Annotated in this window: 52 protein-coding genes and 2 riboswitches (1 of these 54 running past the window's edge); of the genes, 21 read left to right on the top strand and 31 right to left on the bottom strand. The window is 43.3% G+C overall.

The features are described 5' to 3' along the window. From JMX83_RS01160 to queC, 5 genes are all read right to left on the bottom strand, one after another. Positions 1-1,070: the 5' portion of a mechanosensitive ion channel family protein gene (locus JMX83_RS01160; protein ID WP_227675660.1), read on the bottom strand. Its footprint begins 145 nt before the window's first position; only the first 1,070 of its 1,215 coding nucleotides appear in the window; the start codon lies at positions 1,068-1,070; the stop codon falls past the left edge of the window. Between the two features lie 117 nt (positions 1,071-1,187). Then, positions 1,188-2,678: a dihydrolipoyl dehydrogenase gene (locus JMX83_RS01155; protein WP_201598339.1), complete on the bottom strand. Its 1,491-nt coding sequence runs from the start codon at positions 2,676-2,678 to the stop codon at positions 1,188-1,190. 114 nt (positions 2,679-2,792) lie between these two features. Further along, a complete protein-coding gene (locus tag JMX83_RS01150; protein WP_201598336.1) occupies positions 2,793-3,290 on the bottom strand; it encodes a peroxiredoxin in 498 nt (165 codons plus the stop codon). Positions 3,291-3,476: 186 nt separating this feature from the next. Further along, on the bottom strand, positions 3,477-3,806 hold the full coding sequence (locus tag JMX83_RS01145) for a hypothetical protein (protein WP_201598334.1): 330 nt from the start codon (positions 3,804-3,806) through the stop codon (positions 3,477-3,479). Between the two features lie 245 nt (positions 3,807-4,051). After that, positions 4,052-4,834, bottom strand: coding sequence for a 7-cyano-7-deazaguanine synthase QueC (queC, locus tag JMX83_RS01140; RefSeq protein ID WP_201598331.1), 783 nt, complete (start codon positions 4,832-4,834; stop codon positions 4,052-4,054). Positions 4,835-5,113: 279 nt separating this feature from the next. Here queC and ttcA point away from each other — a divergent pair, with 279 nt between their 5' ends. Next, complete coding sequence (gene ttcA / locus JMX83_RS01135; protein ID WP_201598326.1) at positions 5,114-6,256, top strand: tRNA 2-thiocytidine(32) synthetase TtcA; 1,143 nt, start codon at positions 5,114-5,116, stop codon at positions 6,254-6,256. A gap of 105 nt (positions 6,257-6,361) precedes the next feature. Here ttcA and JMX83_RS01130 read toward each other — a convergent pair whose 3' ends face one another. The 6 genes from JMX83_RS01130 to ccoN all read right to left on the bottom strand — a co-directional run bounded on the left by JMX83_RS01130 (position 6,362) and on the right by ccoN (position 12,426). Continuing rightward, positions 6,362-6,943: a FixH family protein gene (locus JMX83_RS01130; protein WP_201598323.1), complete on the bottom strand. Its 582-nt coding sequence runs from the start codon at positions 6,941-6,943 to the stop codon at positions 6,362-6,364. A 193-nt stretch (positions 6,944-7,136) separates the two neighbouring features. Then, entirely contained in the window at positions 7,137-8,549 is a 1,413-nt protein-coding gene (gene ccoG, locus JMX83_RS01125; protein ID WP_201598320.1) for a cytochrome c oxidase accessory protein CcoG, read from the bottom strand. Positions 8,550-8,972: 423 nt separating this feature from the next. Continuing rightward, positions 8,973-10,118: a cytochrome-c oxidase, cbb3-type subunit III gene (gene ccoP / locus JMX83_RS01120; RefSeq protein WP_201598317.1), complete on the bottom strand. Its 1,146-nt coding sequence runs from the start codon at positions 10,116-10,118 to the stop codon at positions 8,973-8,975. Continuing rightward, on the bottom strand, positions 10,115-10,297 hold the full coding sequence (locus tag JMX83_RS01115; protein WP_201598314.1) for a cbb3-type cytochrome oxidase subunit 3: 183 nt from the start codon (positions 10,295-10,297) through the stop codon (positions 10,115-10,117). The genes ccoP and JMX83_RS01115 overlap by 4 nt, the downstream gene beginning before the upstream one ends. After that, the gene (gene ccoO, locus JMX83_RS01110) at positions 10,297-10,935 is read right to left on the bottom strand and encodes a cytochrome-c oxidase, cbb3-type subunit II (RefSeq protein WP_071001898.1); all 639 of its coding nucleotides are present in this window, start codon (positions 10,933-10,935) and stop codon (positions 10,297-10,299) included. The genes JMX83_RS01115 and ccoO overlap by 1 nt, the downstream gene beginning before the upstream one ends. Positions 10,936-10,944: 9 nt before the next feature. Beyond that, positions 10,945-12,426, bottom strand: coding sequence for a cytochrome-c oxidase, cbb3-type subunit I (gene ccoN / locus JMX83_RS01105; RefSeq protein WP_201598312.1), 1,482 nt, complete (start codon positions 12,424-12,426; stop codon positions 10,945-10,947). An 856-nt stretch (positions 12,427-13,282) separates the two neighbouring features. Here ccoN and JMX83_RS01100 point away from each other — a divergent pair. Beyond that, positions 13,283-13,672: an SCP-2 sterol transfer family protein gene (locus tag JMX83_RS01100; protein WP_201598308.1), complete on the top strand. Its 390-nt coding sequence runs from the start codon at positions 13,283-13,285 to the stop codon at positions 13,670-13,672. 98 nt (positions 13,673-13,770) lie between these two features. Here the strand turns inward: JMX83_RS01100 and JMX83_RS01095 are convergent, their stop codons facing one another. The 3 genes from JMX83_RS01095 to JMX83_RS01085 all read right to left on the bottom strand — a co-directional run bounded on the left by JMX83_RS01095 (position 13,771) and on the right by JMX83_RS01085 (position 16,205). Then, positions 13,771-14,610: an IS3 family transposase gene (locus JMX83_RS01095; protein WP_265089469.1), complete on the bottom strand. Its 840-nt coding sequence runs from the start codon at positions 14,608-14,610 to the stop codon at positions 13,771-13,773. Then, positions 14,598-15,116, bottom strand: a complete 519-nt coding sequence (locus tag JMX83_RS01090; protein WP_201598305.1) for a helix-turn-helix domain-containing protein — start codon at positions 15,114-15,116, stop codon at positions 14,598-14,600. Before JMX83_RS01090 ends, JMX83_RS01095 begins: the two co-directional genes overlap by 13 nt. Positions 15,117-15,230: 114 nt before the next feature. After that, a complete protein-coding gene (locus JMX83_RS01085) occupies positions 15,231-16,205 on the bottom strand; it encodes a hypothetical protein (RefSeq protein ID WP_201598303.1) in 975 nt (324 codons plus the stop codon). 455 nt (positions 16,206-16,660) lie between these two features. Between JMX83_RS01085 and JMX83_RS01080 the strand changes: the two genes are divergently transcribed. The 3 genes from JMX83_RS01080 (at position 16,661) to JMX83_RS01070 (ending at position 19,095) form a co-directional block, all read left to right on the top strand. Continuing rightward, positions 16,661-17,896, top strand: coding sequence for a lipoprotein-releasing ABC transporter permease subunit (locus JMX83_RS01080; protein WP_201598301.1), 1,236 nt, complete (start codon positions 16,661-16,663; stop codon positions 17,894-17,896). A gap of 44 nt (positions 17,897-17,940) precedes the next feature. After that, a complete protein-coding gene (lolD, locus tag JMX83_RS01075) occupies positions 17,941-18,621 on the top strand; it encodes a lipoprotein-releasing ABC transporter ATP-binding protein LolD (RefSeq protein WP_201598289.1) in 681 nt (226 codons plus the stop codon). Positions 18,622-18,789: 168 nt separating this feature from the next. Next, a complete protein-coding gene (locus JMX83_RS01070; RefSeq protein WP_201598286.1) occupies positions 18,790-19,095 on the top strand; it encodes a hypothetical protein in 306 nt (101 codons plus the stop codon). Positions 19,096-19,164: 69 nt separating this feature from the next. On the opposite strand, the gene JMX83_RS01065 is transcribed toward JMX83_RS01070, so the two are convergent. Further along, positions 19,165-19,740 carry a DUF2062 domain-containing protein gene (locus tag JMX83_RS01065; protein ID WP_227675659.1) on the bottom strand — a complete coding sequence of 192 codons (576 nt, stop codon included), beginning with the start codon at positions 19,738-19,740 and terminating at the stop codon, positions 19,165-19,167. Positions 19,741-20,039: 299 nt separating this feature from the next. Here JMX83_RS01065 and JMX83_RS01060 point away from each other — a divergent pair, with 299 nt between their 5' ends. The 5 genes from JMX83_RS01060 to JMX83_RS01045 all read left to right on the top strand — a co-directional run bounded on the left by JMX83_RS01060 (position 20,040) and on the right by JMX83_RS01045 (position 26,167). After that, a complete protein-coding gene (locus JMX83_RS01060; protein WP_227675658.1) occupies positions 20,040-22,154 on the top strand; it encodes a ComEC/Rec2 family competence protein in 2,115 nt (704 codons plus the stop codon). Positions 22,155-22,160: 6 nt separating this feature from the next. Beyond that, positions 22,161-23,012 (top strand): hypothetical protein, encoded by an 852-nt coding sequence (locus tag JMX83_RS15140; RefSeq protein ID WP_227675657.1) that lies wholly within the window; start codon positions 22,161-22,163, stop codon positions 23,010-23,012. Between the two features lie 196 nt (positions 23,013-23,208). Next, positions 23,209-24,264, top strand: a complete 1,056-nt coding sequence (gene sppA, locus JMX83_RS01055) for a signal peptide peptidase SppA (RefSeq protein ID WP_201598284.1) — start codon at positions 23,209-23,211, stop codon at positions 24,262-24,264. Between the two features lie 154 nt (positions 24,265-24,418). Continuing rightward, positions 24,419-25,309 carry an alpha/beta fold hydrolase gene (locus JMX83_RS01050; protein ID WP_201598282.1) on the top strand — a complete coding sequence of 297 codons (891 nt, stop codon included), beginning with the start codon at positions 24,419-24,421 and terminating at the stop codon, positions 25,307-25,309. A 69-nt stretch (positions 25,310-25,378) separates the two neighbouring features. Further along, the gene (locus tag JMX83_RS01045; RefSeq protein ID WP_227675656.1) at positions 25,379-26,167 is read left to right on the top strand and encodes a CPBP family intramembrane glutamic endopeptidase; all 789 of its coding nucleotides are present in this window, start codon (positions 25,379-25,381) and stop codon (positions 26,165-26,167) included. 66 nt (positions 26,168-26,233) lie between these two features. On the opposite strand, the gene dusA is transcribed toward JMX83_RS01045, so the two are convergent. The 3 genes from dusA to JMX83_RS01030 form a co-directional block, all read right to left on the bottom strand. Beyond that, positions 26,234-27,217, bottom strand: coding sequence for a tRNA dihydrouridine(20/20a) synthase DusA (dusA, locus tag JMX83_RS01040; RefSeq protein WP_201598280.1), 984 nt, complete (start codon positions 27,215-27,217; stop codon positions 26,234-26,236). 130 nt (positions 27,218-27,347) lie between these two features. Then, positions 27,348-28,652, bottom strand: a complete 1,305-nt coding sequence (locus JMX83_RS01035; RefSeq protein WP_201598278.1) for an MFS transporter — start codon at positions 28,650-28,652, stop codon at positions 27,348-27,350. A 223-nt stretch (positions 28,653-28,875) separates the two neighbouring features. Further along, positions 28,876-30,519: a phospholipase D family protein gene (locus JMX83_RS01030; protein ID WP_201598276.1), complete on the bottom strand. Its 1,644-nt coding sequence runs from the start codon at positions 30,517-30,519 to the stop codon at positions 28,876-28,878. 429 nt (positions 30,520-30,948) lie between these two features. Here JMX83_RS01030 and JMX83_RS01025 point away from each other — a divergent pair, with 429 nt between their 5' ends. The 4 genes from JMX83_RS01025 to JMX83_RS01010 all read left to right on the top strand — a co-directional run bounded on the left by JMX83_RS01025 (position 30,949) and on the right by JMX83_RS01010 (position 34,823). Continuing rightward, positions 30,949-32,241 (top strand): O-succinylhomoserine sulfhydrylase, encoded by a 1,293-nt coding sequence (locus JMX83_RS01025; protein ID WP_201598274.1) that lies wholly within the window; start codon positions 30,949-30,951, stop codon positions 32,239-32,241. Between the two features lie 80 nt (positions 32,242-32,321). Continuing rightward, positions 32,322-32,651 (top strand): YbaB/EbfC family nucleoid-associated protein, encoded by a 330-nt coding sequence (locus tag JMX83_RS01020; RefSeq protein WP_025651278.1) that lies wholly within the window; start codon positions 32,322-32,324, stop codon positions 32,649-32,651. A 107-nt stretch (positions 32,652-32,758) separates the two neighbouring features. Beyond that, positions 32,759-33,352: a recombination mediator RecR gene (gene recR, locus JMX83_RS01015; protein WP_201598271.1), complete on the top strand. Its 594-nt coding sequence runs from the start codon at positions 32,759-32,761 to the stop codon at positions 33,350-33,352. Between the two features lie 136 nt (positions 33,353-33,488). Beyond that, positions 33,489-34,823, top strand: a complete 1,335-nt coding sequence (locus tag JMX83_RS01010) for a ribonuclease D (protein ID WP_227675655.1) — start codon at positions 33,489-33,491, stop codon at positions 34,821-34,823. A 205-nt stretch (positions 34,824-35,028) separates the two neighbouring features. On the opposite strand, the gene JMX83_RS01005 is transcribed toward JMX83_RS01010, so the two are convergent. Continuing rightward, positions 35,029-35,733 carry an esterase/lipase family protein gene (locus JMX83_RS01005; RefSeq protein ID WP_227675654.1) on the bottom strand — a complete coding sequence of 235 codons (705 nt, stop codon included), beginning with the start codon at positions 35,731-35,733 and terminating at the stop codon, positions 35,029-35,031. Between the two features lie 103 nt (positions 35,734-35,836). Here JMX83_RS01005 and JMX83_RS01000 point away from each other — a divergent pair, with 103 nt between their 5' ends. Continuing rightward, entirely contained in the window at positions 35,837-36,325 is a 489-nt protein-coding gene (locus JMX83_RS01000) for a hypothetical protein (RefSeq protein ID WP_201598268.1), read from the top strand. 113 nt (positions 36,326-36,438) lie between these two features. On the opposite strand, the gene gcvP is transcribed toward JMX83_RS01000, so the two are convergent. The 4 genes from gcvP to gcvT form a co-directional block, all read right to left on the bottom strand. Continuing rightward, a complete protein-coding gene (gcvP, locus tag JMX83_RS00995; RefSeq protein WP_201598265.1) occupies positions 36,439-39,336 on the bottom strand; it encodes an aminomethyl-transferring glycine dehydrogenase in 2,898 nt (965 codons plus the stop codon). Between the two features lie 64 nt (positions 39,337-39,400). Further along, entirely contained in the window at positions 39,401-40,159 is a 759-nt protein-coding gene (locus JMX83_RS00990) for a nitroreductase family protein (RefSeq protein ID WP_201598262.1), read from the bottom strand. Positions 40,160-40,511: 352 nt separating this feature from the next. Next, positions 40,512-40,892 (bottom strand): glycine cleavage system protein GcvH, encoded by a 381-nt coding sequence (gene gcvH, locus JMX83_RS00985; protein WP_201598259.1) that lies wholly within the window; start codon positions 40,890-40,892, stop codon positions 40,512-40,514. Positions 40,893-41,009: 117 nt separating this feature from the next. Next, the gene (gcvT, locus tag JMX83_RS00980) at positions 41,010-42,191 is read right to left on the bottom strand and encodes a glycine cleavage system aminomethyltransferase GcvT (RefSeq protein ID WP_201598256.1); all 1,182 of its coding nucleotides are present in this window, start codon (positions 42,189-42,191) and stop codon (positions 41,010-41,012) included. A 168-nt stretch (positions 42,192-42,359) separates the two neighbouring features. Next, a riboswitch (glycine riboswitch) is annotated at positions 42,360-42,508 on the bottom strand. 67 nt (positions 42,509-42,575) lie between these two features. After that, positions 42,576-42,714: riboswitch (glycine riboswitch) on the bottom strand. A gap of 260 nt (positions 42,715-42,974) precedes the next feature. Here gcvT and JMX83_RS00970 point away from each other — a divergent pair. From JMX83_RS00970 to JMX83_RS00950, 5 genes are all read left to right on the top strand, one after another. Then, entirely contained in the window at positions 42,975-43,295 is a 321-nt protein-coding gene (locus JMX83_RS00970) for a YcgL domain-containing protein (protein WP_201598249.1), read from the top strand. Between the two features lie 312 nt (positions 43,296-43,607). Further along, positions 43,608-44,204, top strand: a complete 597-nt coding sequence (locus tag JMX83_RS00965) for a hypothetical protein (protein WP_201598247.1) — start codon at positions 43,608-43,610, stop codon at positions 44,202-44,204. Positions 44,205-44,479: 275 nt separating this feature from the next. Next, a complete protein-coding gene (locus JMX83_RS00960) occupies positions 44,480-45,328 on the top strand; it encodes an AAA family ATPase (RefSeq protein WP_201598245.1) in 849 nt (282 codons plus the stop codon). A 39-nt stretch (positions 45,329-45,367) separates the two neighbouring features. Beyond that, on the top strand, positions 45,368-47,491 hold the full coding sequence (locus JMX83_RS00955; RefSeq protein WP_201598243.1) for a hypothetical protein: 2,124 nt from the start codon (positions 45,368-45,370) through the stop codon (positions 47,489-47,491). A 2-nt stretch (positions 47,492-47,493) separates the two neighbouring features. After that, complete coding sequence (locus tag JMX83_RS00950; RefSeq protein ID WP_201598241.1) at positions 47,494-48,717, top strand: vWA domain-containing protein; 1,224 nt, start codon at positions 47,494-47,496, stop codon at positions 48,715-48,717. Positions 48,718-48,848: 131 nt separating this feature from the next. Here the strand turns inward: JMX83_RS00950 and JMX83_RS00945 are convergent, their stop codons facing one another. The 4 genes from JMX83_RS00945 to JMX83_RS00930 all read right to left on the bottom strand — a co-directional run bounded on the left by JMX83_RS00945 (position 48,849) and on the right by JMX83_RS00930 (position 53,195). Then, a complete protein-coding gene (locus JMX83_RS00945) occupies positions 48,849-49,658 on the bottom strand; it encodes a phosphodiester glycosidase family protein (RefSeq protein ID WP_201598238.1) in 810 nt (269 codons plus the stop codon). 74 nt (positions 49,659-49,732) lie between these two features. Next, on the bottom strand, positions 49,733-51,544 hold the full coding sequence (locus JMX83_RS00940) for an FMN-binding glutamate synthase family protein (RefSeq protein ID WP_201598233.1): 1,812 nt from the start codon (positions 51,542-51,544) through the stop codon (positions 49,733-49,735). 121 nt (positions 51,545-51,665) lie between these two features. Next, positions 51,666-52,778 (bottom strand): RNA 3'-terminal phosphate cyclase, encoded by a 1,113-nt coding sequence (rtcA, locus tag JMX83_RS00935; RefSeq protein WP_406947610.1) that lies wholly within the window; start codon positions 52,776-52,778, stop codon positions 51,666-51,668. Positions 52,779-52,877: 99 nt separating this feature from the next. Continuing rightward, positions 52,878-53,195: a hypothetical protein gene (locus tag JMX83_RS00930; RefSeq protein ID WP_201598229.1), complete on the bottom strand. Its 318-nt coding sequence runs from the start codon at positions 53,193-53,195 to the stop codon at positions 52,878-52,880. A 208-nt stretch (positions 53,196-53,403) separates the two neighbouring features. Here JMX83_RS00930 and JMX83_RS00925 point away from each other — a divergent pair, with 208 nt between their 5' ends. Further along, on the top strand, positions 53,404-54,174 hold the full coding sequence (locus JMX83_RS00925; protein ID WP_201598227.1) for a hypothetical protein: 771 nt from the start codon (positions 53,404-53,406) through the stop codon (positions 54,172-54,174). 361 nt (positions 54,175-54,535) lie between these two features. On the opposite strand, the gene JMX83_RS00920 is transcribed toward JMX83_RS00925, so the two are convergent. From JMX83_RS00920 to JMX83_RS00905, 4 genes are all read right to left on the bottom strand, one after another. After that, the gene (locus JMX83_RS00920; protein WP_201598225.1) at positions 54,536-54,994 is read right to left on the bottom strand and encodes a DIP1984 family protein; all 459 of its coding nucleotides are present in this window, start codon (positions 54,992-54,994) and stop codon (positions 54,536-54,538) included. Positions 54,995-55,014: 20 nt separating this feature from the next. Beyond that, entirely contained in the window at positions 55,015-55,590 is a 576-nt protein-coding gene (locus tag JMX83_RS00915) for an SMI1/KNR4 family protein (RefSeq protein ID WP_201598222.1), read from the bottom strand. A 190-nt stretch (positions 55,591-55,780) separates the two neighbouring features. Continuing rightward, a complete protein-coding gene (locus tag JMX83_RS00910; protein ID WP_201598219.1) occupies positions 55,781-56,245 on the bottom strand; it encodes a hypothetical protein in 465 nt (154 codons plus the stop codon). A 20-nt stretch (positions 56,246-56,265) separates the two neighbouring features. Then, the gene (locus JMX83_RS00905; RefSeq protein ID WP_201598217.1) at positions 56,266-57,498 is read right to left on the bottom strand and encodes an RtcB family protein; all 1,233 of its coding nucleotides are present in this window, start codon (positions 57,496-57,498) and stop codon (positions 56,266-56,268) included. Between the last annotated feature and the right edge of the window lie 173 nt (positions 57,499-57,671).

The following is a 57,671-nucleotide window of genomic DNA, read 5'->3' as shown; positions in this document are numbered from 1 at the left end:
GCAATTTTTATCTCTTCTTGTAGCACTTCTTTGATTTTGGGTATACGTGCCACGGCTGCTGGCTTGACCCAAAAACGCACGATAAAAAATACGCCATACTCCCCAATTTCTGCTACGGTCGCTGAAGTCTCAGGACGATTGAGTACTGCATCGGTATTGCTGAGTACTTGCAAAATCTCTTTGCGTGCCAGCTCGATATCATCTTCAAAGGCAATACGGACACGAATATCAAAACGTATAAAGTTTTTGGAGGTCAAATTAATCACTTCTGAGGAGGCGACATTAGAGTTTGGAATAATAACAGTAATATTGTCTCGAGTTAGGATATGAGTAGTGCGCAAGGCAATAAGCACCACGCGCCCCTCATTATCATTGATATGAATCCAGTCCCCAACTTGAAAGGACTGTTCTAGCAAAATAGTGATACCGGCGATAAAGTTGGCAAGCGTCGATTGAGCAGCGAAACCGACGGCTAAGCCGACAATACCCAAACCTGCAACTAGCGATACGATATCAAAACCAAATTGCGCCATCACGCTGGCGAGCCCAAGTACCAATAGGAGTACCGACAAGATATTTTTGAGCAGCTGCTCTATCGAGGCATTGAGTCCATAATGCTGTAGGACTTTATGAATAATTTGACCAGACGACGCCCACAGTACGTAGTAGATACCAGCCCACGTACTTGCTTTTGCTGTCGCCTTGATGGTTTCTGGTTCAAAATTTATCTGACTCATGATCGCTATCAGACTGGCGACAATCCAAACGTAACGTAGCGTTGAGCGGGCAATCTTGGTACGGCGATCATTTAAACGAATTTTAGCTCTGCTTTGCTTGAGAATATAATTGGCCAACCAATAAAAAAATCCCAATACCGCAAGCAGTATTAGGATTTTTATGCCAGTGCTGGCAAGCTCTACTGCTTGAGAAGACCAATTGAGCGACTCTTCGTCTATAGATCCGCCAAGCGCAAGGTAGAGGCTAGTATGCAGGTCACGAATGATTTCTTTAAAAAAGTCGGTAACACTAGCGATTGGATTTTTTCGTCCATGCAGGGTGTGTGTATACAAGGTTTAATAAATGAGGTATCTGGTCACACGTTACCTCAAGTTGTCTAGTCAATCAAATATAGCATGAGTGATGACTAAGCCTAACTCTATTTTTTTAGAGCAAGGCTTGGCTGTAAATTAAAAATTGTCTTCTTGCGCGTCTTGAGATTGGTAGGGTATTTCCATTTTGTCTTGCACATCACGTAATGCCGTACGCAGTCCTTCTAATATCGTAGGGTGATAAAAAGGCGTATCGAGCATGTCTTTAATACTCAAGTCATTGGTAATCGCTGTGGCCAATATATGACCGATGTATTCAGCATCAGGGCCCACCATGCTAGCGCCTAATATTCTGTCGGTTTTTTTGCAGCCATAGATATGTAGCAGACCACAATTAACACCCATCACACGGCTACGCCCTTGGTTATCAAAACTTACACTACCAATCACAAACTCTAACTCAGGATCTTCTTGAATCTCGGGTAGAGACATGCCGACATTGACGATTTGCGGCGAGCAAAATACGATAGAAAAAGGGGTAGCTGGCGGACGGATATAGGCATCTTCTGTATTTTCACAGACCATGTTACCAGCACTATAGCCCTCATCGCTCGCTACGTGCAGCAGAGGAATGTGAGCATTGGCGTCTCCAACGATATAGATGTTTGAATCGCCAATTTGCCCCGTCTTTTTACTTAAGTTTTTCGGACGGTTCTTGTCATCGAGCTCAACGCCTAGATTTTCGATACCTAGCTGTTTGATATTGTTGCGGCGGCCAGTAGCGACTAACACACACTCACCTTGCCACTGCTGCGATGCACCAGCACTGTCTTCATATTCAATAAACGCACTATCGCTACCTGCATCAGCCTTTGTGCCGACATCAGTGATTTTACTGCCCAAATGCATGGTTAGCTCACTACTTAAGCAGTCGATTGCTTTGTCATTGATGTCATCATCTTTTAGGCCAGCCACTCGTTTGACTCGGTTAAACAGAGTAACCTCTACGCCTAAACGCGTAAATGCTTGCGCAAGTTCTAGTCCAATGGCTCCTGCGCCTACCACTGCCATAGAGTTGGGTAAATCTGTAAGCTCAAACACACTATCAGAAGTGAGCATGGTATCACCAAGCTTATCCGCCCAACCATCCGGTATAGACGGTGAGCTACCTGTCGCTACAATAATTTGTTCCGCCGCAATGCGCTCATCATTGACTTCGATTAGCCCTTGCTCGTTAATATGAGCACGTCCATCGATTTTTTTGTGATCGGGCCAGCTATCTACTTGTTTTTTGATGTAGCTAGCAAAATGACTGCGCTCATCACGTACACGCTGCATCACCTGTTTGCCATCTATTTGCGCAGTTGCATGGATACCAAACTCAGCCGAATGATTGGCATCACGTGCACGATCTGCCGCTGCAATCAGTAGTTTGCTAGGCATACAGCCGACAGCGATACAGGTTGTTGTCCAAAACCCTTCGTTGATAATGACGACATCGTCTTTGATTTTACTTGCTTGGCGAAAGGCATTTTGACCTGCAGTACCTGCGCCAATAATGGCAACAGATACTTTGCGTGTGACTTCATGTGGCGTATTATCAGCAGTAGTACCAGACTGTTTATTCATATTATTCTCTAGTAAGGAAGGGTGTTAGTGGTATTTCCAGTTATCAGCTCAGACTTGTGTATGCGCTCTTTTAGCATTTTTATGGCGAATACTCGACCTAGTCTATTGTGTAGATTATGGTGCCAATATGGTTAGTAAGCGACTGGTGTAATCTTTGGCGCGTAGGTTACGCTGTGCGTGAGTCAGCTCGCCCTCTTTATCAAACACAAATGCCGAGCGTACTAGCCCCAAAGTAATGTTGCCGTACATGTTCTTTTCTTTAATGACCTCAAAATACTGGCATAGCTTTTCGTCGGCATCACTCACAAGTGGAATCTGCAAGTCATATTTATCGATGAATTTTTCGTGGGATTCAACGCTATCACGAGAGACGCCAACGATATCATATCCTAAATCGTCAAAGTCGTGGATATGCGCCGTGAACTCTGTCGCTTGTGTGGTGCAGCCTGGTGTGTTGTCTTTGGGATAAAAATAGAGAATAAGACCTTTATCGGTATTGGCAACCATCTCTTTGAGACTGATCTCATCATGGATAAAGTTTCCGGCAATTTTGCGTACGATGGTCACTGGAAAGTCGGGTAGGTTGATCGTTTCTGTTGTTGGCTTTGCCATGGTAAAATCCTTATTAATTTTGGTTATGTATATTGGTTTTTTGATGGTTTAGATAGGGTTCTATTTATCGTCTTCTTATTATAGGCAGATTGGTAGCAATAAATAATCAGTTTTACACTTTGCTCATTCATTGGCAACAAAAAAGACTGGCAATAGCCAGTCTTTTGTATATCAAACGAATAGTAATTAAGCAGGCTTTTGCGGCTGCTTCAAGTCTAAGCCGACTGTGCACTGCTGCAAGTCTTTTTGCATGGTCTTGACGTATGGCAAGCTTGAAGGGTCTTTTTTGTCTTTTGCGTAGCTTTCGATTTCCCACATCTGACCAATCGTCATATTGCTACGGACACCAATGGTACAATTACATAATTTGGTGGCGTCGCCCTTGTCAGCAACTTTATATTTGACTGCGCCATTGACACATGAGTTGATATTACTTTGCTTAATATCAGTAGCATTCGCTTGTGGCATTGCAAATACGGCCGCTAAGGCTAGGGGTAATAATGGCAATAACTTCATAAGTTTCCTCTTACAGGTAGTGTCAATTTTGTAGATCTTGTAACCAATGCACAGTCATCTCATTAATATATAGGTGACTGTTACGATTATTGATATCTAATGAAAAATATATCTGGTGGCAGAGATAATTGTCCATACCATAGCAAGTATATTGATTAAAATACAATGTCGACGTGCTGTGTTAATGCAAGCGAATGTTTCGCTAATGTTGATTGATGCCGCTGTTTGATAAAAAGTCAGTATCTCTATCCAGCTTGATAATGAGTAGGGTCGGTGACGCCAGCTTGAGCAAAGCCCTGACGACGTAATGCACAGCTATCACAAACACCGCAAGCGAGACCGTTTGCATCGGCACGATAACAAGAAATCGTCTGTCCATAGTCCACGCCTAATGACAGGCCAAGCTCAATAGTCTGTGCTTTAGACAGCTGTTGCAATGGCGTTTGGATTGATAGGCGGTGGCCGGTAACGCCCGCTTTTGTGGCAAGGTTGGCCATGTGCTCAAATGCTGCTATGTACTCTGGACGACAATCAGGATAGCCAGAGTAGTCAACTGAGCTGACTCCGATGATAATGTGGTTGGCATCGGCCACTTCTGCAACGGCTAGTGCATAAGACAAAAAGATCGTATTGCGCGCAGGCACATAAGTATTCGGAATGGCATCGTTATCGATCTCATCACGCTTCTTGCTAGGGAATTTGTCCGAATCGCCGTCTGGTACAATCATGCTGTGGTCTGTCAATGAAGAGCCACCAAGTTGAGCGATATCAATATCAATGATTCTATGATTGACGCCTGCTGTCTCAGCGATGGTCTTTGCTGCGACAAGCTCACTATTGTGACGCTGACCATAGTTGAAGCTGACCGCTGTCACAGAGGCATAGCGCGCTTTTGCCCAATACAAACAAGTCACCGAATCGAGGCCACCTGATAAAAGTACAACGGCGTTTTGATTTTTATTGAGAGTATCTAATTCAGTATCGGACGCTTGGTTGGCCGAGTCATTCTGTAAAGTAACGTTAGTCATAGTGGTATCTATTATTGGTTTACGAAAACGGCTATTTTAGCAAAAATACGGCTATTACAGAACCACGAAGCGACCAATCGCGCGTCACTAAGGTGACAAAGCCATGCTAAGCAGCATTGCAATAAAAATAAAGTGCGTATTACTGTCATCTTTTCAATCTGTTAGCAATATTTGTTATAATTGCCGCTTTTAAAGCATCGATAACCCTACCTTATTGATCGTGCTTTATCGCAAACCGCTTTATAGTAAAATCATCCTTATAAAGATATTGAGTAACTTATGACCGCAGCAACCTTATTTACGCCAAACATCCCTTCTCACTCTGACGATATATCTAATGAAGCGGACTTTAATCGTTATGTTTTAGAGGCTGATGCTGAAGAGGGCAGCAATGAGGATATCGTTGCTGATCAATCTACTGACTCACAATCACCTACTGAATCTGCGGCTTTTCGTAAGCTACAAAAAAAGCTTCGTCGCCAAGTCTCTTGGGCCATTCGTGATTTTAATATGATCGAAGACGGCGATGTGGTGATGGTCTGTGTCTCGGGCGGTAAAGACAGCTATACCTTGCTGGATATTTTGCTCCTACTAAAACGTATCGCTCCCATTCATTTCGATATCGTCGCGGTCAATCTTGACCAAAAGCAGCCCGGTTACCCTGAAGATATTTTGCCTGCTTATCTTAATGAGCAAGGTATTGCCCATTATATCTTGGAAAAAGACACGTACAGTATTGTCAAAAGTGTGGTGCCAGAAGGCAAGACCTATTGCTCAGCGTGCTCACGTCTGCGCCGCGGCTCGCTATATGGTTTTGCTAAGCAGATTGGTGCGACCAAAATCGCCTTGGGTCATCATCGCGATGACATGCTGGCGACTTTCTTTTTGAATTTATTTCATGGCGGCGCGCTCAAATCAATGCCGCCTAAACTTTTAAGTGATGACAAGCAAAACCTGCTGATTCGTCCATTGGCTTATGTCGAAGAAAAAGACATTATCGAATACGCCAAGTTAAAAGAATTTCCGATTATTCCTTGCAACTTATGTGGCAGTCAGACCAATCTACAGCGTGCCATCATCAATGACATGTTACGTGAATGGGATGACGCTCATCCGCAGCGTTTGGCGTCTATCTTTAAGGCAATGCAAAACGTAGCCCCATCCCAGTTAGCGGATCGTGAGTTGTTTGATTTTGAGACACTCAGTCTTGATCGTGATAACGACGAGCGTTTATTTGAAGGGGACAATATTCAATCAGGGCAGACCGATAGTCTGGCTGAGATTGGTTTGCCGGTATCGCCAAAGACGCAAACGTTCAATCCTAAGTTTGCCAGCGATAAGCCGTATGCAACAGAATCAGACAATGATGTAACAAGTAGAACTACACCGCAGAAAATCCCAACAATTAACCCAGTTATTTAGCGTCTCATGAGTGAATACTGATCGAGTAACCCATAAAAAACCAGCCATTCGTAAAGAAGAGGCTGGTTTTTTTGAATGTAGATATTAGGGCATAGCTTAATAACATTAACTTTTATCAAAGACAGGTAAGGGTTTGAAGCTAACCTCTGAGCGCGGAAGCTTGGCGACATCTTGCATACGCCAATCGTCTTTACCGTCGTTATTCACTTGCAGGTAATATTTGGCTTTTACCGAATCAAGATCCACTTGGGCGCTGTATTTATTGCCCTCAACATGCTTTAGCACGACGTCACGGTCTTTTTTGATATCGGTGGCATGCGAGATTGAAAGATCAAGCGTATCAGGATAAGTAAGTGGCTGACCGTTCAATAGCTTGCCTGACTGCACACTTTGCTCAGGATAATTGAGATAAAATACAACATCGCCATTATCCGCAAATTGCATTTTGCCATGCAAGTCCAAATCATAAGCAAGCTTGTCACGTGATACGTCGTGATAGAGCGTTTTGCCATCCATATACCAGTCGTCACGTACCACGCTGTCGCGGATCTGATAAGAGTAGTAGACAAACCAGATACAAGCGATCACGACCGCAGCTGGCATACCAATCACAAAGATCATAACCATGTAATTCTTGTACCATGGCTGAGTATCTTGATGTTTAAAGTTCGGTGCTGGATTAGACATAAAATACCTATTCATCAGATACTTATTTATCAAAGATCTGCTTATCAGATATCGACAAATGGTATCAACGGACAATTTGACGGCTAAGTGCTGCCAGTTTAATCATAAATCATTCACCCGATAGCCTTTGACTCTCAAAGTCGCTGGCTACCGAATGACATAAAGGAAACTAAATAATCAGTTCAGTGATGAATTACTGTCCTTGAGTCGTAAAGACGTTTTGCTTACTGACCTTATATTTACCGTCTTCACTGGTCACATTTAACGTCACTGGCGTTTGACCAAATTCAATCATATCAGGATCACCATAAATACTGACAGGCATATCGAAGCTTTCGCCTGCTTCTAAGGGTACATCGTTGAAGCGTAACTCTAAACTCAAACCCTCTTGCGGTGCGAGCGTTATTTTATAATTGTGAGGCTCTTGGGTTTTGTTGGTCAGCTTGACGATATAGCTGTTCTCAATCATGCCTTGGGTATTGATAGATGATAATTGGTTACGGTCACGACGTATATCAATCTCTAGCGGCACGCGGTCTGTCAACGCATAGATAACCCCGCCACATAGCACAGCTAACAAAGCCAAATAAGCAAATAGTCGCGGTCGCAGCACACGGCTTGGTTCTTTTTCGACCAGCTGACGTTCGGTTGTATAACGAATCAGCCCGCGTGGATAACCAACTTTATCCATGATTTCGTTGCAAGCATCAATACAGGCCGCACACTGAATACAGGCTACTTGCAAGCCATCACGAATATCGATACCAGTAGGGCAGACCTGCACGCACATCGTACATTCAATACAATCACCCAGATCTTCAGGATGTGTGCCTTTTTTACGCGCGCCGCGTGGCTCACCACGCTCGTAATCATAAGAGACAATCAAGGTGTCTTTGTCAAACATTACGCTCTGAAAACGGCCATAAGGACAAATTTGTACACACATTTGCTCACGCATGTAACCTGCATTGGCATAAGTGGCAAAAGTAAAGATAAACATCGATACCCATACCCACGTTGGCCAATCAGGGATAGGAATCAATCCTATGGTCTGCCAGCTATGATATAGGGAATCTGTGCCTGCGACATAACTGACAAAGGTTGCCGCTGTAATCACTGAAAGCAAAAACCAAATCGCATAGACAACGGTACGTTTGAAGACTTTACTCGCACTCATCGGCGATTTATCAAACTTCATACGCTTATTGCGATCACCGATGACCCACTTTTCAACATATTGGTATAAATGCGTCCAAATAGTCTGTGGGCAGGCATACCCGCACCAAACACGACCAGCATACACGGTCACCATAAATAAGGTAAACGCTGCAATAATGGCAAATGCTGCAATAAAATAAAAATCCTGGGTTAAAAAAGTCATGCCAAAAATATAGTAATGCTGTGAAGGCACATCAAACCATATTGCTTGTCTATCATTATAGCGCAGCCATGGCAAAATTAAAAAAGCGGCCAAAAGGGCATACATCGTGATAACACGAATATTTTGATAAAAACCCGTAACAAACCTTGGATGGACGCGTTGCTTGGTCGCATCAAGATCGACCTGCTGTACGGGGATTTTATTAGATTGTTGTTGTGCTGACATAAACGTGCCTCTTTAAAAAAAGAATCAGTCTGCTGGCATGATGAACAAACACCTCTCGTGTTGAGGTATATGAGTGTACGATGTTATCAATGTCAGTAAATAGTGGATAGAGAACTGAACAAAAGAACTCTAGTCCACCTACTAAATAATCGATTGTAAGTAGCTTATTAGATCGAGCTAGGACGTTATAACGTCGTGACTCGTCAGCTATTTTGAAAATAGCTATTCTAACATTCTCCCTACTAATAATGGGGTAATAATCATGAAAAGCAATTAATATGTCTCAATGATTTCTAGCGCTTATATGCGTTTTTGATAGCAACCGTTGAGTACAAATCTGTAAAAAAATATGAAAAAGGGAGAACTGCAATGACAGTTCTCCCTTTATTAAATCTCGTCCATATAAAATACAGTAACAGCGTTTTAGTTGGCAGTTGCTTCTTCAGTCGCAGCAGGCTGATTAGCTGTAGCAGCCATTGCTACTTCAGGCGATTTACCTGTCTTATCTGACAATGAGTAGATATAAGCAGCAAGCAGCATAATACGCTCATTACCTAGCTTCGTTTCCCACTGAGGCATTACGCCTGCACGGCCATAACGTAGCGTGTTACGTACAGTTTCACGCTCACCACCATACAACCAGATATTATCAGTCAAGTTTGGTGCACCCGCTGAAATCATACCTTTGGCATCTGGTCCATGACACAACACACATTGCTGCTTGAAGATAGCTTCACCTTGGTTAACCAACGTCTGATCAAGCTTACCATTGCTCTTGCTGCCATGATCGCTAGATAGTGACAGCACGTATTCTGATGCTGCACGTACGCCATCTTCACCGATCTGATCACGCCATGCTGGCATACCACCAACACGACCGTTGTGCAACGTAGTCAAGATATTGCTGGCTTCACCACCATATAACCAATCATTATCAGTTAGGTTAGGGTAGCCTGTCGCACCTTTAGCGTTAGAGCCATGGCATACCGCACAGTTCTGTAAGAACAAACGGCTACCAACTTTCAAAGCATTTGGATTTTCAGACAGTTTTTCGACGTAAGGGGCAAGTTCTGCAACTTTTTCGTCGATTTGAGTCTGCAAATCTGCTGGTGGGTTTTCACTACGACGCATGGTTGCTTGTAATTCGTTTAGCGTACCAAGAGTCGAGGTCGCGCCCGCTGCATTCGCTTTGACCAAGATACTTTTTTCAAAGTTATCTGTAAATACTTTATTATTGCTTTCAAGCTCACTGAACAGCTCGTTTTTAGAGGTCCATGGCACATCTTCACCATCGACTTTTACGGTTGCAAGACCATTCCAGTTTCCCGGAAGCATCGCTGGGAAAAATACCCAGTAAACCACACCCCAGACGATTGAGCCAAAAAATATCACCAACCACCATTTAGGGAGTGGTTTGTCGTATTCTCGGATGCCATCGTATTCATGACCAGTGGTACCGTCTTCTTCAACCTCTGGCTTGTATTTTAATACAAACAGCAGAACGCCAAGAATGAACGCCCAACAACCAAAACTGATTAGCGTAATCCAAGAACTCCAAAAAAATGTCATCGTTTATCCTTATTGCGCTGCTCTTCAGACAGAGATCTAATATCCTCGTCATCAAGCGCAAGTTGTGCATCTTCTTCGAAGCGTTTTTTGTTTTTTGGCGAATACGCCCACCATGCAACGCCTACAAAGGCAATAAAGGCAGAAACGGTCGCAATTGTTTGTAATTCACCAATACCCATTAGCGCTGTCCTTCCATTGCGGTACCTAACTGCTGTAGATAGGCAACCAGAGCATCAAGCTCAGTGGCACCAAGTACAGCATCTGGAGCACCTTCGATATCTTCTTCAGTATAAGGCACACCGAAGCGATCACGGAATAGACGCATTTTAGCTTGAATGTTCTCACCATCGACTTCGTTCTCGGCCAACCAAGGGAAGCCAGGCATAACTGATTCAGGCACTAGCGAACGTGGGTTGATTAGATGCTGCTTTTGCCAATCTTCAGAATAACGGCCACCAACACGTGCTAAATCTGGTCCAGTACGTTTCGATCCCCATAAGAACGGGTGATCCCACGTCGACTCAGCGGCACGTGAGTATGGTCCATAACGTTCAACTTCTGCACGTAGTGGGCGAACCATTTGTGTATGACAAACGTGACATCCTTCACGGATATAAATATCACGACCTTCAAACTCAAGCGCAGTCCAAGGCTCCATAGCGGGAAGGGGTTTGTTCAAACCGCCTTCTTCAGGACTATCGTTGTTATAAATCAAAGGCACGATTTCAACTAGCGTTGCAAAACTAATGGCAATAACGATACCAATGACTAACAAGCCTGTATTTTTTTCAATAATTTCATGCGGTGTACCAGCCATGATCGCTCCTTATACGTTAGCTGTCGAAGGTTTTTCGACACTAGGTTCATGATCCGTTGGATCAGCGACATCTACAGGCTTACCTTCTGGCATCTTGAGTGTTTTATAGCAGTTATAAGCCATAACAAACATACCCGATACATATAAGAAGCCACCAAACGCACGACCGATATATGGGAAATGCGAGAATTCAACAGTATCAACGAAGCTATACACCAAAGTACCGTCTGGGTTAGTAGCAAGCCACATCATGCCTTGGCCAATACCTGAGATCCACATAGACACGATATAGAAGATCGTTCCTGCAGTTGCAAGCCAGAAATGCGTGGTGATTAAGCTGATAGAGTACATCTTCGGTTTGTTATAAATACGTGGTAACAGCACATATAGCGAACCAATCGTAATCATACCAACCCAGCCAAGTGCGCCTGAGTGTACGTGACCAACTGTCCAGTCAGTGTTATGCGATAGCGCATTCACTGTTTTGATCGACATCATTGGACCTTCGAACGTCGACATCGCGTAGAACGACAACGCCACAATCATAAAGCGAATGATCGGATCGGTACGTAGCTTATCCCAGCTGCCTGATAGCGTGAGTACACCATTAATCATACCACCCCAAGATGGAGCAAATAGGATGATTGAGAATACCATTGCCAATGACTGCGTCCAATCAGGAAGCGCTGAATAATGTAAATGGTGACCACCAGCCCACATATATGAAGCAATCAATGCCCAAAAGTGAACGATAGACAAGCGATAAGAGTAGATAGGGCGACCAATCTGTACCGGAACGAAGTAATACATCATTCCAAGGAATGCTGCCGTTAAGTAAAAACCTACCGCGTTGTGCCCATACCACCACTGCACCATCGCATCAGTTGCACCGCCAAATAGCGAATAAGATTTGAACGCGCTAACCGGAATGGCCATACTGTTTACGATATGCAGTAGGGCAATCGTAATAATGAAGGCGGCAAAGAACCAGTTAGCCACATAAATGTGTGAGGTTTTGCGTTTGATGAGTGTACCAAAAAATACGATGGCATAAGAGATCCATACCAAAGCAATTAAGATATCAATAGGCCACTCAAGCTCAGCGTACTCTTTAGTTGACGTCAAACCTAGAGGAAGAGTAATAACAGCAGAAACAATTACTGCCTGCCAACCCCAAAAGGTGAACCAAGCCAAATATGGCGCAAATAAGCGCGTTTTACAGGTACGCTGAACGATATAATAAGACGTTGCGAACAAGGCACAACCACCGAACGCAAAAATCACCGCATTGGTATGCAGTGGTCTTAAATGACTAAAGGTCAGCCATGGAATGTCAAAGTTGAGTGCTGGCCATGCTAACTGTGAAGCAATGAACACACCAAGACTCATGCCGACGATGCCCCAAACGACAGCCATGATCGTAAAAAATCTTACGATAGTAATTTCGTACTCACGGTCAACTGGGGCGACTGCTGTGTTTTGTAAACTCATTGGATGATTCCTTTACAGCCCGAATTATCAACAGAATTAACCAACAGTCCGTACTATAGGTATTATAAAAATTTATAGACCTACAATAGCTACGGTACACACTGTTTTTTGACCCTTTTATCACCATAATCTTATTAACTATCAATTTAGGCTTTGACTTTATATCAGTTGATACTGATGGATAAAATGAGGCGCTTCGTGCACCTTGCTTACAGCCAATCGATAGTAGGATTGTTAATAGATCGTCAAGATAAATAAAAAGACGCGCCGTTTTTGAACACCAAACATCTTATGAGGCTAAATATGTATCTTAATTATTACGAAAAAATCTGTACTAATGAAGATAGATACCCATATCTATAGGGCTATAAAAACGCACTGACCATAGATGTATGCTAGCGGCGGCTGACAAAAAACATGTTTATGTAATGTTTGGTTAAAACTCCCGACTCTGTTTAAGGGTATTGTAACGCAATCCTAATTAAATATCATCAGAACTATGCGGCAAAATACAAACTCTTTGGTATAAATGTTAGCGAGCAACTTATTATTGCTGTGCTACTCCTCTATTTTATACACAATTTTGTCACTATTCTAGATGCGTGTTTGCATCAAACTAAGACAAACGTTGCTAAATACAAGCGTGAGCTTCGAAAGGAATTTTGTAACAATTGCATCACTAGCGGCACAAATAGGTTTTACTTCTTATCAACTCGCCCCTTATAATGAGCCTGAACATATTTAATAGCCGCATATTTTTGGTCTATTAATAACAAGCATTTTAATAATTTGCTAGTCAGGTTAATGCGTCAAATAGCAGCGTTAACCCAACAAAACACCCATTAAGGATAATAATATGGCAGTTTTTTTGACAGATGAATGGTTTGAGCAAGTGGAGAAGATGGGTAGTGAAGCAGGTGAGTTAAACCTACCACCAGCGCTTGCTAACATGATTGTTAATCTAAAAGTATCTGATACTGAGAAAGACATCGAAGCCAACTTTGCCAATGGTTTATTACATCGTGGTCTAAATAGTAATGGCACGACGACATTGTTATTAGATCGTAGCATTTTACAGTCTATCATCACTGATTTTGACACCAACCAAATCATGGGTGCTTTCATGAGCGGTAAAATTCGCGTTGAAGGGGATATGTCACAATTGATGGCAGTACAGACTGCTCGTCCAAGCGCCGAGCAAAAAGAGTTGTATAAGCGTATCAAATCAATGACGACTATGGGTTAATCGTTTTTATCGAAGGTTTGTAGAATATAAGCAATAGTAAGTTGTAAAAAAGCCCCTAATTCATATTGAACTGCCCCCCAAAACTTGGACGGTTTAGTTTACCCCAAGGACTGAGTTCTGTATTGCACAGGACTCAGTCCTTTTAGTTTCAATTGAATGCGCTCATTGTTGTAATAGTGAATGTACTCATGGATTTGTTGCTCTAACTGCTCAATGGTTTGAGGTTTTTCAACATAAATGGTCTCGCACTTTAATGTACCGAAGAACCCCTCCATGAGCGCATTATCCAAGCAATTGCCTTTTCTGCTCATGCTTTGCTTAATGCCATTCTGTTTAAGCGTCGTGCTAAACGGTGTCATTTGATAATGCCATCCTTGATCCGAGTGCAGCATTAACCTCTTACCACGGCACGCCTTTGTCTTATTTAAAGCACAATCTAGCATTTGACTCACCAAATCATAAGTTGGCCTTCTTGAGTGCGTATAACTGACAATCTCATTGTTATAACAATCAAGTATGGGCGATAAATATAACTTATTGTCACCTACCTTAAACTCGGTAATATCAGTGAGCCATCGATGATTGGGTTTATCTGCATGAAACCGACGCTTTAAATGATTCTTCGCGATCTTGCCTTGTACCCCTTTATAGGAGTGGTACTTCTTGCGCCTTATTTTGGCAGTTAAGTTTAACTGACACATAAGCCTAGCAATGAGCTTATGATTGTGATGAAAACCTAACTGTTTTAATGCGGCCGTTATTCTACGATAGCCATACCTACCTTTGTGCTGATGATACAGCTTAGCAATACGTGGCCTCAACTCAGCGTATTTGTCGTCACTCTCAAGCTTTGCTCTATGATAATAAAAGACGCTTTTAGGCATACCTGAGACTTTAAGCAAGTCAGATAAACAGCAGTCATCTCTTAGCGCTTCGATGAGCCTTGCTTTCTGTCTGCTTGTTCCTCCGCTTTGAGCAAGGCATCGAGCTTTTTTAGGTAGGCATTCTCTGCACGTAGGTATGCATTCTCGCGCTTTAATTCAGCAAGACTCTTTTCATCATCTGGTTTGTTTGTGATCACGGGCTTGGTCATGGCGCCTCTACCTTTATGTTTGGAAGTGAGTCCAGACATGCCGTGTAGTCGATACGCTTTGTGCCAGTGGCTGATGAGCGCAGGTGAGCTGATGTTAAATGTTAAAGCGACCTCAGACTGGCTTAACCCTTGTTCTAACATGACTGTGAGTACGTTACGTTTAAACTCGCTACTGTATTTAGTTTTACTCGCCTTTGGCTTGATAGCCTCTACACCGTCGCTTTGATATTGCTTAACCCATCTAGAGATTATCTTTTTATCAAGTCCAAACTTCTTTGCTGTAGCGATTCCGGTATGCCCTTGCCGATAGTATGCGATGACTTGCATCTTAAAGTCCAGATCGTAACGCATAAAAATACCCCATAAGTTGTGTCCAACTTATGGGGGGCAGTTCATATTAAAGGTTTTTTATTGTGTAAAAAACTAGGCATAACACGTAATACAGCAGGCTGTTATATTCAATAACTAGCTGGCTTTTGACTGCTGTGCTGCACTTGTCTGATTTTCTTTATATATCGCTGCCTGTAACCAGACATTGGCTTGTACATAGTCATGCACTTTAATACTGGCGGTCTCTGGCGTATTAAGCGCACCAATACGTATGACAAAGGGATCTGCGTCCTGCTCACGCAATGTCACTACATCAAACAGAATGATAGACTTGCCGTTAAATATCGTTTCTTGTTTGCCAAGCACTTGACCTTGACACCAAGCCTCATCCTCTTGCCCCAAAGTATCCCCAAATAAATAAGCACACATGTGACCTAAGTTGATTTCGACCGGCGCCATTTGTTCTTTGGTTTCAGGCTTCCATTCACTGATTTGCTCTTGCAGGTCGTCTGGAATCTTTCCGTCATTGGCCGCGACGATATCGTTAAACGCACGATGATAGCGGATAGATTCTTGGTCTTCTACCATGATGACTTCGTTTTGCTCACTGAGCTTAATCTCGTGCGCCCATGCACTAAAGTTAACGAAATAAGATGTATCGCGCTGATACAAATGACGATTGGTCGTATAGAGTTGATCAAAAGCATAAATAATACTGCCATCAGCAGTACGCAAGCGTAGCACTGCATCATGAGAGTTGTCATTGGCGATGACGCGCTCGATTTTACAGTCAAGCCCATAAGGACTATCAACACAAGGATAAGCATTGATGAATCGCTCAGGTTTACCGTCTTTCATTGCGAGTACTTGATTGATATGGCATGGCTTGTCTTCTGATAACAACAAACAGCTGTCTTTTGCACTGACGTTGTTGTTCAGGCCTTTAGGCATTGCCGCCACTTCGATCATTTTTTGTAGCCACTCTGGCACATCATTGCTCATATCATCGGTCAAAATACGCCAATGATCGCCATGACCTGCAGACTGCTCGTCGGTCAGTGTGATCTTGGTAGGAGTTTGAATGTTTTTATATTGATAATTTATGGTCATGAAAATACTCAAAATTAAGTCAGCGTGGGGTTTGTGTCTAATACTGTGGTACGACGGTTACTTACGTACCATTCAGTATTCCAAATAGCTGGTTTATGATGTCAGCGACATTGCCAGCAAAGAGTGAACAAACCACAATGAGGGTTAATGACAATTGTCTTTAGCATATAATATATAGGTATTGACACATCTAATAGCAAGGCCTCTATAAAAAATAATAACAAAACCCAGTTTTTTGGTAAAAAATACTCTCAGTATCGGCTAATGACTGGCACATATTGGCTAAATTGTGTCAAACTAGCTCCCTTTTGACGGCTGTCCTCGGCTCGTCTGAAACCCTGTTTTTGTGTTCGATTTATATGTGAGTATGGCGAGTGTCAGTTTATGATGCATTTGCCACTGCTCGTTTTGTAGCCTATATAAAGTCGCACGTAGATAAGATAAAGAGTTTGAATATGTTTCGTCCTTTAGCGTTATTTATCGGCTTACGATACACCCGAGCAGAGCGCAGTAATGGCTTTATCTCCTTTATATCCCTTATTTCAATGATTGGTCTGACGCTTGGGGTTGCCGTATTGATTACGGTGCTATCGGTCATGAATGGTTTTGATCGAGAATTAAAAACCCGTATTTTGGGCATGGTGCCGCAAGCCACCGTAGTCTCAACGGAGATTATTGGTGATTGGGAGCAGCTCGCTGATAAGATTAAAGAAGATCCAGAAGTATCAGCTGTCGCACCCTTTATTCAATTGCAAGGGATGCTGACATCAAACGGTCAGGTCGCCGGGATTATGGTGACTGGCGTCGAGCCTGAATACGAAAAAAACGTCTCTATCATCAATGATCATATGGTCGAGGGCAGTATTGATACCTTGCAAAGTGGTGACTTTAGTATTGTATTGGGCGAGGAGATGGTACAGTCTTTGGGCTTGCAGATAGGGGACAAAGTGACTCTAGTGCTACCAGAAGCATCGCCATCGCCAGCCGGTGTGATACCACGATTTAAGCGCTTTACTTTGACAGGTATTTTTACCATCAGCCCAGAGGTAGACAGTCTGATGGCGTTCATCCCGATGGGTGATGCAGCAAAACTGCTGCGCCTGCCAGAAGGGGCGCAAGGCGTGCGTATGAAGCTCAATGATATCTTTACTGCGCCGATCGCGTCACAAAAAGCGGCAGCCATCGCACCTGAACAATTATATCCTAATGATTGGACTCAAACTCATGGCAATCTGTTTGGTGCGATTCAAATGGAAAAAGCCATGGTTGGTTTGCTACTATTTTTGATTATCTTAGTTGCCGCTTTCAACATTGTCTCAAGTCTCGTGATGCTCGTCACTGACAAAAAAGCAGATATTGCCATTCTAAAAACCTTTGGTGCGTCTCCTCGTTTGATTACCCAAGTCTTTATGGTGCAAGGCGTGGTCATTGGTGTGATCGGTACCGTTGCTGGTACGATATTGGGTGTAATATTCGCACTCACCGTCAGTGATATTTTAGGCTTTATTAATCAAGTCTTTAATCTGAATCTGTTTGATGCTTATTTTGTGAATTATTTGCCGTCAGAGCTGCGTTTGCTCGACGTGGTACTTATAACAGGTGCCTCATTTATATTGAGCTTTTTGGCAACCATTTATCCAGCACGCCGAGCAGCTAAGATTCAGCCTGCCCAGACGCTACGTTATGAGTAATTCAATCGCATAAATATCGACATAAATAAAATAAAGGAAGCGCTATGTCTGCCATTTTAAAGGCGACCAATATCAATAAGATATATGATGAAGGAGCCGTTAGTACGCAAGTATTGACTGGCCTCGATCTGACGGTTCATGCTGGTGAGCGCATTGCTATTGTCGGCACCAGTGGTTCAGGAAAAAGTACCTTGCTACATTTGCTTGGTGGTCTAGACACGCCCACGAGTGGTGAAGTCTGGTTACATGGTCAGTTATTAAATAGCATGAATGAGACCGAACGCGGCGCGATGCGCAATAAGCATTTGGGTTTTATCTATCAGTTTCACCATTTGCTAGCAGAGTTTACCGCAGTCGAAAACGTTGCGATGCCTTTATTGATGCGTCCAGAAGTGTCAACGACTGACGCTCGTAAGCAAGCGATTAAGATTCTCGAAAACGTCGGTCTGGATCATCGGTTGATGCATAGGCCGGGTGAGCTGTCAGGTGGTGAACGTCAGCGTGTAGCAATTGCGCGCGCGCTAGTTACCAAGCCTTCGCTTATCTTGGCGGATGAGCCGACTGGTAACTTGGATTATGACAATGCGCAAAGTGTCTTTGGATTGCTATCAGAGCTACAAAGCACTATGCAAACAGCACTTCTGATGGTGACACATGATCGCAACTTGGCGGCGCTTGCTGATCGTCAATTACTGCTACGTAATGGTCATTGGGAGCAGTATTAACGTCTATATGTGTTGAGATTTTCAGATGAATATAAGTGTCATGAATTGGCATTTATAAGGGTTGTTCTGACGAAATATATTGTTGTATTATCAAGTAAATATTTCATAGCAAAAGATATAGAAAACTGATTAACTAGCCGCTATATCTATTTTATAGGACTCCAAACAATGAACGAAGATGACAATCCAATCGCCGCTTTTGGCAGTGCTGAAGAAGGTGATGAGCCGTTAAAGCCTTATATCGATCCAACCTTGTTTGACACCATCGATAGACAAGAACAAAAGGATCTCATCACACCCGTGTTTGATGCGATTACTTTGGCTGGGGTTGACTATGATTTAAAGGTTCAAGACAGCGCGACAGGTAAGCGTTATACGCTCTGTAAAAACGACGAGGTTATTGAAATCATCTCTATGGATAAAGATTTTACGGATAAGCTTATAGAGGCCATAGAAAGAACCAAAGAAGAGTAGTAGCTACTGCTTAAGACGCTGACGTTGATACTGTTTAATATTAATACCGTTTAATGATGTTAAACGGTATTAATATTTAGGCGATTTGTCATCAGGTTTTTGCTGACGCTTTTGCCAACTCACCACCGTCTTGTAACGCCAAATCGCTTTAAAAGCAAGTCCACAAACGATACTGGTTATAACCGCTAAAATCGTTAACCCTATACAAAATGCTGCAAGTGATACAGTGCCTTTATAAGTAATAAAAGGGTTGGCGCCATCTGATAATGCCCATAAGCTAAAATCAGCAATCATTCTGCCGATGAAGCGCAAACTGATCACTGGTGCATCAATGATTTTTGCACCGATATAATACCCAGCATAAAAGATAGGTAAGCTGGTGACTGGATTGGTAATCCACGTCAGACCGAGAGCCATAGGTACATTGGCTCGGAAAATAAGCGAGCCAATCAAAGCCAGCAACATCTGTCCTGGCAGTGGAAAAAATGCGCTAAGCACGCCAATATAGACCGCTTTATTTAAGCTATGGCGGTTGAAGTGCCATAACCGAGGATCTGCCAAATGCGGGGCGAACAGTTTTAGGGTGCGACTTTCTAGGATTTTTTCCGGTGTAGGAAGCAGGTCTTTTAGACGTTTGTGGGGCACAGTATCGCCTTTAATCGTTAACGACAGTCCGCTCAATTGTATTGATGGGCTGGTATAAAGTAATATTATGGATAAAAAAATACCGATGAGAATACATAGAGTGGTGATGGTAGAAAGCCATCATTTTAATATGCCTCATCAGTATAGGGTAATATAAATATAAATGCTATTGCCTCACAGATATGATGCTTCAGTCGCTTCTAAAATGTTGATAAAAATGGCTGCTCTGATGCTTGATTGTCATCAATAACTGGCGTTAGCTGCATTATAATATTTCGCTCATCAAGCAAGGAGTGCTGGTGTATTGGTTAGTTGGTAGCCTAGTAATTATTGCTATGATGGGCGTTTTGGCAGTTGCAGATAATGTGGCGATGCCGATCGACATGCCTTTATTGGATATGGTCAGCACCTCCGGTTTGCTTTGGTTGCTTGTCGTATTTGCTATTATCCTGCTTAGTGCTACTCAACTTAACACCCCTTCAGTAAATACTCAAAGCACCAATAAAACGCGCTCTGTCAGCTCACCTAATGATGTTAAGTTGTCACTTTTTAGCAGATACTTCCTATTTGGTCTATTAGCCATTGCGTTGGTCATGGGTAGTGCGCTACAAGCGCTAGTTGCACATCAGCAAGCCGAAACGACCAAAATCACTGACTCTATACGTGTACAAGCGCTCGTTCGTATCGAAGGGATAAGTGACAGCGTATATGATGCCAGTACAGATAGCGGCTATCGACAAGTAGCAGTGGTCACACATTTAATGCCATTAGTCGCTGAGTTGACTTCCCAAGATTTGGCAAATAGTACAAGTGATTATTCGAGGGAAGAAAATAATAGCCTAAGTAAAAGCTATAATGATAATTTTGAAAAAAATCTCAATAATCATATCGAATACCGAGTATTGCTCAATGCCTATCCAAAAAACACATCAAATGATGATTCGTTCTCAAATTTAAATGATTTGCAGCCAGGTGATGAGCTATTTATGAGCTTGGCACTGGCACCATTGTCTACCTCCAAGCAAGCAGTAAGCAACCCGTCTGGTTTCGATAGTTATCGCTGGTTGCGCGGTCGACATATTGATGGTGTGGCAAATATACTGGCGGTGAGTCCGTTGACTGTCAGCAAGAGCAGTAACGATGAAGCTTTACAACAAGCATCGATGTTTGACTCTTATTTCCAGCGACTCCGTACTCGTATTGATATAGGACGTTGGCAGTTAAGGGATCATTTTTATAGAGATTGGCCAGCTCAAACCACAGCAGAGCAGCAGGCAAGAGCTGTCACTTTGAGCTTGCTCACAGGTGACCGTGGCTTGATCAATCGCGACACCAAGGATTTGTATCAACTGGCGGGTATCTCGCATTTGCTTGCAATATCAGGGACACATGTACTGTTTTTAGCCATTGTATTGGGCGGCGCCGTTGTGTTGCTATTCAATCGACTGTGCCCAGTGGTTTATCGTTATATGCCACGCTGGCAAGTGCGTTGGTGGGTAATGATTGGTGCTGCTTTTATCTATGCACTATTTACAGGTTTTGATGTGCCCGCTGCACGTACGGCTTGGATGCTACTGGCTATCGGCTTGGTGAGATTGACATTGCTACCGATTGGTACCATGCGCGTGTTATTAGCATTAGCTGTCTTGATGGCATGGCAAAATCCGTATGTGTTGTGGCAGGCAGGGTATTGGCTATCTTTTATTGCAGTAGCGCTACTACTCAAGTATGAAGACACATCATATCAGCGCAATACAGCCGCTGCGCCGCTACCATACAGTGATAATGATAATAATGGGCGTGCTTATATAAGTCATGTATTATTCCAGCGTGCATTGCAAATTGCTTGGCGTATATTCAAGCTACAATTCTGGCTATTTTTGACTTTACTACCTATTACGTTGCTCTTATTCGGTAAGGCGTCGCTATGGGGGCTTGTTGTCAATTTGTTTGCCATTGGGCTGTTTGGGTGGGTGATTGTACCGCTCAATCTATTAGCAGGGCTTTTTTACCTGTTATCACCCACGATAGCCGATAGCATTTGGTCTTTGGTCAGTGCCATCGTCGGCAATCTACATGAGTTGATTGGTTGGCTGACATCATTGCCAGCACTAACAGATGCATGGCTTTATACACCAGTGAATATGGCGATATTGCTCATGGTGTTGTTAAGTATAGTACCTTGGCTTTTACCAAGAGGGCTGCTTAGTCGCTGGTTGGCACTGCCTCCTCTGACGCTGTTAATGATGATGGTGTATGCCAATCAGCAATCAATCATAACAATGCCAACGTTATATATATTGCCAACGGGTGATCCATATATCAGTGCAGCCTTGCTACAATTCCCTTTAAATGATCAAAGCGTTAGTAAAAATAAGGATGGGTCGCCATTTTCGAAAGACAGTACCAGCTGACTGTTTTTGTCTGATCACAGACCAACCGCAACACGGACCATGCCAAGTAGTCTCACAGCGGATAAACTATCTGCGTCTTTAGAGCAGCAACTGGGTAGTTTGTCAGTCGATAAGCTAGAAGGCATCATAGTGCAGAGCAGTAGCACCGTACTGACTGACACATTGAATGTTAGTGAGCAAAATACAGCCGTTAGCACCAAAAATTCTGAATTATTACCGCTGACAGTTGTGCAGGTAAATCAGCAGCTGCCTGTCAGTCAATATTGGCAAGCTGGGCGCTCCGAGCGTTGGTCTGTATTTCAGCAAGCATCTAAAATAGCATCTCAGTCTAAAGGTAAGACGAATATCAGTGCCCAAGGTTGCGAGCAAGGCAAAAAATGGCAGGTAGCTAGTGGTGATTTATCGATCCAAGCAATGACAGGCTGGAGCGAGATAGGTGATACCAGCGTGTGGGACTGTACAATTGCGATTGATAGCAGCGTACCTATACAAGTTCTAAGATACAACGCAGCCGATCCGCTAAAGTCATTATCTGTAAACTCTCAAACGAAAATAGCAGATAACCAGTTAGATACGGATCACAAAAACTTGTCTCAATCACGGCTTGTTTTGGACACTGATACGCATCCAAGCGTTTGGCAGATGTGGTCATTATTATGTTCAGCTGATTCGAATAACGACAGTATGAGGTTTAAAAATATCACATGGCTTGGCCATAGTGCATCACAGCTGACAACTGACGTCATAAGTCGTCAAAGCATCAATGATATTATCACCTACGATGACAAACCTTTAGAAGCGTCTTTATCGCTGGATATAATCGACAACGGTGTTGACGCAGAAGTGACGAGTCCTTAAAAATATAGCTTATATTCTCAGTGTTACAATATGGTGATATTTCACAGTTATACTATTGAACCATTATCGAAATACCACCATACTTAGCAGCCTATTAATACCGATGATTGACACGGCGAGGAGATATTTATTTTTAGCCGTATCTACCAATATCATCTTTTTATTGTTTTAGATTGTTTCTGACTTAGGAAGTTATATGCCCAACTGGCCACCAGACCCAAACAAACGTCCTGATAATTCGGCAAATCAGCCAACGCCCATGCAGCAACCAAACGCGCCGAGCGGACAAGAGTGGAAAGTACTGGAAAACACCTTATTAGCTAGTGTGGTTGAGCAGCGCCGTGCTCGTCGCTGGAGTATTTTCTTTAAACTGTTGACCTTTGGTTATATCTTATTGATATTTTTGACCATAGGTCGCGGATGTAGTGGTTCGCCAACAGGTATGGATGCCGTTGATACTAGCTCGCCGCATTTGGCAGTGGTTGAGCTGCAAGGTGTGATCAGTAATGATGACGTGGCCAATGCTTACGATGTCAATGAGGCATTGAGAGACGCTTTTGCCAACAGTAACTCTAAAGCGGTGGCGTTAGACATTAACTCACCTGGCGGCTCACCGGTACAGTCTGATGAAATTTGGCAGACCATGATGGAGCTGCGTAAAGAGTACCCGGATAAAAAACTTTATGCCGTTATTGGTGATATTGGTGCCTCAGGTGCTTATTATATTGCTTCTGCAGCAGATGAGATCTATGTCAATCCGTCGAGCTTGGTTGGTTCTATCGGTGTCATTATGCCAAGCTACAATGTCAAAGGTCTAATGGACAAAGTCGGCGTAGAAGATCGTACTATCACTGCGGGTGAGTACAAAGACATCTTGAGCTTGTCGCGTCCATTGACTGACTACGAAGAAAAACATGTTGAAGGTGTGCTTGCCAATACGCACAAGCATTTCATCAATGCCGTCAAAGAAGGCCGCGGTGATCGCCTGAAAAACCCTGAGCAAAACAAACTGTTTTCAGGATTGTTTTGGACCGGTGAGCAGTCTATTGATCTAGGTTTGGCGGACAAAACAGGCAGTATCACAAGCCTTAGCAAACAATTAGATCTTGATACGATCATCAGCTATAGCCCAACCGATCCGTTCCAAATGTTTATGGATCGTTTTGCGGTAAAATTGGGTGCAGGTATTGGTTCTAGCATGAGTCTTGATGGATTTTTACCCCAAGAAGAAGGCAATGCAAAAATGCGTTAAGCGTTTAATGTTTTAGATATACTGTGTATGATTGTTGAGGCTGAGCATATAATTATGTTCAGCCTTAATTGTATATAGTGCTAAAAATTACCTTAATATGAAATACAGTTGCATTATTAAAAATAATATATAAACCATCCCACGAGAGCCTGTTATGAGTGATGAAATCAATTTGCAGACCTTTGCTGCGCTACCTGTCTCCAAGATAACAAAAAAGCCTGTACTACATTTTGCCCATGCCAATGGGATGCCAAGTGCTGTGTATGGGCCATTTTTTGCAGGATTATCAGCATTTTTTACGATTGAATATATTGCCATGTTGGGTGATACGCCCGATTATCCAGTGGATAATCATTGGCGCAGTCTGACACAGCAGGTGATCGATAGTGTAAAAACTGCCTGCGAAAAGCACGGCGTCACTCAGGTGGTGGGCGTGGGTCATTCACTTGGCGCCATGTGTACCTTGCAAGCAGCTTACCGTGAGCCCAAGCTGTTTGCTCAAGCAGTGCTCATGGATCCGCCTTGGATTTATGGCAAAGTTAGCTTGTTGTGGCATTTGGCAAAGACAGTAGATAAATTGCCTCTTACGAGTAAACGTTTGATGGATAAATTGTCTCCAGCGGGTATCTCTAAGCATCGCCGTGATGTGTGGGACAGTCGAGCAGATGCGTATGAAAAAATGCGGCATAAAGGGTTTTTTAAGAACTTTGATGAGCGCAGCTTTCAAGGATATATCGATCATGGCCTGCATGAGCGCGCGGATGGTAAGGTCACATTGGCCATTCCTAAAGCTAATGAAGTAGAAGTGTTCCGTACCAATCCTTCTTGGTATTGGTTGGCACCGAATCGCGGCCCTAAAGTGCCTGTTACCTTGATTATCGGTCAAGACAGTATCTTTTTAAAACGTCGGTTTCCCCAACAGATAAAGTCGCGCTTAGGTATCCCTTATGAGACTCATGAGGGTGGCCATATGTTCCCACTTGAGCATCCTGAGTCTGTATCGCAGCAGGTACTCGAACTGATTAAGCAGCAACTATCAAAATAAAAGCAACGTATCGTTATGTAGGCTTGTGTCTAATACAAGCTGACAGCGTATTTTTTAAGTGACATATATATGCCAAAAAATGTGACAGCTTTACCGGATATCGCAATCTCGCCTGAGCGTCCGCCGTTATTTTCACGCGTTGGTACATTTATGCTAACGGTAGGGATGGTGCTTGCGTTTTTTATCAGTCAGTTGGTAGGCGTCTATATCGCTGGCAAGCTGGTATTACCTGTGACCAAAAATGCCTCGATGGGGGATATCTTCTTTTTTGGTAGTAACGATGGAACAGTCGTGAGCTTATCAATACTCATAGGCTGCGTGCTGCTGATGATAACCAGTGTTCTTATTATTCGTATAAGAGGCGGTGAATGGCGGCAGTATCTAGCAATCAAGCCGTTTTCATTTACGGTTGGTATGGGCATGCTAGGATTGCTGTTGATATTTATGATAGTCAGTCAGGCGCTGACCTATATGCTGGATATGACGCCGTTAGTATTTGTAGATCCACTATACCAGTCTGTTAGTTCAGTGTGGCTGCTGGTATTTGCAATGGTCGTGGTTGCACCTATCTATGAAGAAGTGGTCTTTCGTGGCATATTATGGTCAGCCATTGCAGAGCAGTTCAAGGCGCCGTTGTATCCAGCGCAGCGAGGTGCAATAGTTGCGAGTATCGTGACCAGTTTGATATTTGCCATTATCCATGTGCAGTATGGCATTTATGAAATCAGTACCATTGTGGTGTTGGCATTCATATTTTGTTATGCACGTATCAAGTCAGGGTCGCTATTACTGCCAATCGTACTGCATATCGTTAATAATGGCGCAGCGATGTGGCAGTATCTTGCGCAAGCGGCGTAGATAACATGCTAGCCACGACAATGGCTAGCATGTGAATGCTATCAATTCAGTTATACCAACATTTAGCTATGCGTCAGGATTTAACGATAATACTTCATCGGCTGCTCGTTTAATGTCACCGAGCGTGAGCTGAGGTTTGCCGCTTAGTGCTTGCCGCCATTTGCGTGCACCCATCAACCCTTGAAACAATCCTAGATAATGTCGTGTCATCGTGGGTAGTGCTTCGCCTTTGGCGATTTGTTCTTGTAGATAAGGGTAGAGCTGCTCTAAAATCTCTGAGCGCTTAGGTATCGCGTCGGGTGCTGCCTCGTTCCATAAGCTATTGGCCTCTGCTAATAGATACGGGTTGTGATAAAATGCCCGACCAATCATCACGCCATCGATATGTTGCAGGTGCATTTTGATGTCTTCAATGGTATCGATACCGCCATTGATCTCAATATCGAGTTCAGGAAAGTCTTGTTTTAGACGATAGACATCCTCGTAGCGTAACGGTGGTATCTCGCGGTTTTGCTTGGGACTCAGCCCTTGTAGCCATGCGGTACGCGCATGAACAATAAAACGCGTACAGCCAGCAGCCGCAACGGTCTGCACAAAATCCACCATAAACTCGTAACTGTCAAAGTCATCGATACCGATACGGTGTTTGACCGTCACGGGGATATCGACTGCAGCTTGCATATGCTTGACCAAGTCAGCAACTGTTTTGGGTTCTGCCATCAGACAGGCACCTATCTTATTATGTTGTACGCGATCAGAGGGGCAGCCGACATTGATATTGACCTCATCATAGCCATACTGCTGGGCAAACTCAGCACACTGTGTCATCTCATCAATGTCTGCACCGCCAAGCTGCAATACAAGCGGATGCTCGAGCGTATCAAAACGTAGATGCCGTGCTCGGTTGCCATGTATCAACGCACCAGTGCTGATCATCTCGGTATATAGGTACGTATGCGGGTTAAAAAGTCGCGCAAAGTAACGATAATCTGTCGTCGTCCAGTCGATCATAGGCGCAACTGAGAGGCGTTTGTTGGTCATATCAACCATGGTTATCAAGCCTTAATATCTGTGTCTTAAATAATGGATAAGGTGCAATGGATGAGACAACCCATTGCACCTTATTTTCAAGCGTTTCCAGAGCTTCAAGCGTCATGCGAAACAGTGATTGACCAATTACTTATAAAATAACATGGTCAATTTTTTTAAATTCAGGCAAATTATAAAAATACAGCCCCATGATAATACCGATAAAGCCAATAAAGGCAATGTATAGTGCTGGTGAAAAGCTTACTAAAGTTGTGGCATAACCAAGACCAAAAGGTATCAGTACACCAACGATACCGTAGGTCACATTATAACAAAAAGAGATACCTGTGAGACGCACGTTGGTTGGAAACAATTGCACCAAGATAGCAGGAACCATACCGACAATACCAGCACAGAATCCCAAAAGCGCGTACATAATTAAAATGTAATCGCCACCTGCTTGTAGATGATAAAAGAAGGCTAGTATTTGAGCAATGAGGAGTATCGAACCAATTACTAGAACCTTACCAAAATTCTCATGATTAGAAATTATCCCATAGAATATACAGCCAAAAATTATAAATATGATGCCCAAGCTATGGGAGAATCCAAACAAATCGCTGTCTAACGTAAAGTTTATCTCTATCAAGTCTGGCAATAGTAGAACAACCACAGAGGTAATGCTAGAAATCACTAACGTCAGCACCATGCCGATAAACACAGAGTGTTTGCAGTGTTTAAAGAGTATGGTAAGCGGCTTGCCTGAGTTTTTGCCGGTATTTAATTTTGTAAGTGCCAGAAAAAAGGGTGTTTCTCCGATGAATCGCCAAAATAAGAGCGGTAAGAAACTAAGAGCCGCCGCTACTAAAAATGGTAAACGCCAACCATAATCAGTTAGCTCAGTCGTCGTCATAAAGCTAGATAACCACATAAAAAAGGCATTTGAAAACAGCACACCTACAAAGAAGCTAGCAGTCGCATAGCTACAGGCAACTGACAGATACTGTCTGGGCACATGCTCTGCTACAAATACCCAAGATAGCGGTACATAAAGACCAAACGCCATACCCTGTATGATTCTTAACAATATAAATAAGGCAGGCGCAGCAGCCCCCCATTGTGCATAAGTGGGTAAAAATGCCATTGCTAGGAGACTACATGCGGTAACTATTATACTTAGCAATAAAACTGGCTTTCTACCTTTTATATCACCATAACGACCGATGAGAACACCTCCGATTGGACGTGCTAAATAACCGATAACAAAAAGCCCCATTCCTTGCAGTTTAGCAACTCTAGGGTCAGCATTAGCAGGAAAAATTGCCGCTGAAACAATATCTGAGATATACAAGTAAATCAAAAAATCAAAAAATATCACAGCGCTGATGAAGCTAATGAACATCACTATGTTTTTGTCTTTAGTAGACATCAAGGCGTATTGAGAACGAGTCGGCATAATAGATCACGCATCCACGGAGTAATGTGGTCATTAAGACGATTATCATTTGGATAACCGTGCACAATAAAAACCGGCAAATCAATGCATAGAGATAATGATTTGCCGAAAAAATAAACTTAGAGATTTATACTAAAGACTTAGATGACAAGATGTTGATCTAACAGAGATTAGACGTTGTATCCTGAATGTTTAAGCGTTGATGCGTAGGACATTTCACATGTTATAGCAGCCAATCAATAGGTAACCATGACATGATGGTCAGCCAAACATGGTCACTCATGTCAACACGTGGCTCTGAGTCATAAACAACTTCTTTGCCATCTTCCATGGTATGCCACTCCAAGCTACCGTTGTCTAGCAGCTTAACTTCATAGGCTTGGTTTAACAGATCATCACTCAGCGCCCCGTGCAGCTGTCTTGCCAACTCATCATCATTGATGATTACACCCATTTCAGTATTGATATTGGCAGAACGAGGGTCAACGTTGTAGGAGCCGATAAACACTTGATAGTCGTCTACCGCAAACGTTTTTGCATGCAAGCTCGTTGATGACTGACTGCGTGCTCGCCAGAGTTTATTGTCGCGTTTTTCTTCAGCTGCTGTTGATTTTAGCTCATATATTTTTACACCTGAGCGAAGCAGGCTAGGACGCCATTGACTATAACCAGAATGAACAGCGGTCACGTCGGTCGCATCAAATGAGTTGGTCAATATTTTGATGTCAACGCCAGATTCGGCTAGCTTCACCAAAGTATCGACCCCGTCTTTGGTCGGGACAAAATAAGACGAGATGATGGTCAGTTTTTTGGTTGGGCTACCGAGTAACGTACGCAGTTGATGCACCAAGTTGGTCTCAGATGAGACGCTTTTGGACAGTTTGCCAACATCGTCACTCAAAAATTGCATGTCTGTCCAACGAAACGGCACGCGTTTGTTGATCAGATCAGTGTCTATCGTCGAGTCTTTGATGGCGGCTTTATAGACCGTCAAGCTACTGCCTTCGTTATTTTCTTCATCTATACCCAGCTTGTCCAAGGCCTTCAAAAAATCAGGCGTGACATCATCATCGAATTTGGCTAAAGTTTCGATGTCAAACGACAGCGGTGATGACCAATAACTGGCAAAGCTATTATCAATGTCTGCGACGACTTTACCAATCAGTAAAACATCCAAATCTGCAAACTGGCTGCTTTGATCGTTACTCAGGTACTCATTACCGATATTACGTCCGCCGATAATGGTAATCTGTTTATCAAACGTCATGCTTTTATTGTGCATACGGCGATTGATACGCGGCAAACCTGTGACGTAGTTCAATGTTGAAAACTTACGATGCATCAATGGATTGATGATACGCACCGCGATATTAGGGTGGCTCGCAAAACGTAGTAGATGCTGATCAAATTTTGCACTGTTATTAAAATCATCTAACAACAAACGCACGATCACACCGCGCTCAGCGGCTTCCCACAAGTCTTTTAATAGAAGTTGGCCAGCCTGATCATTGTGCCAAATATAATACTGTGCATCGATATTGCGCGTGGCCATACCCGTTAAGATACTACGGGCAGCAAACGCATTTGCCCCAGTGACGATCGGATGATAGCCTGACAAATCAGGATGAATTTCATTTTGCGCACTAACAGCGGCCACTAGGTCAGTGTTGCTGACTCCAGCGGCTGTTTTTTGTTCAATTTTTGGTCTGTCTTCTTTTTGGTATAAAGCATTGACTCGCGCTGATAGCGCTTGGCTCTCAGGTAGATGCGGCTTTTCGGGTAGGCTCTGGCAAGCACTAAGACCTAAAGTCAGCCCAAGTGTCAGACTCAACGATAAGCTGCTTGGTTCTATACTGAACATCGACATAACGAATTTACCTTAGTGAGCCTAAATATACTGATAAATAAAATGCATGGATAAGTAATTTGCTGAAATCGTTCATCTATTTTTAAGGATGATAGCATTGATTGGACGGTCTATAAAAATATCACCAATGCCAAAATTCAAATCGTCGCTAAGCTTAGCAGCTGTTAGCATATCTGCCTATTATAAATACGTTATTTTTGTTAGGTTTGACGATTGATTTTATCGTGATTTACTGTCGGTTAAATCTGCATAATGGCTGTCATATTGAACATCCAGTTATTTTAATAGGCAAAACTAATAATTAGATGTTATCTGAAACCAGATGTGTGGAATAAGTCGGCATGTTATGATAACGCTAATGAATTTGCTTAATAATCAAAAAAATAAGCAGTCCTTTTATACCAACCAAAACAAAGCAACGGAACGTCTATGAGTCAGTCGCAAACGAAAGATGAGAATAATTTGAACCAAAAAAACTCAAACGATGGGTTAGATCCAAACTGGCGTAACGATGCCTTAGATTTAGGATTAGATTACGGTATGCAGACGATTGCTGTGCGGGCAGGTCAACACCGTACCGACGAGGGCGAGCATTCAGAACCTATCTTTACCACCAGCTCTTATGTTTATCAATCAGCCGCTGATGCTGCGGCACATTTTGACGGTACAAAGACAGGAAACGTTTACTCTCGTCATACCAACCCAAGCGTCCGTACTTTTGAGCGTCGCCTTGCCGCGCTAGAAAACGGTGAACGCGCGGTTGCAACGGCCTCTGGTATGGGTGCAATCCTGACCATGTGCTTGGCATACCTAAAAGCGGGCGACCATCTGCTCGCTGCCAATCAGTTATTTGGCTCATCTATCGGTCTGTTTAACAACTATATGGCCAAGTTTGGCGTTGAAGTCAGCTATGTTGATTGCTTTGACAATGAGGCATGGGCTAATGCCGTTCAATCAAACACCAAAGTGATCTATTGTGAAAGCCCAAGTAATCCACTGGCGCAGATTTGCGATATCGGTTATTTGAGCGAGCTGTGCAAAGCCAATGACATATTACTGGTCGTCGATAATTGCTTTGCCACGCCAGCATTGCAGCGCCCTCTAGATTTGGGTGCGGATGTGGTCATTCACTCTGCGACCAAATATTTGGATGGTCAGGGTCGTGTACTAGGCGGTGCGTTGGTCGGTAGTGACAAACTCATGCAACAAGCATTTACCGTGGTGCGCTCAGGCGGTATTAGCATGAGTCCGTTTAATGCTTGGATATTTACCAAGGGGCTTGAAACGCTGAAACTCCGAATGCAAGCGCATTGCCAAAATGCCAATCAAGTCGCAGAATTTTTGGTCAATCATCCTAATGTTAGTACGGTGCATTTCTCCGGCCTAAGTGACCATCCTGCACATGAGCTCGCCACCCGCCAGCATCATATGAAAGACGGTTACGGTGCTATCATGGGCTTTGAAGTCAAAGCATCTGACAGTCGTAATACCAAAGAAGCGGCTTGGCATGTGATTGACTCGACTCAAATGGTCTCTATCACCAATAATTTGGGCGATGCCAAAACCACGGTTACTCATCCTGCGACGACCACACATTTCCGTCTCACCCCTGAGGCTCGTGCCGAAGCTGGCGTTAAAGACGGTCTGATTCGTCTATCAGTCGGTTTGGAAGATGTCGAAGATATTATCAAAGATTTGGCGCGCGGTTTAGACAGTTTGTAAAGATAGCGGTATAATGCCGTCAGTATTTTATTTTAAACTTTAAAGTATCCCATTTATTATTATAAGACAAAGAGGCAACTATGAACATTCAAGCATTGATGCAACAAGCACAAACGATGCAAAAGAAAGTAGAAGCAAACGTTGAAAACGCCAAGAAAGAGCTTGCAAACAAAGAAGTGCAAGCAGAAGCGGGCAGTGGTCTGGTTAAGGTAACGATGACTGGTCGCCATGTGGTTAAGCGTTTGACCATCGATCCAAGCTTGCTAGAAGATGAGCCAGATATGATCGAAGATCTTATCGCTGCGGCTATCAACGATGCGGTGCGTCAAGCGGATGAGCTATACGAAGAAACCATGGCTGGCGCGACCTCAGGTATGGGTCTACCACCAGGCATGCAAGGCATGTTCTAAGCATTAAATACTTTAGACTGAACACAAAAATGGGGTTGTTATCGGCACGATACGACCCCATTTTTATAGCTACGATTTATAAATTCAGTCAACTAAAGGAAGCTACTTTGCTTACAGCCAAATTTGATCAGCTGGTCAAACAGCTGCGTATATTGCCAGGCGTTGGTCAAAAAAGTGCCCAACGAATGGCGCTACATTTGCTTAGTAAAAAACGTCCGCAAGGCATGGCGCTTGCCCAAGCACTAGATGAAGCCATGCGCGATATTGTTGAATGCCAGCGCTGTCATAGCTTTAGTGATGAAGCAGTGTGTCCACTATGCCAAGACCCTAGGCGTGATGATGGGCTGCTGTGTGTGGTCGAGACAGCGGCAGATGTGATGGCAATCGAGCAAACGGCAGGATATCGTGGTCGCTATTTTGTGCTTGGCGGACATTTATCCCCGATTGATGGAATCAGTGCAGATGATTTAAATATTGATCAGCTGGTATGGCGAGTCAAACAAGAGCCTATTGAAGAGATTATACTGGCGACAGGTACGACGGTTGAAGGCCAGACCACCGCACATTTTATTAGCGAAGCCGTGAGTCGTCATGTCAATAAAGTCACACGTTTGGCACAAGGGGTACCGATGGGCGGCGAGCTTGAGTATCTAGATAGTATGACGCTAGGTCAAGCCATGCAAAATCGCTCTTTTTTATAAGGTTTTGATTGCATCAAAGTCTTATCCCTTTCATTCTATGAAATTGTTATAATTGCTTTATTATTGTTCTCTTTTTTAATTTTATTAAGACGCAGTATCGCGTTTTATTTTCTCCTATTTATGCAGGTATCTGCCCGTGTCCAACAACGTTTCAAACGCTTCAGTCAAATCAAACCCTTCCGAGATTACTGACAACTCATCACAAAAAGTAGCTAATACTGAAATGACATCAGTGGTGACACCTTCGGAATCAAATGACGTTGCACTGGATGTTGATGCAATTGATATCGATGCACTGTTGGATATCGCTGATGCCGTTGATGTCACATGGGTGCGCGAGCAGCACCAATTGGCTGAGGTTATCAATGCCTTGGCAACTTGTGGCCGCGTCGCACTGGATACTGAATTTATCAAGCGCGACACTTACTATCCGCGTTTGGCACTCGTACAGTTAAATACGGGTAATCACGTATATTTACTAGATGCGCCTGAGTTGCAACTGTCTGAGTTGTGGGACGCACTACGTAAAGTCGATGTGGCCATCTGGCATGCTTGCGGTGAAGATTTAGGCATTTTTTATCTGCTATCTGGTTGTCCGCCATTGACCAATATCTTTGATACGCAAATTGCGTTGTCTTATTTAACCGGTCAATTACAAATGGGCTATCAGCAGGCATTGGCAGATCAGCTAGATATGCATATCGATAAAGAGCACAGTCAGTCTGATTGGCTACAGCGCCCATTGACAGATGAGCAGGAGCAGTATGCCATCGATGATGTGCGTTATCTGCCAGCGCTGTATCTCAGTATCGAGCATGCGCTTAAGGCACAAGGGTTATATGATTATGTCTGGGCTGACTGTCAGCTCTATGCCAGGGACTTGTATGACTTGCAGCACGTTGAAGATGAAGCGATGTATCTGACAATGGCTGATTATCGCTATAACTCACAGCAAATGGCGATACTCAAAGGGATTGCGACGTGGCGAGAAGAGCTGGCACGTGCGACCAACCAGCCGCGTACGTTTATTATCAAAAAGCAAGCGGTACGCGAGATCGTCACTGAAAAACCAAACAGCATGCGTGAGCTGGCGCACAAAACGACGATGCACCGTAGCATGCTGCGCTTATACGGTGAAGAGCTGCTTAAGATAATAAGAGAAGCCAAAAGCCTACCACCTACTGAGCATCCAGCTTGTCTAGTGCCGCCATATCGCTCAAAAAACAAAATCCTGTCAAAAGCAGTGCAGCAAGCGATTGATGATCACGCTAAGGCTATCGGCGTGCCTAGCAGCGTTTTAATGCGCAAAAAATGGCTAGGACAGCTATATGAAGTCATTGCTCTTGATAAAGATCTCAGCGAATTACCACAAGGGTTAAAAGGCTGGCGCAATGACTGGGTCATCCAGACGTTGATTCCAGTGATCAGCAAGCATAAAACTGAATTGCAGCAAGGGATGGGTATTAGATAGCAAATACAGCCAACTCAAAAAATTGATGCCTAATTTCACATTGCTTGTTTTTTAAACCAATTTTTTAAATCAATCAATGGTAGTATCAATTTTTTCTCTATCGACAAATGGGCGCTTTAGACAATCGTGCTTATACTTTTGCTCAGTCATATCTATTCAATTATTCGCTGTCATCTAGGGCATTTTAGGTATTAAAAAATATGCCCTAGTGTTCAAACTCACCGTTTTCTAAAAAGTAAATCACTTGCCGAGCCACTTCTTTATTGACCAGCATGCCTGTATGGGTAACGGGAAGGACGATATGGTCGTTGGCGCATTCCAGTCGTGTTTCGCTGACATAGACAGTACCATCATGAGCACAGTTTTCTGTGGCTGTTGATTCGCCTTCTTTATTCAGTTTGCGATTATGATATTGCAAAAAAGGTTGTCCCAAGCCGCGCGGTTTATCGCCTGCAATCACGCCTAGATGAATATGTTCAGGACAGGACGTCGCTGTACCATCGAGGGCATCTATATAAGATCGTCCTACAATCAAAGGACTCAGACGCCACACATAATCGGCGCAAACACTCCCCACATGCGGCGTACCCAGCGTAACGCAGCGCCCAATTTGCCATTTGGGATAATTGGCCAAAAAATCACGAATAATCAATCCACCCAAGCTATGACCGACCAAATCTATTGGCTGATCGGGGTTATGGTTGGCGCTCAGCCACTCATGTAGTCGCTGGCTGTTGGTTTTGATACTGTCGCGCATGCTGCGATAGCTGTATTGATGGGTGGCAAAGCCTTGCGCTTGTAAACGCTTCGCTAATGGACGCATCATCCAAGTCGTTTGATGTAGACCATGTATCAAAATCACAAGGTTTTTTCGTTTAGGCGCTTTTTGTTCCATGTCTTTTTGTTGCATAATAATATCCAAATGAGTAACATTATAAGATTTTTTATCGACGCTTGTTTATCAAAATGAGCGGATAGATAGACATCTTATATTAGCGCTTTAGGGGTAAGGGTTGTCAAATTATCTAAGCTTTTTAATTTCAATGTCAGCTATTTTTTCGCTGTCAGGTTGTACCACTTATAGAGCGGAGAAACCACCAATTGTTCAAGTAGATATGCCAGAAATGATAGTAGCAAGCGAACTTATGCCAGCTAGGACACCTCTGCAAATTGCGACTTGGTCTCCAGATAAAACTGATGGTCGATTTGTAGCGATGACAGCTGGATACTTGACAAAATTTAATAACTGTCTTGCTTTAACTAGGGATAGTGACGAGGTGCCGACAAAAGATAATAGTCTTCTGTTAGTATTAGCAGATACGTCTTTTTCATGGGATGACGCTCAGGAAGTATTACTATTTGAAGGAAAGCCTTATAAGATTGGCGATGAGCTTTATCTTGGCGGCGGAGCATTTACTTATCCTAAAGGAATCCTGACAGGTGAAAATATAAAGCTCAACTGGATAGAATGTGGCTTGAATAAAGGATGGTTGGGCGGTTAAGTCTCATTGACAGTGTAAAAATTTAACAATGCATGCATAAAATAAAACCGCCAAATCAGCTAGTGATTTGGAGGTTTTTTATAAAATAAACGAGCAGTTATCGAAAATGATAATTACATATAGTTTTCGATACTTGGGCAAGAGCACATAAGGTTCTTGTCACCGTACGCATCATCGACGCGCGCCACACTTGGCCAGAACTTGTTTGCACGGATGTAAGGCAGTGGGAACGCAGCAGTCTCACGGCTGTATGGATGCGTCCATTCTTCACCAATAATCATAGCTGCGGTATGCGGTGCATTGACCAATGGATTGTCTTCTAGCGTCCAGTTGTCTTCGCCCGCTTTGGCTTTCATCGCTTCAGCTTTGATAGATTTCAGCGCACTGATAAAACGATCTAACTCTTCTTTTGACTCAGACTCTGTGGGCTCAATCATCAGCGTGCCTGCAACTGGGAAGCTCATCGTTGGTGAATGGAAACCATAATCCATCAAGCGCTTAGCAATATCACTTTCCGTGATGCCAGTCTCTTCTTTTAACGGACGAATATCGATGATACATTCGTGAGCCACGCGGCCGTTTTTGCCTGCATATAGGACAGGGTAGTGACCTTTTAGCTCAGCTGCCACATAGTTGGCGTTAAGTAATGCCAGTTCCGTTGCTTTTAGCAGACCATCACGGCCCATCATGGCAATGTACATCCACGAAATAGGCAAGATGCTTGCTGAACCATAAGGCGCAGCCGACACCGCTGAGCAGTCTTTTTGCGCGTTATGCACAGGGCTTAGCGTATGGTTGGCCATGAATGGTGCCAAATGCGCCTTCATGCCGATAGGACCCATACCTGGACCACCGCCGCCATGCGGGATACAGAAGGTTTTGTGCAAGTTCATATGTAGTACATCAGCACCAACGTCTGCAGGCTGCATCATGCCTACCTGAGCATTCATATTGGCGCCGTCCATATAGACCTGACCACCATGCTTGTGGGTCAAATCACAGATATGACGGATGCCTTCTTCAAACACGCCATGAGTCGATGGGTACGTGATCATTAAAGCGCCCAAACGATCGCTGTGCTCTTCACACTTGGCCGTTAGATCATCGATATCAACGTTGCCGTTTTCATCAGTTTTGACCACAACCACTTTCATACCCATCATCATGGCGGTAGCAGGGTTGGTACCGTGTGCTGACATTGGAATGAGGCACACATCGCGATTGCTCTCACCCAATGATTCATGATAACGGCGAATCGCGAGCAGACCAGCATACTCACCAGAGGCGCCAGAGTTTGGCTGCATAGAAACATCATCAAAACCAGTGATGGCTTTTAATTGATCTTGCAAGCTATCAATCATCGCAATATAGCCTGTGACTTGGTCACGCGGTGCAAAAGGATGCACGTTGGCAAATTCAGGCCAAGTGATTGGTAGCATCTCACTGGTGGCGTTAAGTTTCATGGTACAGCTGCCCAGTGAAATCATGCTGCGATTCATCGCTAGATCTTTGTCTTCAAGCGACTTTAGATAGCGTAGCATTTCGTGCTCGGTATGATGCGAGTTGAATACTGGATGGGTCAAGATGTCATCCGTACGTAGATGCGCGCTGTCAAGTGAGATGCGAGCGGTTTCAGGTAGGTCATGTGACTTGTTGACGAATAGTTGAGTCAACGTGTTGAAGTCTTGCTGATCGCTGGTTTCACTAAAGGCAACGCTCAATTTGGTGTCGCTCAAACGCCATAAGTTATAGCCAACGTTATCTGCATTTTTAAAGATTTGAGTAGCCAATTTCTCTGAGCCGCAATCAACCACGACTGTATCGAAGAACTGGTCGTGTACCACATTTAGGCTACTGTCATTGGCTTCTGTGATAGCATCAGCAAACGCAGTGGCAAACGCATGAATACGAGTGGCAATACGCTTCACACCGCCTGGACCATGATATACCGCATACATGCCAGCGAGGTTAGCGAGCAATACCTGCGAGGTACAGATGTTTGAGTTGGCTTTTTCGCGGCGGATATGCTGCTCACGTGTTTGTAGAGCCATACGTAATGCGGTATTGCCTTGTGCATCTTTTGATACGCCAATGATACGACCAGGTGCTGAACGCTTGGCTTTGTCAGAGAATGCAAAGTAAGCGGCGTGTGGACCGCCAAAGCCCATTGGGATACCGAAACGCTGCGTGCTACCTAGCGCTACGTCAGCACCCATGTCAGCTGGTGATTTTAATAACACCAAGCTCATGATATCACTGACGACACTGACGTAAGTCTTGTTTTCTTTTACTGCACTGATGACGTCTGTTAAGTCTTTAACGTCACCTTCAGCACCAACGTACTGGAATAGCGCACCGAAGTAATCGCCAGATTTAGCCGTCTCAAAATCACCAACAACGACTTCCCAACCAAAGTATTTAGCACGAGTATTAATAACATCTAGCGTTTGTGGATAGACACGCTCGTCGACGAAATACTGCGTTGATTTGCTTTTGCTCACACGCTTTGACATAGCCATTGCTTCTGCCGCTGCTGTTGCTTCATCAAGCAATGATGCACCAGCGAGCTCCAGACCAGTCAGATCGATACAAACTTGTTGGAAGTTTAGCAATGCTTCTAGACGGCCTTGCGCGATTTCTGCTTGGTAAGGGGTATAGGCGGTGTACCAGCCTGGATTTTCGAGCACGTTGCGCTGAATGACAGCCGGCATACGAACCGGAGAGTAGCCTTGACCGATATAGCTTTTGTTAACAGTGATGTCGTCTGCCATCGTGCGTAGTTTGGCAAGTGCAGCGTGCTCACTCATCGCCACTGGCAAATCCAATTCTTTGTGCAAACGTACTGGCTCAGGCACAGTGTCATTGATAAAGCTTTGCATATCTTTATAACCAACAGCGCTGAGTAGGTCAGCTTGCTTGGTTTCGTTCGAACCTAAGTGGCGATAGACAAATTCAGCTTCGTTGAACAATCCTTGAAAGGTATCAAACGATGGGTTTTGAGAGATAGTCATGACAATCCTTGGTTAAGGGAGTAATAAACAAAATAGCAATTGAAGGAATAATGTGAGCGGTACGTTATACGTAATGCACAAACTGTTTTTGATCAAAGCGGAACTGGGTGTTATAAACACCATTGTCAGCACGCTCGCCTGCGCCAAGCATCATAACGATATGATGGTCGTCGCTAAGATTGAGCAACGCTTTCATGGCAGGCTCATCAAAGCCGCCCATAGGACAGCTATCAAAACCATGAGCACGTAATGCTAGCATCAGGTTTTCGGCGGCAAGCGCGGTGTTATTAGTTGCCCAGTTTTTAGTGTCTTCAAAGGTATAATAAGGCGATTTGATTGGGCCTTTTACGCGTCTGACCACTTGCGTTGCGCCCCATTTTGCAGCCGAAACCACATTGGCTGGGCCGCGCAAAAAGTCCATCGTGACGACTTTGTTGTAGTAGTCTTTCACTTTTTTCGGCACTGGCTGATCAGGGTATTCGCGCAATACTTGCTGAGCGTGATCGTGCCAAATGTCCGTACGAGCAACGATGGCAATCAAACGGGCTGATGTTTTTGCTGCGTTTTGATTCATGCAATTTTTGACGGCGCGTTTGCGATTGTCAGCATCGTCGATAACATAAAACTCCCACGGCTGTAGATTGCTAGAGTTTGGCGCTAGCATGGCCAAATGCAGACAGTCTGCCAATACGTCATCAGGGATGGGTGTGTCAGTAAAACGGCGCACGGAACGGCGTGACTCTACGATATCGCGAAAGGCTTGTAGCTGTGGCGTATGATCTGGCGTGGCAATGGGGTCTTTATTATCGGTGTTGGCATTCATATTAGGATCCATGCTGAGAATTGGGTTATCAGTTTGAGTTGTTATTGATAGCACGTATTCATTGGGATTCGAATAGGTGATCAATACGAGTCAATGAGATAACGCTTGGTAGCAATAACATCGGACGATAATGATTGTTGGAGATCTATATATAAAGCTACTTTCAAATAACAAGCATGGTCAATGAGCCAATACTTTTCATGAGAAAGGTTTTTAAATCGTTTAAATAGCGAGTATAGATACCAGCTGCTGCCAGTATCTATGATGTTTAGTCGGGGCTAGTGCTTTGTGTAAGCTAAAGTCTTACAAGTGCTAATGTCTTACGAGAGTATGCTTAGCTTACGTGCTTAGCTTATAAGTCGCTTTCGTACTCGTCAGCAGTCATTAGTGCTTCGTAGTCAGCGATGTTGTCAGGCTTCATTCTGAAGAACCAACCTTCGCCGTATGGGTCAGAGTTGATGATTTCAGGATCATCTTCTAGTGCTTCATTGATAGCGATAACTTCACCTGAAATAGGGGCATAAACGTCAGAAGCGGCTTTTACTGATTCAACAACTGAAACTTCGTCATCGACAGCGATGATATCGCCCACATCTGGTAGCTCAACGAATACCACATCACCCAATAGATCTTGAGCATGGTCAGTGATACCAACAGTGATCGTACCGTCGTCTTCTAAGCGTAGCCACTCGTGACTTGCAATATATTTTAACTCTGCTGGGATGTTGCTCATGGTCTCTCTCCTAAGTGATAGAGGTTAATTAACAAAAATAATGGAGGCTGGGCGCGTCATCGTTTTTATAATTATGTCTAAAACGACAACGCGCTCTAATAATAAGATTTATAAGACCTAAGAGTCAAACTGCTGCTTGCCATTACGGACAAAAGGTAGCTTCAATACGCGTACATCAACGAACTTACCTTTGCCGCGTAGATCGACCTGTACGTTATCATCGTCTGATAAGCTGGCAGGTACACGAGCAATCGCGATTGAATTTTTTAGGCTAGGGGAGAATGTACCGCTGGTGATAATGCCAGTTTGCTCGTTATCAGTGCCTTGATTGATAGTCACTGTCATGCCTTCACGCAATACGCCACGCGTGGTCAATAGCAGACCTACTTGCTTCATAGCAGTATTGTCTTCTTTTGACTGCTTACGTTTGCTGACCAATGCTTCACGGCCGACAAAGGCACGATCATCTTTTAGTGCAAGCGTCCAACCCATGTTGCACTCGTAAGGGCTAATGGTCTCGTCCATGTCATGGCCATAGAGGTTCATGCCCGCTTCCATACGCAAGGTATCACGTGCGCCAAGACCGGCAGGTTTGATGTCATTTGCTTTTAGCTGCTCAAAGAAAGCAGGGGCATCATCAGCATGCATAATGACTTCGACGCCATCTTCACCAGTATAGCCAGTACGAGCCACAAACCAATCGGTGCCTTCGATATCGGTCAAGTCAGCACCCACGAAAGGTTTTAGCCCTGCTAAGGTATCTGCCCAGTTTGGTTTGGCTTGAGCCAATTTCTCAATAGCATTTGGACCTTGAACGGCAAGCATCGCAAGCTCAGGACGCTCGGTGATAGTAATGTCAAAGCCTTCAGCGATTTTATAAAACTGTGCCAAATCCTTGTCACGAGTGGCCGCGTTAGAGACGATACGGTACTCAGTTTCTTCTGCATTCATCAGGTAGACGATTAAATCATCGATGACGCCGCCTTGCTCATTGAGCATACCAGAGTACAGCGCTTTACCAGCGGTAGTGAGTTTGTTGACATCGTTTGCGAGCAGCTTTTGTAGCCATGCTTTGGTATCTGCGCCTTTGATATCTGTGACAACCATATGTGAGACATCAAACATACCTGCATCTGTCCGTACCGCGTCGTGCTCTTCGATTTGTGAACCGTAATGAATTGGCAATTCCCAACCCGAAAAATCGACCAGTTTGCCCTCACTATCAAGATGAGACTGGTAAAAAGGGGTGCGCTTTGGGGCTTGGTTGCTGCTAGAATCTTGAGAGTGGGTATCAGTCATAACAAATCCTTATGTGTACATCAGTCGTACTCGGCAGAGTAAGGAGTGATGTGCAACGTAAAAGTAGCGAGAAGCAATATTGCGAGGGGCAAATATTACATCAAAGGGTGACACAGAAATAAAAGATAAAGACATAAGCCAAACAGACGCTGAACGTCGGTTTAAGCTAAAGCCCTATCTGTCCTGTGACCTGAGATTTTCAACACGAACCATCGTTTACGAGCAGTTATTTAAAACCTGCGATTGATGATAACGTATTTTCTCCCCTTCGGTGGGTAAGACGTCGTCCGTTCTTACCACTCTCCAGATTTGTTATGCCTTATGTTTGAGGATGTAGTGTGCTTATGAGCATGATGCTAGCAAACACTACCAAACAACAGTGACATGCGTTTTTCAGTCCTTTTACCTGAGCGATTGGCAGGGTGGATGCGCCTTCGGTGGTCATATGGCAGTTGTCAGTGTGTATCACCAATGCGGTGTAATACAAAATCTGTGCCGACAGACTCTCTCCTGAAAAACGCTTTTATTATGAAAGGTTCAAAGCGCTTTTACAAGTCATCAACGCCATTAAAGTAAATAAATTTGGCAAAAATGATGTTTTACTACGATAGTTTGTTGAAGAGAGGCGAGTAGCAAGAGGAGATTCTACACTTCTCCCAGCAGTTTTTAGACTGCTCAAAACAGCATAGGACAGCAAAATTACGATAGCAAAACGCAAAGCGACTACTGGTATTTGCCTGAAATATGCTAACCTACGCCCATAGTTACTGATAGGTGGTTTTTATGCATTGCGATATTTATAAATTTCCCAAACATGATGACATGTATGTGTATATTGCGCGCCCTGATTATCCTGATGATACCGATGAGATCAAAGATTGGCTTGGCGTACTGCCAAAAGATTTTCGTGCAGGTTTAGGCCGTAGCAAGTTTGTCATGCATCTTGATTTGGCGACGACGCCCACTCTGGCGCGTGTTGATAAAGAAGAAGTACTGGCAAAGCTAGAGTCCCAAGGTTATTTTGTGCAGATGCCACCACAAGATGTCATGCGCCGCCAAGCAGAGCTTCGCGCTCGTGAAGCGCAAGACAATATCTACGACTAGATACATTTCACGACTAGATAGCATTGACGCTTGGTATGCTTATTGGTAAGACGGTTGTGGCAAGGTGATTGAGAGAATGATCTTTACAATGCCATGGACAAAACACTCATGACACATTTGGTCACATGCATTTGGGTAGAAAGTCGTGATAAACTGACACCCCATGACATCTACATAAAAAAATACAGATAGAAACGCACATGATGTGTGCATCGATTATGTATTTGATCTTATTTTGGTACGACAGAACGCACCATACACTGCTAGACACACAACGTGTCATCGGTGATAAACGCAGGTAATGAAACACGCATGGACTGGTTAAAAAACATCTTACATAGCTTACCATTAGAATCTATTAGTGACATTCTCGGTGAGATTGCCATTTGGTGGGGTCAAATGGTAAAAAACGTACCGCCCGCCGATTTGCCAATGTATGCGTATCTTGGCGGTTCCATTTTGGTATTGGTGTTATGGCTGCTAGTCGCTCGCATATTGCCCAAACCATTAGGTGGTATGAGCTGGATGATACTGTTTGCAGTGTTATTGGCGCCAGGCACAGCGCTTGGTGACTCTAGTGAGATTGCACCAGCCAGTATCAGCGTCGTCTATGCTGTTATGATGAAAGACTTTGCAGGCGCGATTGCCAATATGTTGCCAATATTGGTGGTACTGGTCATCGGTTTGTTTATCGGTTTTATGTGGCAGCTGATACGCGGCGCATTCGCATCGAGCTTGGACAAAGCTCGTAGTCGTACGGCAGAGGATACGCAAGCGACGATGCAACTGACGACCGGCAGTTATTTAGCAGAAGGTGCTACCGTCACCGAACAGTCCGATACTAATGTAAACCTAGAAAAAGACAGTATATTAAATAAGAAAGCTAATAGCGATATGTCCGATAAATGATAAAAGTAGACTAGGCATTAATATAAAGTTATTGTCTTAAAAAATGACTGCATACCTGAATGAAAAGACACCAGTGCGTGTCTTTTTTTATGCCAAAGTGTTTACCAGTCATATGAATGGTTAGAGGTATACAACCATTACTCATAAAGGCGAACGCATGAGTATTTTGGCAATACGTCAGGCTGTGCTAATCTAATTTATTTTTTATTCATTATCAAATTTTTAGTCCTATTTATTTATAACCATACATCTATAACAACAACCGAGACCTGATTATGAGCAAGCAAACCTTTACCGGCACTCAAAATTATATCGCAACAGACGATTTACAACTGGCAGTGAATGCGGCCATGACACTACAAAAGCCGCTCCTTATCAAGGGTGAACCTGGTACGGGTAAGACATTGCTTGCAGGAGAGGTTGCTGAAATTCTAGGGATGCCACTGATTACGTGGCACATCAAGTCGACGACTAAAGCTGAGCAGGGTTTATACGAGTACGATGCGGTATCGCGCCTGCGTGATTCGCAGTTGGGTGATGACAAAGTTTATGAGATTGGCAATTACATCAAGCCAGGCAAGCTGTGGGATGCCTTCACTAGCACTGAGCGCAGCGTACTACTGATCGATGAGATTGATAAAGCCGATATCGAGTTCCCTAATGACTTGCTGCATGAGCTCGATAAGATGTCGTTTTATGTTTATGAGACGGGTGAGACCATTACAGCGGCACAGCGTCCTGTGGTAATTATCACATCAAACAATGAAAAAGAGCTACCCGATGCGTTTTTGCGTCGTTGTTTCTTCCATTACATCGACTTTCCAGAAGAGCAAACCATGCGCCAAATCATTGAGGTGCATTTCCCCAATATTCAAGAAAAATTGGTCAACGATGCCTTAGATATATTCTACAAACTGCGCAATATCCAAGGCCTGAAAAAACCACCATCCACGTCTGAATTGGTCGATTGGTTGACGTTATTGCTCGCTGATGACATGGCTCAGAATGAGCTAGAAGAAAACTTACGTGGCGAAAAATCTATCCCACCATTATATGGTGCATTGCTGAAAAACGAAGCGGATGTGAATCTGTTGCAGCGCTTTGCCAATATGATGCGTCGTTAATATAAAGGTCGAGTTGAATTTTAAGCTGATGGGTGAATAATGAAAACGTATTTTGACACTAAATTTGAAGCTCTGGCTATTGATTTTGGCTATGAAGAAGCATTGGCAAAGATAATCGATATTTTATTGTTCCAAAGTAGTACCCCTTCCACACTTAAAAACAAAGTGAATAAATTTACTGATTTTTGGTCTTCAGATTTTATCGTGACGCTATCGCAAGATCATTTGAGTAATGAGAATTTTGTATTTGCTTTGGGTCAGTATATTCGGTTATCGCATTCATCTATAGATGCCTGTATATTGGAAAACCTTCTTAAAATGGACGAAGAAAGTGTCATTAATGCAGTGCGCCTATCAGGTATTATTGCCCAGTCTGAACACAATTCTTGGGTAATTTTAAAGAAAATAGCTGATCAGTTTAACTTTCTCAAATTTAATAATTTTTTACGAACAGTTGAATACATACAACTACAGTATCAAGAGCGCCTCAGTGCCTATAAAAATCTTAAAAATCAGCTGCAGCTCGACCAAATCACAGCAATGGTATTCAGTAGCTTCTATGCTTATGAATATTTAATGAGTGATACTGATTATCTAAAAATACCTTATCAAATGGACATTAACGATACCGTTTCTGTTCAAGATATTTGGGCTGTTTTTCATGAAGTTATCACAAGCTCAAATATAGAGAAAAATCAGCTAACGGAGAAGAAGTTAACTCAAGTTCTAAAAGCTAAAATGTCTCCTTTTCTATTTGGTGAAAATCTAAACTATTCTCTTATAAACCAATATGATGATTTTAAACGGCTGGTCGCTCATAAAATAGAAATTAATTTGTATCAAGATCAAGTTATTAGTGCTTACTGTTATCAATTTTCAACAAATTATTATTTAAAGAATGGTCAATTGGTACTCGAATCCAAACCACGTAATTTAGACTTATTTCAAGAAAAGTTTGGCATTTTATCAGCATATTGGCAATGGCGCGGCATTAATACTTTAACAGAAAACCCTTACTTTGAGCGCTTAGATAGAGGCAAGAATATAGAGTCTAACGCGCTGGCGTTAGCTAAGACCCAAGGTATTGTCCTACAATTATATGAAATATATGGCATCGAAAAAGCAGTCTTTGAACAAGACTATGACCTATATTCTTTAATTTTTACGATGTTGTTATCACAGGCGCATTACGTCCAAGACTTTGTTACAGCTTTTAAAAAAATAAGAGACAGCAATGATCAACATGTATTTTCTACCTTAACGAAACTGATGATCGATGGGCTTTTAATTGGTCAAAATAGGATGCCTATTACTTTCTCTACTCACAAAGAAAAAGCAATTAAAATGTCAGATTGGATAATCGAAGGTGGTAAAAATAAAAGAGTAAGAGAGATGAGTCGTATTCTTGATTTTTGGTCGATAGACTTACGCGGTGGTAGCGACACTTCTTATGTTGAAAACTCTTTTTACAAAATTGATGACTATATTTTTGCTCTGCCATGGATATTAGCTCAAAAAAACTTCAATACAGCTACCATAAATACCTTCAGAAAATTGTATAAAAATAGAGCTAGTTTGAAATCTGAAACCGATTTAATGGAGCAGAATCTAGCTGGGCTATTGGCTAAATATAAAGGTGAAGTCTATAGTCAGTATGAGCCTTCAGAGTCTGGAGTGGGTGAGATAGATGCGATTGTAGTAACAGATAATAAAGTTTTGGTTATTGAACTTAAATCTACTTATGTAAAAAGTAGTGTGAAAGAAATATATGAGTATAGAAATTTTATATTGAAAAAAGCTGTGTATCAATTATCACGTAAGTCTAGCTATGTTAGCGATATTTTTTTACCCAGCCTAGGACTTGATAGCTCTAAATTTAGCATTCACTCGTGGATTATAGACACAACGCTAGAGTTTGATCACGAATATATTGATGGGTTTTTAAAAATATCCTTTGAAGAGTTGGTTATTATTCTAAACGGACATAAACGATACTTCTCCGATATGCTCAAGAATAATGATGATAAAAGCGCTTCTGGTACCTTGGAAGGGAGTTTAGACGCAGTGATTGATATTATTGAGGGCAATAAGTTTTGGCTTGATAACTTACCGCTTATGAGTTCAATCCAAGAGTTAAATCCTGCTTCTACACTAAAGGCATAATCATGTTCATAAAATTATTCTATACCTTGCGGACTTATGGCGTGCCAGTCAGTACGCGTGAGCTGCTTGATCTCAATGCCGCGTTAGACAAGGGTTTAATGATGCAGCCGCATCCTGAAGATCCAGCACTGGCGACTTTTGCGAGCCGTGAGGACATGTATCGGTTAATTCGGCTGTGTATGGTTAAAGACGAACGCCATTTTGATAAATTTGATCGGGCCATGGCAGATTATTTTGAAGGGATTGATAGCCTTGATATGGATGCGCTATTGGCTAAGCTGACCGATGTGCCTAAAGAATGGCTTGATCTAAAGCTCGACCCAAAAAATCTGACCGAAGAGCAAAGACGTCTGCTAAAAAAGTACGGCTCATTAGAGGAGCTGATGAAAGCGTTAGAAGAGCGGTTAAAAGAGCAAAAAGCGCGTCACCAAGGTGGTAGCAAGTGGGTAGGGACGGGCGGTACTTCGCCATTTGGTGCTTATGGAGATCATCCAGAAGGGGTGCGCGTCGGCGGTGAATCGCGTAAACGTAGCGCAGCAAAAGTCTGGGAGCAGCGTAAATACCGTAATCTTGATGATGATAATCAGCTTGGTACCCGCCAAATCCAAATGGCACTACGCAATCTACGTCAGTTTGCGCGCACAGGCAGCGCGGACGAGCTCGATATTCATGAGACCATTAAACGTACTGCCAAAAAGGGTGTGCTTGATATACATATGCAAGCCGAGCGCCGCAACCGAGTCAAGGTATTGATGCTATTTGATGTGGGCGGTAGTATGGACATCCATGTTGAAGCACTTGAGAAACTGTTCTCTGCGGCAAAGAACGAATTTAAAACATTAGAGTTTTTCTATTTTCATAACTGCTTGTATGACTATGTGTGGAAGGACAACAACCGTCGCCATAGTGCACCGATGCCAACGTTTGAGCTGCTCAATAAATATGGTCGCGAGTATCGTGTCATCTTCGTCGGTGACGCATCGATGTCGCCGTATGAGCTGATGACCGTGGGCGGTAGCGTCGAGTATATGAACAATGAAGCGGGTATTGTATGGCTAAGGCGTGTGCTTGAACACTTTGACAAAGTGGCGTGGCTCAATCCTGAAACCCCAAGCTATTGGCAGTACACGCAAACCATCGTTGAGATCAAAAAACTATTTGAAAATAAGATGTATCCGATGACGCTACACGGTGTTGAGGAGATGACCCAGTACATGGCGCGGTAGTATTAATCTATATTTGGACGAGTAATATGAAAAAAGCACCTAAGACGATAGCGTCGTCTTAAGTGCTTTTTTAATGGGTGATAAATAGTGATAAAAAGTGGCAAGTTTGTACTTTATAATAAATACTGCGGCTATTCTTTGTTTTCAACCAGTCCAATCATCACGCCCATCTCTTTTTTATCTAGTTTATCGATAGTAGGTGCATACAGTGCTGAGGCAATACCGCCATCCAAAAACAGCGCATTTGAACAACCTAGTTCGTCTTTGAATAGAGTAGCAAACTGATAAAACGTCACAGGCTCATCTGTATTGACGAATTGTATGTTGCCATCTCGGCAAATACCTGCACCGTTACGCAGTTTGATGGAAGTGCTATCAGGATTAAACTGCGGATGTATCTCGTCATTGATGACTAGCATAGGACCAGATTGCGTCGCATACCAAGGCTGTGCGTCGCCAGTAGTGATCTGCTCATCTAAGGCGTGGCTTTCAGTGATTTGTACGTGACCAGCTTTGTCCCACCACATGACGCCATTAGGTAATAAATGAAAATTGCCACCACCTTCTTTTAGATTGAGCGATTTGACTTCTTTGCCTTTGATAATGGTATAGCCAATCGGTGCATAGTTTTCGTTGTACATTCCTGCATTCATGGCAAAGTTTAAAGTTTCAGTCTTTGGTAAAGTAGATAGCAACGTATCAAAGGTCAGTAGTGGTTGGTCATTAGAGGCTTGCCAAAATAGCTGGAGTGAATAACGGTCGTTTGTTAATTCACTTGCATCCACACGGCAGACGCTATACGTAAATGGCGAGTCTTTTGTCTGGCATGACCAACTGTCTGTATCGAGGTTAGTCGTGTCAGTGTCTGTCTGCTGGCAAGCACTAAGGCCAAGCGCCAGCACTATCAATGATAACGATAAGGTCAAAATGGAGGTTGGCATCAATCACACGTCTTTTAACATAGGGGTATTTGTGGTTTGCTACTGCTTCATGAATAACGCTTGCGTAATACCTTTTAGTCGCTACTAGGCGGATAGTCACGGAAGGTATTATTCACATTGCCGATGAGTTGTCCACCATCGGTCATGATCGAGTGGTCAGTATCATATATAGAGCGGTGTCCAGTGGGTGCGCTGGTTTCTTTGCCTCTATCACGGGAGTCTTTATTATAAGCGATAAGCGCATCGTTATTGGCTAAGAAACTATCAGGATTTGCCATCACCCACATTTGATTGAAAATATCTGCACGCGCGCTATTATCAAGTAATGCGCCCTTATCCGTAAAGTAGAAAAACTTAGATAGTAGCTTAATCTGCCCGTCATCTAGACGGCGGGCGATATGATAAGGTTGCAGCTGACTCGGATGCTGTAAACCCACCGCGCCGACGATACTGGCCAATGATTTGAGCGTGTTTTTGTGGAAACTTGCCACCCGCTCTGCTTTGCTAGGCACATCGAGGGCCTTTTGACGGTAAGGGTCTTGGGTAGCCACGCCTGTCGGGCAAGTATTGGTGTGACAAGAGCGCGACTGAATACAGCCAACCGCAAACATAAAGCCGCGTGCCGAGTTACACCAATCGGCACCTAGCGCAATCATCCGTGCGATATCAAACCCTGAGACAATCTTGCCACTGACACCAAGTCTGATCTTGTCACGGATGCCTGCACCGACCAAAGTGTTATGAACAAGCAAAAACCCTTCGACCATCGGCATACCGACATTGTCCATAAACTCAACAGGCGCCGCACCTGTACCGCCTTCGGCACCGTCAATAACAATAAAATCAGGATAGTTGTCTGTCTCTATCATGGCTTTGACAATCGCCATAAACTGCCAAGGCTGACCCACGCATAGCTTAAAGCCAACAGGCTTGCCACCAGATAGCTCACGTAGCTGTTGCCAAAAGGCGACAAGCTCACGTGGTGTACTAAACGCGGTGTGCGAAGCGGGCGAAATACAGTCTTGACCCGTCGGCACTTGACGAGTATCGGCAATCTCTTGGGTAATTTTACTCGATGGCAACACGCCGCCCTTACCCGGTTTGGCACCTTGCGACAGCTTGATCTCAATCATTTTGACTTGTGGATCGACGGCTTTTTCGGCGAAAGACTGTGGGTCAAAATTGCCTTCGGCATCACGGCAACCAAAATACCCTGTACCCAACTCCCAAATCAGATCACCACCGAACTTACGATGATAAGGGCTGATAGCACCTTCGCCCGTATCGTGGGTAAAGCCGCCCATCTTGGCACCTTGATTAAGCGCCATAATAGCGTTTGCTGACAGACTGCCAAAACTCATCGCCGAGATATTGAATACCGACATGTCATGTGGCTGCTGGCAACGCTCGCCGCCGACCATGATGCGAAAGTCTTTGTTTTCTAACGGCTGGCTAATGGCGGATTGCAAAAACCATTCTTTACCATGAGTATAAAGATTGTCTAGCGTACCAAACGCATTGGTATCGCTGACGTTCTTTGCCCGCTGATATACTAGCGCGCGCTGCTGGCGTGAAAATGGCACTTGCTCTTTGTCATCCTCAAGCAAGTACTGACGAATCTCAGGACGAAAATCCTCTAGTACGTAGCGTATATGTCCTGCTATCGGGTAGTTTTTTAACACTGAATGCTTGGACTGAATCAGATCATAAATACCGAGGCCTACGCCAAAACCTCCAATCACAATTAGCCAACCGTGCATCAGCAGCAATCCTGCTAATAATAGACAAATGGCTGCACCCAGCGTGCTATAGCGCAGTAGCAACCCGACAAAATACGGCGAGCTAGTTTTGGGTTCAGGGTGTAGATTGGTACGAGATTCAGGCATAACGAGGCTCAACAGTCACTGTAAATATAGATAAGACGCTCAAATTTGTCGCGTATATCATACACTGATGCTATCGCCACGTCGGTATCATTGGGTAACAGTATACTAATGCTGGCAAATTTTAGCAGGTGATTTTGACCAATATTTGCTTATCCTCTATAGCATCAAACGTGATTGCAACGGGTAAAAACTGCTCAATGAGCCACGCTTGGGTTTTGCTATGCTCGCTAATGACTCGTGCGCTAAATGTACCACCGCCTGATAAGGCTAACGGTAATAGCAGCTGATCGGTTAGATATTCATCAATCAGCGCATCGGTATCAAACAAATAACGCTTTACTAAGCCTGACAAACGACCACCTATCTTTTCTGCTGAGCTGCGTTTTTCTCCTAGTAATGTAAATATTTCAGAGTGATATTCTTTATGATTTTGCATGTCACGAGTCTTATGAGTGACTTTTGCATAGCAGGTATTGCCTTCACCAATGCCGTATAATTTGTTGCCGCGCGTTGTAATAAGCGCCTCATCCATACCCGCTTCAATCAACGCGGCCTTGGCGCTGGCAAGCTCGCGTTTGCAAATATCGTATTCTAGATTAAGCACGCTTGCGACCAGCTCTATGCTGCTAAGCTTACCGCGTTCCGTGAGGTCTAATCGTGAAGCATTAGCACGGCGCATAAATGGCGCAATAGTTGCTTTAGTCGCGCCGCCGCCGATAGGCGCAAAGCCTGCTTGCAAGCATTCAATATCCACCTGCATCCTGAGCTTGGCAAGTAGCGGCACAAAGGCGTGCTGCAAAAAGTCGGTGGTTGGTGCTAACGGGTTGTGCGTACCGCCTGTAATGGTAACGGTTGATTTTTGGTTTGCGTCAGTATTGACAAAGAGTAGGGCAGGTAGCAGCGTTTGCAGCACGAGACTGGTGCTGCCTGCTGAGCCGATATCAAAGGTATAATCGCCCGCTTGTACGGTGCTTGGCGTAAAAGTAAAGACCATACTACCCAAATGCGCGCCTGTGACCACCGCATTTGATATTTGTTGTGACGCTTGCACGCACATCAAATGCTGGCGCATCAATCCGGGCTTGGCGCGTCCAGCACGAATATTGGTGATTTCAATCGGTGTGCCTGTGAGCATCGACAAGGTGAGGGCGCTACGGATAATTTGTCCGCCGCCTTCGCCTGTGCTGCCGTCTATTTTTAGGGTTGGGGTTTTTGGCATAATGGTTCTCTCGATTGATCTGACTTCTAGTACTTTTTAAAAAAATAGATTTAAATCGATAAATGTATTCAATTTAAAATATTTTATGTATATAATCGACATTTTTCTAGTTAGCTATTTATAACAGGAGTTTTCATTGAAAAGCATTCTTAGTTTATGCGTAATCGGTTCCGCTTTATTCTTATCTGCTTGTGGCGGAAGCAGTGATAGCTCTTCATATACAGGTACTAAAACCCTAGGTAATGGTAATAAATATACTTGTTCATCTGAAGCTGCATTTAGTTCTTGTAGTAATGATGCAACCTGTATGGCTAGCTGTACACTAACATCTGGCAATGTCAAACCTGTTGAACCAACATCTGATGATAATAATTGTGAAACTGATGGCAATAATATCTTCGGAGTTAATGGCAAATCTTGTCTTGTTTCCATTTCTTCACTTAATAGTGGGAAATTATCAACGGTTGATTGTTCAAGCAGTGGTGAGCTAACCATCAGTAATGGGGTGATTGCACGTAACGGTTCTATAAATTTGAACGGCTATACCTTTATTTGTCGTTAATCTTTCAGCTTAAATTCAATTAAAAGGTACATCTATCATTAGCTGTACCTTTTTTATGTTGCCTAAGTACCAATGCATATGAAAAACACAATTACCTACCTATTAACTATTGTTACGGCCTTTATGTTTGGTGGCTTGGTCGTGTACTTAGCCATGAGCAAACAACAAATGGACGCAGTTCTGAGTCCTCAGCGGACTGACCAAATAGCACAAACAAGACAAGAGGTTGATAATCAAGATATAAATACAACCAGCGACGTTTTTGACATTCCTCAAGAGTTAACATCTAAAGAGCAAGATACTCAGATTAGTATCAATGATTACTCTGAGCAACAAGCCAAACAACTGATCAATAATATGCCCGACTATGTACTTGAGCAGTACGTGGATAAATTTATGGCCACCGACGCTAGTGAGGTCATAACGGACAAACGGCGCTTTGCAGAACGTGCTATTGAGGAATTGTATACTCCCAATGACACTCAGCAGCTCGCGGGCATAGCCAAAGTTAGTTTTGGCTATGCTATGCCTGAAACCAGCGCTAATACCAGTCGAGTGACCAAATTTGCCAAAATGTATGCTCATCTAGATACCAATGGTCAAGTACCTTCTAATAAGTATGTATTCATCAAGTGGATTAATAATCAGACTGGACAAGTTTTATTATTTGAGAAAAAAAATATCTCACCAAATAGCAATCAAAACTGGGTGAGCTTTATTCCTTCTGACGGCTGGCAAGAAGGCAGTTATGATGTTCGCTTTTATCAGTTCGATTCAGAGTTACAGCCAATCGCGCAAACGACCTATAATATTTATGAAGTGATTGATGAAAAATTAGCTCTAAATTAATCAATAGTAGACCTTTTTATACTCAATCAGAATATTTTATAGATTCTCAGTATCTAGCGCTTGATATATTACAGCAGTGAAAAATGATATGTGTAGCTAAAATAAAATTGAAACCGACTGTCAGTGTCTGGTGGTAAGGTCTAAATGGTGCATTGTGCCAAGTGACGTGTACGGGGCATAATTTGTGAAAAAAGCGTTTGCCCGCAACGCGTAGCAGCCACTACAGTATGTTTTCAACCCCCTGCTGCGGATCGCGGGGTCTGACACTCGCCCAGTCGGTTCCAAAAGGGGAGTCTGCTGACTTATACTAAGCTCGCAGAGAATTTGGTATTATTGGTCTAATATTTATTGTGCAACATTATTATTCAACAAGGTCAATTTGCCAGTTATTGGCTTGAATAACGATGTTAAGCTGACGCAGCTTCATAGCGATATCGTCGGCTTGCTTTTGCAATGCGCCAACCGAGACCATCACTTGCCATTTAATCTCACGCGGGCTATAGCGATCGACTTCGGTTTCGGTTGCGGCTATCGACTCGGTCAATAGCTTGTGGCGCATCTCAAGGGTGTCGCGCTCAACGAGCAGTGCCAGCATCGACTGATTGTTGTCCGTCAGCGCCACCGCGTTGGTGCGCTGAATGCGGGCGATAAGCGCGGACAGCTCAGTAATCAGCTGGCTAGCATCCATCAATAGCTGATTGGGGTCTTCGCTTGGTTTATCGCCGTCTTGGACTTTGACATTATTGCGAATGCGTCCTTTTATTTGCGCCAATTTTTTTTGCATATCGCTACGGATGAGTAGGGCTTCTGCGAGTTTCATTTTGTTCTCTCTTATTATAATTAGGATTCAATATCGCCCCAAAAATCAATATGATTTGGTGCATCGATTATTGGAAACTTATCTGACAATTCAAAACGAAATTCATGAGCAAAGTAGTGTGCTAAATCGTATCCATAGTAAATGATATCTGTCTGATAAATAGAAAAGACAGGATTACCAGTTTTATGCGGTTCACTAGGAATGTATCGGTGCGAGTAAATTGGTATCAATTTAGGATAAGTCTCATAATAAATTTCAGCGATCATAATATTTTTATTAAGATCGTTAGACTTCTCACCCCATTCTTCCATCCAGAATACATTATGCTCTATATCAAACACTATGCCACTAAATGGCCAATCAATTCTTTGTCTAATATAGATTTCCTCATCTTTGGAGTTTAAACCAAGACGCCAGTTCACAAAGTTGTCTGAGATAGGAAGTTCTGTCTGTAAAAAATCTCGCAAATCAGGTGGAAACTGTATATCAAATTTTAGCTCAATTTCTTGAATCTCTTGATCAGATAATCCATGCTCAAATTCGACTTTCTTTGCTTTGAGCTTTCGGATGACCTCTTTTTTTTGTGAATGTTTCATAGTGTTTGCTTCCAATTTTAAAAGCTGATTTCAAAATAATTAAATGAGGCACTTATTCCCAACCTTTTAATCTTCCCAATAAAACAGGCCATCATAATAAGAAATATAATTATTGATCTGTATTGAAGGTATTCTTTCAGCTATCTCCAATGGTGTAGTCAGTGCAAGTGTATTCAAACGAATTAAGCCTCTATGAGTTAAAATTATGAGTTAAAATTTTTTCTACTGTCTGAGCAAGATTCTTTACCGCGTTATTGGCCAAGTTATCTAGCATTTTACGGCTTGGTAGATAATGAGAACACATTGAAGGATCATGAATAGGCCATGATTTTGAACCTTGCATGAATACATAGTAAGGCAGTATTCGATGGAAGAGAACGACAAGACCTTCATAGTTCTCAAGACTTTCGAGAGAATCACTAGCAAAGTCAGAAGTCTGTTGATAAAACCACGCATCATAATATGAAGCGTAATCATCTACTTCAATTTGATATAAAGTTTTAGTATGACTTTTTATCTCTTCACAGAGGCTTCTATAATAACCTTCTATCGTAGACTCTTCTCCTGTATTGAAAGGATGCGCGTGCCAAACCACCTCTTTTTTTTCAACATGAATTTGGTGGATCAAATCATATAGATTAATAGTTTGTTTCATAATAATCTCCTTTTAAAAATTTAACCCTTCACACAAACCACTTGCCGCAAGGTATGTACCACTTCCACCAAGTCACTTTGCGCGTTCATCACGTCTTCAATGTTTTTGTACGCCGCTGGGATTTCATCAATCACGTCCGCGTCTTTTCGGCATTCTACGCCTTCGGTTTGGGCGATTTGGTCGGCGGTGGTGAAGACCTTTTTCGCCTCAGTGCGTGACATCACGCGGCCTGCACCATGCGAGCAAGAGCAAAAGGATTCTTCATTACCTTTACCTTTGACGATAAAGGATTTTGCGCCCATTGACCCTGGAATGATACCGTATTCGCCAACGCGCGCGCGCACCGCGCCTTTACGCGTGATAAAAACTTCCTCGCCATAGTGCTCTTCTTTTGCCACATAGTTGTGGTGACAGTTGACCGCTTTGACCGCAGCATCAAAAGGCTTGGGCACGATGGTACGTAGCGCTTGGATGGCTTTTTCCATCATGATTTCGCGGTTTTTAAAGGCAAAGCGCTGCGCCCAGCCAACCGCAAACCAATAGTCGTCAAAATGTTCTGTCCCTTCAGCAAAATAAGCCAAATCTTTATCCGGCAGGTTAATAAACCATTTGCGCATGTCCTCGCGCGCCAGCTCGATAAAGTAGCGCCCGATGGCATTGCCCACGCCGCGCGAGCCTGAATGCAGCATAATCCAAACCTGATTGGTCTCATCAAGGCACACCTCAACAAAGTGATTGCCCGTACCCAGCGTTCCCAAATGATTCAGGTTGTTGGTGTTTTTTAGTTTGGGATGCTTTTGGGTCAGATAATTAAAGTCATCGACCAGCGTACCCCAGCCATTCATGACTGTATCATCAGGGTTCGCCCACGCGCCCACATCACGGCGTGAGCCGCGACCGCGAGTTTTGCTGCGTCCATGCGGAATGGCTTTTTCCAGCTCCGTGCGCAGTCCGTGCAGGTTGTCGGGCAAATCATTGGCGGTTAGGGTGGTTTGCACCGCCATCATGCCGCAGCCGATATCTACGCCGACCGCCGCTGGGATAATCGCTTCTTTGGTCGGCAATACCGTACCAATAGTCGCGCCGATACCGACATGCACATCAGGCATCACCGCGAGCCACTTATAAATAAAGGGCATTTTTGAGGCTTTAATCAGCTGGTCGTGCGCTTTTGGATCGACAGGCACGCCTTTGGTCCATAGGCGGATAGGGGTGCCACCGTCTTGAATGATGTTGTGGTTGATAGGCTGCATAGTGTGCTCCTTAGTTTTTTATAAAAGTGTTCTATCTGTACTTTACATGATGCTAAGGGTGTGCCAAGTTTGTTTAATATACGCAATTATTTATTTAAGTTATTGATATAAATATTGAAAATAAATATAAAAACTTATTTTTAATATCATATATAATTTGGAGAGTTTATTAT

It is taken from the genome of Psychrobacter piscatorii (assembly GCF_904846415.1).
GTDB lineage: Bacteria > Pseudomonadota > Gammaproteobacteria > Pseudomonadales > Moraxellaceae > Psychrobacter > Psychrobacter piscatorii.
Note: the sequence above shows the minus strand (reverse complement) of the source record. Positions and strands in the feature narration are given on the sequence as shown.

Bases quoted from the DNA above. Each gene is read 5' to 3' on its own strand.
- JMX83_RS01155 (WP_201598339.1), bottom strand. From the start codon at position 2,678: ATGAATAAACAGTCTGGTACTACTGCTGATAATACGCCACATGAAGTC.
- JMX83_RS01150 (WP_201598336.1), bottom strand. From the start codon at position 3,290: ATGGCAAAGCCAACAACAGAAACGATCAACCTACCCGACTTTCCAGTG.
- JMX83_RS01145 (WP_201598334.1), bottom strand. From the start codon at position 3,806: ATGAAGTTATTGCCATTATTACCCCTAGCCTTAGCGGCCGTATTTGCA.
- queC (WP_201598331.1), bottom strand. From the start codon at position 4,834: ATGACTAACGTTACTTTACAGAATGACTCGGCCAACCAAGCGTCCGAT.
- ttcA (WP_201598326.1), top strand. From the start codon at position 5,114: ATGACCGCAGCAACCTTATTTACGCCAAACATCCCTTCTCACTCTGAC.
- JMX83_RS01130 (WP_201598323.1), bottom strand. From the start codon at position 6,943: ATGTCTAATCCAGCACCGAACTTTAAACATCAAGATACTCAGCCATGG.
- ccoG (WP_201598320.1), bottom strand. From the start codon at position 8,549: ATGTCAGCACAACAACAATCTAATAAAATCCCCGTACAGCAGGTCGAT.
- ccoP (WP_201598317.1), bottom strand. From the start codon at position 10,118: ATGACATTTTTTTGGAGTTCTTGGATTACGCTAATCAGTTTTGGTTGT.
- JMX83_RS01115 (WP_201598314.1), bottom strand. From the start codon at position 10,297: ATGGGTATTGGTGAATTACAAACAATTGCGACCGTTTCTGCCTTTATT.
- ccoO (WP_071001898.1), bottom strand. From the start codon at position 10,935: ATGGCTGGTACACCGCATGAAATTATTGAAAAAAATACAGGCTTGTTA.
- ccoN (WP_201598312.1), bottom strand. From the start codon at position 12,426: ATGAGTTTACAAAACACAGCAGTCGCCCCAGTTGACCGTGAGTACGAA.
- JMX83_RS01100 (WP_201598308.1), top strand. From the start codon at position 13,283: ATGGCAGTTTTTTTGACAGATGAATGGTTTGAGCAAGTGGAGAAGATG.
- JMX83_RS01090 (WP_201598305.1), bottom strand. From the start codon at position 15,116: ATGCGTTACGATCTGGACTTTAAGATGCAAGTCATCGCATACTATCGG.
- JMX83_RS01085 (WP_201598303.1), bottom strand. From the start codon at position 16,205: ATGACCATAAATTATCAATATAAAAACATTCAAACTCCTACCAAGATC.
- JMX83_RS01080 (WP_201598301.1), top strand. From the start codon at position 16,661: ATGTTTCGTCCTTTAGCGTTATTTATCGGCTTACGATACACCCGAGCA.
- lolD (WP_201598289.1), top strand. From the start codon at position 17,941: ATGTCTGCCATTTTAAAGGCGACCAATATCAATAAGATATATGATGAA.
- JMX83_RS01070 (WP_201598286.1), top strand. From the start codon at position 18,790: ATGAACGAAGATGACAATCCAATCGCCGCTTTTGGCAGTGCTGAAGAA.
- sppA (WP_201598284.1), top strand. From the start codon at position 23,209: ATGCCCAACTGGCCACCAGACCCAAACAAACGTCCTGATAATTCGGCA.
- JMX83_RS01050 (WP_201598282.1), top strand. From the start codon at position 24,419: ATGAGTGATGAAATCAATTTGCAGACCTTTGCTGCGCTACCTGTCTCC.
- JMX83_RS01045 (WP_227675656.1), top strand. From the start codon at position 25,379: ATGCCAAAAAATGTGACAGCTTTACCGGATATCGCAATCTCGCCTGAG.
- dusA (WP_201598280.1), bottom strand. From the start codon at position 27,217: ATGGTTGATATGACCAACAAACGCCTCTCAGTTGCGCCTATGATCGAC.
- JMX83_RS01035 (WP_201598278.1), bottom strand. From the start codon at position 28,652: ATGCCGACTCGTTCTCAATACGCCTTGATGTCTACTAAAGACAAAAAC.
- JMX83_RS01030 (WP_201598276.1), bottom strand. From the start codon at position 30,519: ATGTCGATGTTCAGTATAGAACCAAGCAGCTTATCGTTGAGTCTGACA.
- JMX83_RS01025 (WP_201598274.1), top strand. From the start codon at position 30,949: ATGAGTCAGTCGCAAACGAAAGATGAGAATAATTTGAACCAAAAAAAC.
- JMX83_RS01020 (WP_025651278.1), top strand. From the start codon at position 32,322: ATGAACATTCAAGCATTGATGCAACAAGCACAAACGATGCAAAAGAAA.
- JMX83_RS01005 (WP_227675654.1), bottom strand. From the start codon at position 35,733: ATGCAACAAAAAGACATGGAACAAAAAGCGCCTAAACGAAAAAACCTT.
- gcvP (WP_201598265.1), bottom strand. From the start codon at position 39,336: ATGACTATCTCTCAAAACCCATCGTTTGATACCTTTCAAGGATTGTTC.
- JMX83_RS00990 (WP_201598262.1), bottom strand. From the start codon at position 40,159: ATGAATGCCAACACCGATAATAAAGACCCCATTGCCACGCCAGATCAT.
- gcvH (WP_201598259.1), bottom strand. From the start codon at position 40,892: ATGAGCAACATCCCAGCAGAGTTAAAATATATTGCAAGTCACGAGTGG.
- gcvT (WP_201598256.1), bottom strand. From the start codon at position 42,191: ATGACTGATACCCACTCTCAAGATTCTAGCAGCAACCAAGCCCCAAAG.
- JMX83_RS00970 (WP_201598249.1), top strand. From the start codon at position 42,975: ATGCATTGCGATATTTATAAATTTCCCAAACATGATGACATGTATGTG.
- JMX83_RS00965 (WP_201598247.1), top strand. From the start codon at position 43,608: ATGGACTGGTTAAAAAACATCTTACATAGCTTACCATTAGAATCTATT.
- JMX83_RS00960 (WP_201598245.1), top strand. From the start codon at position 44,480: ATGAGCAAGCAAACCTTTACCGGCACTCAAAATTATATCGCAACAGAC.
- JMX83_RS00955 (WP_201598243.1), top strand. From the start codon at position 45,368: ATGAAAACGTATTTTGACACTAAATTTGAAGCTCTGGCTATTGATTTT.
- JMX83_RS00950 (WP_201598241.1), top strand. From the start codon at position 47,494: ATGTTCATAAAATTATTCTATACCTTGCGGACTTATGGCGTGCCAGTC.
- JMX83_RS00945 (WP_201598238.1), bottom strand. From the start codon at position 49,658: ATGCCAACCTCCATTTTGACCTTATCGTTATCATTGATAGTGCTGGCG.
- JMX83_RS00940 (WP_201598233.1), bottom strand. From the start codon at position 51,544: ATGCCTGAATCTCGTACCAATCTACACCCTGAACCCAAAACTAGCTCG.
- JMX83_RS00930 (WP_201598229.1), bottom strand. From the start codon at position 53,195: ATGGAAACAAGACAAGATTTGCCATTAACTCCGAAGATATTATTGCCA.
- JMX83_RS00925 (WP_201598227.1), top strand. From the start codon at position 53,404: ATGAAAAACACAATTACCTACCTATTAACTATTGTTACGGCCTTTATG.
- JMX83_RS00920 (WP_201598225.1), bottom strand. From the start codon at position 54,994: ATGAAACTCGCAGAAGCCCTACTCATCCGTAGCGATATGCAAAAAAAA.
- JMX83_RS00915 (WP_201598222.1), bottom strand. From the start codon at position 55,590: ATGAAACATTCACAAAAAAAAGAGGTCATCCGAAAGCTCAAAGCAAAG.
- JMX83_RS00910 (WP_201598219.1), bottom strand. From the start codon at position 56,245: ATGAAACAAACTATTAATCTATATGATTTGATCCACCAAATTCATGTT.
- JMX83_RS00905 (WP_201598217.1), bottom strand. From the start codon at position 57,498: ATGCAGCCTATCAACCACAACATCATTCAAGACGGTGGCACCCCTATC.